We start from the raw sequence: 56,665 nt of genomic DNA on the forward strand, positions 1-56,665 counted from the left end.
TGCAGATAGGGCAGCGTCTGGAAGTAGTTCACGTCGATGCGCTTTTCGGCGACCTGGGTGTTGGGCTGGACGTAGTCGTTGAAGACCTTGATCTCCAGCTTCAGCCCCTCGGCGGCCAGCTTCGGCTTGACGAACTCCAACACCTCGGCGTGCGGGATGGCGGTCGCGGCCACGGTCAGGGTGTCGGCGGCGCTGGGCGCAGGAGCCTTGGGACCGCAGGCGGCCAGCGCGAGGACGGCGAGGCCGGAAACGAGAATAGCGCGGCGGGCGACCATGAATGGCTCCATAAGGCGATCTGACCGGTAGGCTTTTGCCCCGTTCGGCGCGCCAGATGAAATCAGATTTCCTGATCGCCCGCCTAGTCCCTTAGCCTAGGGCGGCCTTGTTGGCCTCCAGGAACGCCGCGACGCGGGTCGGCTCACGGCCGGTCAGCGCCTTGACGGTGGGGGCGAAGGTGGCGTGGTGGCCTTGGGCGGCGGCGACGTCGAAATCGACCAGCGCCTGAGCCAGGAACGGCGGCAGGCCCGCGCCGTTGAGGCCGGCCAACAGTTGATCGGGCGTCACCGCGATATGGGCGACCGGACGGCCCGAAACCTCGGCCAGCAGGGCAGCCAACTGGTCCTGGGTGACGGCTTCAGGGCCGTTGACGTCCAGGATCTGCTTGCCCGTTGCGGTCAGGAGAGCGGCGGCGTCGACCTGGGCGCAGTCCTCGCGGGTGACGAACGAACGCCCCTGCCCTTGCGTCGCGCTGAACAGCTGGCCGCTGGCGATGGCGTGGCCCGCGCCCATCAGGATGGTCTCGGCATAGAGGTTGTGGCGCAGCAGGCTGAAGTCGAGGCCCGAGGCGATCACCGCCTGCTCGCTCCAGAAGTGGTCGTCCAGCACGCCGCCGCCCTCTTGCGGGATCGGGGTCGGGGCCGAGGTGTAGACGATGTGCTTGACGCCCGCCGCCACGGCCGCGTCGACGGCGGCGCGGTGCTGGGCGATGCGCTGGCCGGGCTGGCCCAGGGCGTCGGTGCTGATCAGCAGCAGGCGCTCGACGCCGGCGAAGGCGCTAGCCAGCGAGGCGGCGTCGTCGAAATCGGCCCGGCGGGTCTCGACGCCGCGCGCGGCCAGGTCGGCCAGCTTGGACGGATCGCGCGAGGCGGCCACGACGTCGGTCGCGCCGGCTTCCAGCAGCAGTTCGACCACGCGGCGGCCCAGCTGGCCGCCAGCGCCGGTCACGAGAAGCTTGGAGGAAGAGAAGCTCATAGGGAAATTCCTGGTCTCGGAATGAGACCAGCACTATTTATGGAAGCGCCAGGCGGTCGTGAAGGCGGCAGCTTGGCGGAACAAGGTATGCTTTTGGGAACCACCTCATGGCCGTTCAGGCGCTGATCGATAGCTTCAACCAGTGGAAGGGCCAGCCGGTCGCGGGTGGCGAGTGCCCGGTGCGCGACGTCATCGACCACCTGGGCGACAAGTGGAGCACCCTGCTGATCATGGTCCTGGCCTCGCGCCCGCATCGCTTCAGCGAGATCCGCCGCGCCGTCCCCGATATCAGCCAGCGCATGCTGACCCAGACCCTGCGTGACCTGCAGCGCGACGGGCTGATCGATCGAACGGTTTTCCCGACCAATCCGCCCAGTGTCGAATACAAGCTCTCGTCCTTGGGCGAGAGCCTGCTGGAGCCTCTGGCCGCCATGGTGGTCTGGGCAGAGAAGAATCACGACGCGATCCGCGCCGCGCGCGTGACCTATGACGGCCAGGCGGCGGCCTAGGCCTCTTCGTCCTCGTCGTCATTGGCCGCGTCCGGCACATCCGGCAGACCGTGAATGACCCAGTTGGCGACGAAGTCGGGCTTGTCGCCGGCCAGGCTGGTCACGCCCGTCTCAGCCGGAAGGATGGCCGAGGTCTGGGGCGGCAGGGTGTAGGTGTCGCCGTCGTGCTCGCCCAGCAGGTCGAGCACGATGCCCTCGCTCTCGGTGGCGTCGATGACCACGCCGAAGAACTGCTGACGCTCCTGCACCTCGCCATCGTCGTCGAGGAAGGTCAGGTTCATCAGCAGGGTCTTGCCCAGCAGCGTCTTGGCGAAGTCGGCGTCCCAGTGGGCGTCCTGGTCGATGTCGTCAGTCATGGAAGCGCTCTTACTTGTGCGAAACGCGGCGCACCACCGCGTCGCCGATCATCTGCAGAACCTGGACCAGCACCAGCAGCAGCACGACGGTGACGATCATCACGTCGGTCTGGAAGCGCTGATAGCCAAAGCGGATGGCCAGGTCGCCCAGGCCGCCCGCGCCGACCACGCCGGCCATGGCGGTGTAGGAGACCAGCGCCACGGCCGTCACGGTCGCGGCGGCGACCAGCCCCGGCAGCGCCTCGGGCAGCAGCGCGCCCAGCACCACCTGCCGGCGCTTGGCCCCCATGGCGAAGCTGGCCTCGATCACGCCCTTGTCGACCTCGCGCAGGGCGGTCTCGACCAGGCGGGCGAAGAACGGGGCAGCGCCCACGACCAGCGGCGGAATGGCCCCGGCCACGCCCAGTGACGTGCCGACCAAGGCGACGGTCAGCGGGATCATCACGATCAGCAGGATCACGAACGGCACCGAACGCAGCACATTGACCAGCAGCGACAGCGCGCCGTTGGCCAGCCGGTTCTGCAGCATCTGTCCCTTGCCGGTCAGGAACAGGATCACGCCCAACGGCAAGCCCAGCAGGATGGTCAGCACCATCGAGCCGCCCAGCATGGCCAGAGTATCGAGGGTCGCCTGGCCGATCTCGGCCCAATCGATGTTCTCCATCAGACGCTCTCCCCACCCAGATCATCCACGCGGACGCCGGCGGCCTGGAACTGTGCGATCGCCGCGGCGACGTCGCCGCCGGTCAGGGCCAAGGTCAGCTGGCCATAGGGCGTCTCGCGCAGGCGGTGAATGCGCCCGCCCAGGATCGAATAGTCGACGCCGGTGGCCCGGGCGACCTCGCCCAGCACCGGCTTGTAGGTGGCTTCGCCCTTGAAGGTCAGCCGCACCAGCCGGCCGCCGACGCCCGGCGCCACCGAGATCTCGCCCTCGGCCTCCTGCACGAACCGGCGGGCGGTGCCGCTGGCCGGATGCAGGAAGACGTCCTCGACCGAGCCCTCCTCGACCAGCCGCCCGCCCTCCAGCACGGCGACGCGGTCGCAGACGCGGCGCACCACGTCCATCTCATGGGTGATCAAAACGATGGTCAGGCCCAGCTCGCGGTTCAGGCCCGAGACCAGCTCCAGGATCTGCTCGGTGGTTTCGGGGTCGAGCGCGCTGGTGGCCTCGTCGCACAGCAGGATCTTCGGGCCGGTGGCCAGAGCGCGGGCGATGCCGACCCGCTGCTTCTGCCCCCCCGACAGCTGGGCCGGGAACTTGCCGGCATGGGCCGAGAGGCCGACGCGCTCGAGCAGTTCGGCCGTGCGCGCCTTGACCTCGGCGGCAGGGCGCCCGGCCAGCTTCAGCGGGAAAGCGACGTTCTGGGCGACGGTCTTGCCGGACAGCAGGTTGAAGTGCTGGAAGATCATCCCCACCCGGCGGCGAAGGGCGCGCAGGCCCTCCACCCCGAGCGCGGCGACATCATCGCCGTCGACCACGACGCGGCCGCCGGTCGGAGTCTCCAGGCCGTTGATCAGCCGGATCAGGGTCGACTTGCCGGCCCCCGACGCGCCGATCACGCCGAACACCTCGCCGGCCTTCACCGACAGCGAGACCCCGCTCAGGGCGGCATGGCCGCCGCCCTTTTCGCTTAGAGCCGCATAGGTCTTGGAAACAGCCTCGAAGGCGATCACGTCGGGCAGGTCCTTGCGCGTCCGGAAGAGAGGTCGCCGGAATTGTCGCCTGGCTCCATGGGAATCAAGAGGCCAGGCGCATTTTTCGCACGAACGGGGGTCGCCGACTCGATCCGTCTCGCCCCCGGCAGGCCCGCGCCCGCCTCCGATGCTTGCCCCTATTTCACCTGATCGAATTCGACGTCGATCTGAAGCTCGACCTCGGCGCCGACCGGACCGACCAGATAGGTCAGACCGAACTCGCGGCGGTCGAACTTGCCCGTGGCGGCGAACCCCAGCTTGGCGCCGTCCTTGGCCTTGCCCACGCCACTGAAGACCACGTCCAGCACCACCGGCTTGGTCACGCCCAGGAAGGTCAGGTCGCCGGTCACCTTGCCCGTGGTGGGGCTTTGCAGGGCGATCGACTTCGAGACGAAGGTGATGGTCGGAAACTGGGTCGACTTGAAGAACTTGTCGCCCGCCAGCTCCGCGGCGAAGCCGGCGACGGGCGTGTTGATCGAGGTGGGATCGATGGTCACCGACAGGCTCGACTGCTCGGGCTTCTGGCCGTCCCATTTCAGCGAACCTTCCAGCTTGTCGAAGCGGAAGACGCTCTTGGAGACCCCGGCCTGGTGGTCGATGCGCGCGACCAGCGCGGCGTGGCGCGTATCCAGCGCATAGGTCCCGGTCGGGGCTGAGGCGGGATTGCGGTCCGGCGCGGCCCAGGCCGATCCAGTCGAGAGCGGCCCGGCCAGAAGCGCCAGCGCGGCGAGAGCAGGAAGAAGACGAGCCCGAACCATTCGATTTCCTCTTGAAAGCCAAGACGCGGCGAAAAGGCCGCCGCCTGCCATACCGTCACTGCGATACCCGCCCGATATGACGATCGGGGATAAGCTAATTCAATCCCGGGTCTGGCCGCTTTTGGGGCGATGCGCCCGGGAAGCAGGCAGATGGGCGAGCAGGCCGTCATCCTTGCGCGCCTTCGCCCGGCTCGACAGACTGGCCTGAAAAACGAGAGCCGAGGAAACCATCCCATGAGCAGTCGCCACCTGGTCGACCCACAGCTGCTGCCGTTGCTGGAGCTGGTCCCGCCCTTGCGGCTTTCCGAGGAGGTGCTGCCCGCGATGCGCTCGCGGCCGCGAATGTTCCAGCCCGATCCTGCCGACCTCGAACGCACCGACCTGGAGATTCGGAAGATCCCCGGTCCGGCCGGCGCGCCGGAGGTCGAGATCCTGGTCTACACGCCACGCCAGGCCGCTTCTTCTCGCCCCGCCGTGCTGCACATCCATGGCGGCGGCTATGTGGCTGGCGACGCGCGCGATCTCGAGGCCGCCCACCGCCCGCTGGCGGCGACCCTGGGCTGCACGATCGCTTCGGTGAACTACCGCCTGGCCCCCGAGACCGTGTTTCCCGGCGCGATCGAGGACTGCTACGCGGCGCTGAGCTGGTTGATGGCTTCGGCCGATGAACTGGGCGTAGACGCCGCGCGGGTCGGGATCATGGGCGAAAGCGCCGGCGGCGGTCTGGCCGCGGCCCTGGCCCTGCTGGTCCGCGATCGCGGCGAGCACACGATCGCCTTCCAGCACCTGATCTACCCGATGATCGACGACCGCACCTGCGTCACCGCCGATCCGCACCCGTATGTCGGCGAGTTCGTCTGGACCCCGACCTCCAACCATTTCGGCTGGACCAGCCTGCTGGGCAGGCCGCCCGGCGACGCTGACGTTTCGCTCTATGCCGCCGCCGCGCGCGCTTCTGACCTCTCAGGCCTGCCCAAGACCTATATCGCCACCGGCGCCCTCGACCTCTTCCTGGAGGAGAACCTCGCCTACGCCCAGCGCCTGATCCGCGCGGGGGTGCCGACCGAGCTGCATGTCTATCCTGGCGCTTTCCACGCCTTCCAGTGGGCGGCCCATACCGACGTCGCCCAGGCCGCCGCCCGCGACAGCACCCAGGCCCTGGCCCGCGCGATGACCCGGTAGCAGGCCTCGCCCCGCGAGACTGGGTGGAAGGGGCGCACCGGGGTTGGGGGGTGTGCGCCCCTTCCTGATCGCAGCGACTGCACCGCGATCCCCCGCGCCGTCGCGCGGGATGGCGAGATCAGACGCCCGAGCGGCCCACAGGACCGCCCAGCGCCCGATAAAGATTGATCGACGCCGCCGCCTGTTCCTGACGCAACTGGATCAGGGTCTGCCGGGCCCCGTAGAGGCTGCGCTGAGCGTCGAGCAGCTCGATGCGGTTCTCTATGCCGGCCCGGAAACGGCGCTGCGACAGCTCGGTCCGGCGTTCTGCCGCCCCGACCACCGCGACCTGCGCTTGGATCTGACCGCCATAGGTGGCGCGAGCCGCCAGACCGTCGGCGACTTCGCGGAACGCCGTCTGCACGGCCTTCTCGTAGTTGGCGACCGCCAGGTTGCTGCGCACATCGCTCAGGGCGTGCTGCGCGCGCAGCCGGCCGCCCTGGAACAGCGGCAGCGAAATCTGCGGCGTGTAGGTCCAGGTGCGCGAAGCCGTATCGAAGAGCCGGTCCAGATCGCCCGACGCAAAGCCGTACTGGCCCGTCAGCGACAGCGTCGGGAAGAACGCGGCCTTGGCGGCGCGAACATCGGCCTGGGCGGCTTTCAGGCGCTGCTCGGCCTGCAGGATGTCGGGCCGGCGCGTCAGGAGGTCCGACGGCAGGCCCGCCGCGATCTCCACGACCACCGGCTGATCGACCAGGGCCAAGGGCGCCGGAAGGTCCGCCGGCAAGGGCGCGCCGACGACCAGCGCCAGCGCGTTCTGGGCCTGACGATATCCGCGCTCGGCCGCTTCCAGCTCGGCCTGGGCGGTCGTGGCCAGCCCTTCGGCCTGGGCCAGCTCGACGCCATCCGACTGCCCCGCCTGCTTCAGACGCCGGGTCAGCGCGAGAGAGGCCGACCAGTCCTTGGCGGTCAGGCGCGCAAGTTGCAGCCGCTCGTCGGCGGCCCGCTCGGCCAGATAGGCCTCGACCACGGCCGACACCAGGGTGATGCGCGCGGCCCGCGCGCCCTCCTCGGCCGCCAGGTAGGTCGCGAAGGCGCTCTGGGACTGGTTACGAAGCCGACCAAACAGGTCGAGCTCGAACGCCGTCAACGACAGGCTGACCGTCGTCATGCTCAGCGCCATGCCCTGCATCATCGGCTGGTGGGTGCCCGAATACTGCCCGCCGGCCTGGACCTGCGGGAGGAACGCGGCGTCCTGGGCGCGTGACTGGGCGCGCGCCGCCTGCGCCTCCAGCAGGGCGACGCGCAGATCGCGGCTGTCGGTCAGAGACAGCTCGACCAGACGCCGAAGCCGCGCATCCCGCACGACGGAGGTCCAGTCGAGATCGGCGACCGCGACTCCGTCCACCGGGGTGGTCGCCGGATAGGCGGCGGGCAGGATGTTCAGATCCGGCTTGCGCTCGGGATAGGACTGGCAAGCCGACAGGCAGAGGACGGCGGCGGCCGCTGCGAGAACGTGGGTGCGGGTCATCATCAGGCTCCCTTGCCGGCCTGGCCACGCGACCAGCGGGGCAGACGAACGGCCTTCAGACGCTCGCTCAGCTGACCTGCCGTGGTCAGCACGAAGACGAAGAAGACCGGCACGAAGAAGATGGCCAGGAAGGTCGCCGTCAGCATGCCGCCGAACACCCCCGTGCCGATCGAGTGCTGGGTGGCGGCGCTGGCGCCCGCGGCGATCATCAGCGGCACGACGCCCAGGGTGAAGGCCAGCGAGGTCATGATGATCGGACGCAGGCGCAGGCGCGCCGCCTCGATCGTGGCCTCGACCAGACCCTTGCCGTCCTCGCGCAGCTGCTTGGCGAACTCGACGATCAGGATGGCGTTCTTCGCCGACAGGCCGATGATCGTGATCATGCCGACCTTGAAGAACACGTCGTTGGGCAGGCCTCGGATCATCGTGGCCGCCACCGCGCCGATCAGGCCCAGGGGCACCACCAGCATCACCGACACCGGGATCGTCCAGCTCTCGTACAGCGCGGCCAAGACCAGGAAGACCACCAGCATCGAAAGCACCATCAGCATCGGCGCTTCGTTGCCGCTCTGACGCTCCTGCAGCGACTGACCCGTCCAGGCCACCGAGAAGCCGGGCGGCAGGTCCTGGGCCAGGCGCTCCATCTCGGCCATGGCTTCGCCGCTCGACACGCCGGGCGCGGCGCTGCCGGAGATGCGGGTGCTGAGATAGCCGTTGTAGCGGACCAACTGCAGCGGGGTCTCCTCCCACTGCGGCGTGACAAAGGCGCTGAGCGGGACCATGCCGCCGGAGCGGTTCTTGACGTACAGGCCCAGGACATCCTGGATCTGCATGCGCGCACGCGGCTCGGCCTGCACCACCACCTGTTGCATGCGGCCATTGTTGGGGAAGTCGTTGACATAGGCCGAGCCCATCGCCGCCGACAGCGTGCTGCTGATGGCGTCGAACGACACGCCCAGGGCCTCAGCCTTCTCGCGGTCGATGGCGAGATGCAGGCTGGCGCCGTCGGGCAGTCCGTCCGGATAGACCATGGCCAGCTTGGGGCTGGTCGCGGCCATTTCCAGCAGCTTGCCCTGGGCGGCCCCAAGCGCGGCCGAGCCTTGGCCGCGGACGTCCTGCAGCCGCATTGCAAAGCCCGACGAGGTCCCCAGCTCCGAGATGGCGGGCGGGTTGAGGGCCATCACCACGCCGTCCTTGACGCTGGCCATGGCCGCCTGCGCCGCGGCGATCTCGGCGTGGACCGTGGCGCCGTTACGCTTGTCCCAGTCGATCATGTTGGTGAAGGCCATGGCGGCGTTCTGGCCCGAGCCGGAGAAGCCAAAGCCGATGATCGAGGTGTTGCCGGAGATCGCCTCGCGCTTGGCCAGGTGATCCTCGTACTGCTTGATGACCGCTCGCGTGCGTTCGACGGTCGCTTCGGCCGGCAGGGTGAACACGGTCATGAAGCTGCCCTGGTCCTCGTCGGGCAGGAAGGCGCCGGGAAGGCGCGAGAAGCCCAGGGCCATCGCCGCGACCAGGGCGACGAAGACCAGCATGGCGCGGCCCGTCCGCTTGACCAGACCGGCCACGCCCTTGGCGTAGCCCGCCGTCATGCGATCGAAGCGTCGGTTGAACCACCCGAAGAAACCGGTCTTCTCGTGATGGTCGGGGTCCACAGGCTTGAGGATCGTGGCGCACAGGGCCGGCGTCAGGGTCAGGGCCAGCAGGGCCGAGAACAGGATCGAGGTGGCCATGGCCAGGCTGAACTGGCGATAGATCGCGCCGACCGAGCCCGAGGCGAAGGCCATCGGAATGAACACCGCCGACAGGACCAGCGTGATGCCGACCACCGCGCCGGTGATCTCCTTCATCGCCTTCTGGGTCGCCGCCTTGGGCGACAGACCCTCGGTGGCCATGATCCGCTCGACGTTCTCGACCACGACGATGGCGTCATCGACGATGATACCGATCGCCAGCACCATGCCGAACATCGTCAGCACATTGATGGAAAAGCCCGTCAGCAGCATCACCGACAACGTGCCCAGCAGCGCGATCGGCGCGACGATCGAGGGAATGAGCGTGTAGCGGACGTTCTGCAGGAACAGGAACATCACCAGGAACACCAGCACCATGGCCTCGAGCAGGGTGTGCAGCACCTTCTCGATGGAGACCTTCACGAAGGGCGCGGTGTCGTAGGGCACCAGATAGCCCATGCCCGCGGGCATGGACGGGGCCAGCTCCGCCATGCGCGCACGGACGGCGTCAGCGGTCTTCACCGCATTGGCGCCGGGCGCGAGCTGGACCGCGGCGATGGCCGAGGGCTTGCGGTCGTCGGTGGTCTCGAAGGCGTAGGTCTGCGAGCCCAGCTCCACCCGCGCCACGTCGCCCAGGGTCAGGCGCGAACCGTCGGGATTGGCGCGCAGGGTGATGGCCGAGAACTGCTCCGGCGTCTGAAGCTGGCCCGAAGCGGTCAGGGGCACGGTGACCAGCTGACCCGTCGTCGCCGGCGTATCGCCCAGGCGACCGGGAGCCAGTTGCTGGTTCTGGGCGGCGATCGCGGTCGTCACGTCGCTGAGCGCGATATCGTAGGCGACCAGCTTCTGCGGATCGACCCAGATGCGCATCGCCTGCTCCGAGGCGAAGCTCTGCACCTTGCCCACGCCGGGCAGACGCTGCAGCTCGCTGACAAGATTGCGAGCCATGTAGTCGCCCAGCTCCTGCGGACCGAAGGCGCCGTTCTCCGACACCAGCGAGACCATCAACAGGAAGCCCGACGAGGCGGAATCGACCATGACGCCCGTCTGGCGCACGGCCTGGGGCAGGCGCGCCTCGACCGTCTTGAGGCGGTTCTGAACGTCGACCTGCGCCATCTGCGGGTCCGTGCCCGGACGGAAGGTGGCGGTGATCGAGGCCGTGCCGCTGGTGTCGGCCGAGCTCTCGAAATAGAGCAGGTTCTTGACGCTGGAGAGCTCACGCTCGATCGGCGCGATGACGCTGTCGGTCAGGGCCTGGGTCGTGGCGCCCGGATAGGTGGCCGAGATCGACACGCTCGGCGGCGCGACGGACGGGAACTGGGCGATCGGCAGGCGCGGGATGGCGAGCAGCCCGGCCAGGATGATGAAGATGGCCAGGACCCACGCGAAGACGGGCCTGTTGATGAAGAACTGCGACATGAGTGGCTCTCCCGGCTCAGCGCTGAGCGGCGGGCTGGACGCGCGCCGCGGAGGTCCACGGCGAAGCCTTGACGGCCAGGTTCGGCTGGATGCGATCGCGGCCTTCGACGATCACCTGCTCGCCAGGGCGCAGGCCGCCCATGACGACGTACTGGTTGTCGACGACCGGTCCGATCGCCAGCGACCTCACCTCGGGCGCGCCGGTCCCCTTCAGCACCATGGCCTGGGCCTTGCCGCCCGAGAAGAACACCGCCTGTTGCGGGACCTGGACGACGGCGCGGGGCGGACCGTTGGGCAGGCGAACGCGGACGAACATGCCCGGCAGCAGGTTGCGGGCGGGGTTGGCGACCAGCGCCCGGGCGCGCAGGTCGCCGGTGCTGGGATCGACGACGAGTTCGGAGAACAGCAGCTTGCCGCGCAGACCTGTCGGGGCTCCGTTCGCGTCCAGAATCTCCACCATCGCATTGTCGCCCGCGCCTGACTTCTGCAGCTCCACCAGGCGCGCGGCCGGCTGGCGGACGTCGACGAAGACCTGGTCGATCTGGTGGATGGCGGCCAGGGCGTCCGCGCCGCCCTGACTGACCAAGGCGCCCTCGGTGACCGCCGACGCCCCGATGCGGCCCGAGATCGGCGCGGTGATGGTGGCGAAGCTCACGTCCAGGCGACGCCGCTCGGCCGCGGCGCGCGCGGCGCCGACATCGGCTTCGGCCTGGTCCAGCGCCAGCACCGCATTGTCGAACGCCTGCCGGCTGACGGCGTCGACCTCGATCAAAGGCTTCAGCCGGTCGACCTGGACCCGGGCCTGGCTGCGGGTCGCCTCGGCGCGGCGCAGCGCGGCGACCGCGCTGTCCAGATCCGCCTTGAAGGGCGCCGGATTGATCTGGAACAAGGGCGCGCCAGCCTTCACCTCGGCGCCTTCGACGAACAGCCGGCGCTGGATCAACCCGCCCACCTGGGGACGGATTTCGGCGACCCGATGCGCGACGACACGGCCGGGCAGATCGTCGGTCAGCTGCACCGAGGCGGCCTGGGCGACGGCGAAGGTGACTTCGGCGATCGCCGGCGCCTGTCCTTCAGACGGAGAGCCGCAGGCGGCCAGGCCCAGCGACAAGATCGCGGCGGCCCCGAGGAGGGTCATGCGCAGGGACGGAAGCATCGAGATCGTTCTCCGGAGGCGCGGACAAACGACCGCATCAGTTCCGCCGGCCCTCTCCCATGCCTGCGTCCCCGCTGTGTGGACGGATGATGGACGATCGATGGACGCCGCCCAGCGCGTCTGGTTCGCGGGCGGCGTCTATGCCAAGCAAAGACGATGACCCCGCTTGCACTCATCGCCGAAGACGAGGCCGCGATCGCCGAGATCCTCGACCGCTACCTGGTCCGGGAGGGCTTCAGAACCGCCCGCGCCCAGGACGGCCAGGTGGCGCTGGATCTGCACGCGCTGCTCAAGCCCGACATCTTGCTGCTGGATGTGATGCTGCCGCGGTTGGATGGCTGGGCGGTGCTGGGCGAGGTGCGACGGCGCGGGACCACCCCCGTCGTAATGATGACCGCCCTGGATCAGGACATCGACAAGCTGCAGGGCCTGCGGATGGGCGCGGACGACTATGTGGTCAAACCGTTCAATCCCGTCGAGGTCGTGGCCCGGGTGCAGGCCGTGCTGCGGCGCACCGCGGGCCTTTCGCCTGACCGCGTCATCCGCCAGGGCAAGCTGGAGGTCGACCCGGTCAGCTATCTCGTCTCGGTGCGTGGGGACGATGGCCTCAGGCCGCTGGACCTGACGCTGACGGAGTTTCGCATCATCGAGTTCATGGCCCGCCATCCGCGGCGCGTCTTCACTCGCGGCGAGCTCGTCGACGCCTGCCTTCCGGGCGAGGAGGTGCTGGAACGGACCGTCGACAGCCACATGAGCAAGCTGCGCTTCAAACTGAAGGCCGCCGGCCTCGACGATGTCGTCCGCGGCGTGCGGGGCGTCGGCTATCGGCTCGACGTGCGATGATGTTCGGCCTGCAGGGACTGACCCGACAAGTCGCGATCTACATGACCGTCGTGGCGCTCGGCGGCCTGTTGTCGACGACGATCGGCTGGAGCCTGCTCTACTGGCTGTTCGTCAACCAGGGCCTGATCGTCGACGACGCGTCCATGGAGTTCAAGCCGGTCGACTACCTCGCCTTGGCGTTGTCGCTGGTGTTCGGCCTGTTCACGGCGATCCTCGCGGCCCGCAGCCTGACCCGCCGGATCGTCCAGCCCGTCACCCAGATCGCCGAGGCCGCCCGCACGATCACCAAGGGCGATCTCAGCGCCCGGGCGGGCGGCGGCGATGAAAGCCTGGGCGAGATCGCCGACCTCGTCGCCGACTTCAACCACATGGCCAGCCGCCTGGAAGTGTCCGTCGCCGAGGCCACCCAGTGGAACGCGACGATCGCGCACGAACTGCGCACGCCCCTGACGGTGCTGAACGGCCTGCTGCAGGGGGTCGCCGACGGGGTGTTCGAGAAGGACGACGCCTGGACCGCCCTGTTGCGCGCCCAGGTCGACGGCCTGACCCGCCTGGTCGAGGACCTGCGCGTGCTGAGCCTGGACGAGAGCGGGCATTTCCATCTGCGACTCGAGGTGGTGAGCCTGGCCGCGATCATCGCTCCCTTGCGCACCCTCTACGACCCGACGCTGACCCAGGCGGGACTGGCGCCGACCTGGATCCTTCCGGACGTCGAGGTGATCGGCGACCCGGCCCGTATTCGTCAGGCTGCGATGGCGCTTCTGGAGAACGCCCGCATCCACGCCGCGCCGGGCGCGCTGGACATCGCGATCACGGTGCGCGGCGACCGGGCCGTCTTCAGCGTCGCCGACACGGGCCCCGGCGTGCCCGAGGAGACGGCCAAGAACATCTTCGCCCCGTTCAAGCGTGGGCGCGCCGACGGCAATGGCTCGGGACTGGGTCTGGCGGTCGTACGCTCGATCGCCCGCGCCCACGAGGGCGAGGCCATGCTCGCCCCCTCGCCGCTGGGCGGGTCCAGCTTCGGCTTCTCGCTGCCGCTGGCGCGCGAGCAGGCATAGCCCTTCCTTCCCGCTTACCCCGCCGCCGCCGCCAGCTCGCGCTCGGACTGGACGAAGCCGTAGGCCGGGACGATCGACTCGTCGCGGCTTTCCATGGCGCTCCAGTTCAGCGTGAGCTGCTCGCCCATGTCAGCGATATCGCCCAGGTACAGCCCCTGGGTCAGTGTCATGTGGGCGGCGGCGAAATGGCCTGCGCCGGCGCAGAGGATGGCGCGCGTGGGCGCATCGTTGCTGACGAGCGGCAGCAGACCCGGGCTGACCAGCGCCGGGTCGAGGCGCTTGAGGTTCTCGTCCGACAGCAGGCCCTCGGTCATGCCGGTGGCGGCGGTCGGGGCCAGGCAGTTGACCCGGATGTCGTTCTTGGCGCCCTCGATGGCCAGGGTCTGCATCAGACCCACCAGCGCCATCTTGGCCGCGCCATAGTTCGCCTGACCGAAATTGCCGTAGAGCCCCGACGACGAGGTGGTCATGACGATCCGGCCGTAGTTCTGGGCGCGCATCGTGTCCCAGACCGCCTTGCAGACCACCGTCGCGCCCATCAGGTGGACGTCGACCACCAGCCGGAACTCGGCCAGGTCCATCTTGGCGAACGACTTGTCGCGCAGGATGCCGGCGTTGTTGACCACGATGTCGATGCGGCCGAACTCGGCCAGCGCCCGGGCGACCATGGCGGCGACCGCGGCTTCGTCGGTGACCGAGGCGGCGATGGCCAGGGCGCGGCCGCCCTGCCCGCGGATCTCCTGGGCGACCCGATCGGCGGCGTCCTGATCGAGGTCGTTGATCACCACCGCTGCGCCCCGGCTGGCCAGGTAGAGCGCGTGGCTGCGGCCCAGGCCTCCGCCCGATCCGCTGACCAGGGCGACGCGGCCTTCCAGAGGCTTGGCGGGTTTCGTCATGTCGATCAGTTCTCCAGGCCGCGCATCGCCGCTTCGGCGAGCGGTCGCATCAGGTGATAGCCGCGGGTCTGCGGGTGGACGCCGTCCCGGGTCAGGTCGGCGCGCAGGGCGCCATCCGCATCCGCCAGCGCCGCGAAATAGTCGACGAACGTCAGGCCGTTCTCGCGAGCGAAGTCGGAAAGCCAGGCGTTCAGCGCGGGGACCCGACCACGCGGATCCCGCACCTCCGGCGCCCAGGGAAGCGCCGTGACCGGCGTCAGGCTGCCGAGAATGACGGTGATGTCGTGCGCGCGCGCCAGATCGGCCATCGCCTGGATGTTGTGGCGGTAGTCCTCCGGCGTAGTCGGGCCCGTATTGCCGGCCACGTCGTTGACTCCGCACATCAGGTGGACCGCACGGGGTTTCAGGGCGACGACGTCGGGCATGAAACGCAGAAGGATCTGGGCGCTGGTCTGGCCGCTGACGCCCCGGCCGACGATCCCGTTCGCGAACAGGTCCGGCTGGGCGATGGCCCACATCTCGGTGATGGAGTCGCCAATGAAGACGACATCCGCCGCTTGCCCCCCCAAGGCTGCGTTGGCGTCGCGGTAGTGGCCCAGGGCGGCGAAGTCGTCAGCGCGACGCTGGGCCTTGATCTGGTCGCGGGCGGCGATCCGCTCGGCGTCGCCCAGCATGGCCAGGACCGCGGGGTCCATCTCGCCGTCCGCCAGATAGGCCCGCGCGAACGCCAGTTCGTCGGCCGAGGCTCCGCCGTATCCCGGCAGATGGTCGACCATCCCCTTGGGCCCGCTCACGACGCTCGCCCGTACAGGGTCACGACGCAGGCGCCGCCCAGGCCCAGATTGTGCTGCAGGGCGAAGTCCAGCCCCTCGACCTGCCGCGCCCCGGCTCCGCCGCGCAGTTGCTGGGTCAACTCGAAGCATTGGGCCAGGCCCGTCGCCCCCAACGGATGCCCTTTGGACAGCAGGCCGCCGGACGGATTGACCACGTGGTCGCCGCCATAGGTGTTGCGGCCGTCGCGGATGTAGCCTTCGGCCTGCCCCTCCCCGCACAGGCCCAGCGCCTCGTAGGAGATCAGCTCGTTGGCGCTGAAGCAGTCGTGCAGCTCGACCACGCCGATGTCCTCGGGACCGACGCCGGCCTGGTCGTATACCGAGCGGGCCGCCTCGCGGGTCATCTCGTAGCCGACGACGCTCATCATCGACCGACCGGTGAAGGTCTCGGCGTAGTCGGTGGTCATGGCTTGGCCGAGGATCGCGACGTCCGCCTTCAGGCCGTGTCGCGCGGCGAAGGCTGGCGAGACCAGCACGGCGGCCGCGGCTCCGCAGGTCGGCGGACAGGCCTGGTAGCGGGTCAGCGGGCCGTAGAGACGCCTTGAGGCCATCACCTCGTCCAGCGAGAGCGGGTCGCGCAGCAGCGCCAGCGGGTTGTTGGCGGCGTGTCGGCGCGCCTTGACGGAGACCATGCCGAACACCTCGTCCGGCGTGCCGTAGCGCGCCTGATAGTCCAGGCCCGCGCCGCCGAACTGCTGGGCGACCAGCGGCGCGACATCGTCCTGGCCGAGGATCGTCTCCTGCAGGGTCAGGTGGTGGTCCAGCGTCCGCTTACGGTCGTTGAACACCGCGCCCAGGGCGCCGGGCAGCATCTGCTCGAAGCCGAAGGCCAGGACGCAGTCGACCGCGCCCGCCTCGACCATCTGCCGGGCCAGCCACAGGGCGGTCGAGCCGGTGGCGCAGTTGTTGTTGACGTTGACCACCGGGATGCCGGTGCAGCCGACGCGGTACAGGGCCGACTGGCCGGCGGTGGAGTCGGCGTAGACGTAGCCGGCATAGGCCTGCTGGATCAGGGCGTAGTCGACACCGGCGTCCGCCAGGGCCAGGCGGATGGCCTGTTCGGCCATCACGTCCCAGTCGGCGCTCCGTCCGGGCTTGGCGAAGGGGATCATGCCGACGCCGGCGACAAGGGCTCGGGTCATGGAGAGGCTCCGTTCGAAAATGGGGCTCAGGCCGTCTCGACCGGCGGCTCGGGCGCCGTCCCGTCGGTGCTGACCTCCGGCGCGAAGCGCATCGCGAACCAGTAGCCGGCCAGGGAGATGAAGCCGGTGATCACCCCCAGCCAGGTCAGGGTCAGGCCCAGGCCGCTCGGACCTTTGAACAGCATGGTCATCCAGGCGATGATCGCCGCCGTCACCGGCCCGCCCACGAACTTGCCGACGATGGCCAGGGCCGCCAGGCTGGTCGCCCGCTCCTCGTTGGGCAGCAGCACCGCGATGGCGGCGGAGTTGACCAGATTGACCACCGCCCCGCCGGTCAGCAGCGCAAACAGCATCCAGGCGAAGCCCACCACCGTCGGCATGATCGGATAGGCGCTGGCCGGGATGCTCAGAAGGGTTGCGATCACCGCCGGCAGCAGGATGGCGCCGCGCATCTTCAGCTTCTGGCCGGCGTCGGCGGCGAACCCGCCGATGACCGAGCCGACGATGCCGGACGCCAGGATCACCAGGCCCACCCAACCGCCGAACTGGCCAGGCGACTGGCCGTACTGGCGCACCAGCACCGAACCCATCCACAGCGCCGCGGCGCCCTCGGCGAGCGAGCCGGCGAAGTTGCCGACATATAGCGCGCCCAGGAAGTAACGGCGCTTCCAGAAGGCCTGCAGCGCCGGCTTGAACGCCACCGTCGCCTGCTCGACCTCCTGGCGCGCCGGCTCGCGGATCAGCAGCAACGGCAGGACGAGAATGGCCGCGCCGATGCCGACGATCAGGTGAGCCTCACGCCAGGCGGGCATGCCCTCCACGAACGCCGTCGGGTGCGCCTCGAGCCAGCCGAACAGCAAGCCCCCGATGGCGAAGGCCGCGCCGACGCCGGCCCAGGCCCCGATCGACAGCAGCAGCATGGAGCGCCCCCGCCGCTCGGGCATGCAGACGTCCGCGATCAGCGACACGACCACGGGAAAGGCGGTGGCGGCGCCGACGCCCGCGACCAGGCGTGCGGCGAACAGGCCGTAGAAGTCCTGCACGAAGGCGGTGCCGATGGTGCCCAGCGCCCACAGCGAGGCCAGGATCACCAGCAGGCGCGCTCGGGTGTAGTGGTCCACCAGCCAGGCGATCGGCAGGGACAGCACCGCCGCCGGGATCGCCGTGGCGCTGCCCACGATCATCGCCAGCTGGAAGTCGTTGATGCCCAGGTCGGTCTTGGCCGCCTCCTGCAGCGGCGCCAGCAGCCCACCGACGGTCAGGGCCGAGAACAGCGTCAGGGTCAGGAGCCAGACGACGCTCCACTTGGTCTTTCGGAAGGCGACGGCAGGCGGCAGGGCGCCGCTTCCGGCCTCGGGGGACAGAAGGGTCATGGTGTTTCCTCGGGTCGGGCCGCGCTGCGATGGGGCGGGGCCTCTTATGTGAACTTGGGCCGGGAGCGGCCTCAGCCTGGCGCTTGTCTCTCCTGCGCGCGCTCGGCGCAGATTGCGTGGAAGCCGCCGGCCATGAACCTGGCCATCCGCGCCTTCACCGCCTCGAAGTCCTCCGAGCGGCATAGCCCGCCCGACAGGGTGTCGATCCGCCCGGTGCGCGCCAGCGTCATCATCAGGGCGCCCGAGACGAAGTGGTAACCCCAGAAGATGTCCTCGTCGGGGGTGTTTGGCATGGCCTTGCGCAGCAGGTCGATCAGCCGCCACACCACCGGGTTCATCAGGCGGCTCATGATCTCCGAACCCCATTCGGGGGTGTTGGCGACCTGGGCGCCGAGAGCGGCGTAGTTGCGCCACGGCTCGCCGCCCTGGATGTACGAGTCCAGGTCGGTGTCGAGATAGGCGTGCAGCGCCCCTTCCACCGTGACCTTGCCGTCCACCGACGCTTCATAGGCGTCCATCGCCGCCATCCGCCGGCCCGAGGTGACCGGCGCGCGCCGCTCCATCACCGCGTCGAACAAGGCTTTCTTGTCGTCGAAATAGTAGTGCATCAGCGAGGTGTGAACGCCGACCTCGTTGGCCACGTCCTTCAAGGTCACGCCATAGAGGCCGTGCTTGGAGAACAGGCGCTCGGCCGCGTTCAGGATTCCCTCGTGGGTCTCGGCCCGCTGCTCGGCCTTGGTGCGGCCCGAGGCGAGCTTGGCGCGCGGAGCGGCCGCCTTCTTGACCTTGGCGCCTTCCGTGGGGGCCTTGGCGGCGCGAGGGGATTTGGAAGCCGTCATCAGTCCTGTCCGTAGAGGGCGCGCAGCCGCGCCTTGTCGATCTTGCCGGTCGCCGCCTGGGGCATGGCGTCGACCCGCTGGATGCGATCGGGGACCCACCAGTCGGCGACCCGGCCCTTGATCGCAGCCTTGAGGTCCGCGTCCGAGACGGGTTCGCGCAGCTCGACCACCAAGACGGGGCGTTCGCCCCACTTGGCGTCGGGACGCCCGATCACCGCCACCAGGGAAACGGAGTCGAGCGCCCCGACAAGCTGTTCGATCTCGACCGGGTTGATCCACTCGCCGCCGGACTTGATCAGGTCCTTGGAGCGCCCGGCGATGGTCAGGGCGCCGGTGTCGTCGATCGAGGCCAGGTCTCCGGTGTCGAACCAGCCGTCGGCGTCCAGCGCGGGCTGCTCGGCGCCCAGATAGCGGTTCACGACGCTGGCCCCGCGCACCTTCAGATGGCCGACGGCGTTGCGCTGCGCGGGCAGGGCCACCCCGTCCGCATCGGTCAGCAGCAGGTCGAGGCCGATGGAGCCGCGCCCCGAAGCCAGCGCCGGCGCGGCCGGGTCCGACAGCGTGCCGGTCGGCGACAGCTCGGTCATGCCCCAGCTGGTCTGGACGCGGACGTCCAGGCCCTGTTCGAGGCGGTTCATCAGACTCTCGGGACAGCCCGACCCGCCCAGCACGATCCGCTCCAGACTGGGGACACCCTCGCCGCTGGCCTCGACATGATCCACCAGGCCCAGCCAGACGGTCGGGACGCCGGCGGTCAGGGTCACGCCTTCTTCGCGGATCAGCCGGGCCAGGCGCGGACCGTCGGTGACGCGCCCAGGCAGGACCAGCTTGGCGCCCACGGCCGGCGCCGAGAACGGAAAGCCCCAGGCGTTGGCGTGAAACATCGGCACGGCCACCAGCACGACGTCGCGACGCGTGAGGCCCAGGGCGTCGGCCATCACCGAGCGCAGGGTCACCAGATAGTTGGACCGATGGGTGTAGACGACGCCCTTGGGCGCGCCGGTGGTGCCGGACGTGAAACACAGACCGGCCGGCGTCCGCTCGTCGAAGCCGCCCCAGACCTCGGCCTCGCCGGACGCCACCAGATCCTCGTGGTCCAGGGTGGCGCAATTGGCGGCGGGGCGCTCGTCCAGAGCGATGAGCCGCAGACCGGGGCGCAGGCCGGCGATCTCTTCGGCCAGCCTGGACAGGCCCGCGCCATAGGCCAGGACCGTGGCTTCCGACTGCTCCAGCATCGAGACCAGCTGCGTGGCCGTCAGGCGTGGATTGAGCGTGTGGCAGACCATCCCCACGCCCATGGCGGCGTACCACATCTCCATGTGCGGCCGGGTGTTCCAGGCCAGGGTGGCGACCACGTCGCCCTGCTCCAGTCCCAGCCCCTTCAGCGCTCCGGACAGGCGCCGGCTGCGCTCCAGAACCTGAGCGTAGGTCAGGCGGCTGACCTCGCCCTCGATGTCGCAGGAGACGACCTCGACATCGGGATGCCAACGGGCGGCATGGACCAGGAACCTGTCGACCGTCAGCTCATAGGCCTGCATCCCGTCGGTCATGGCCGCGAGCGGACGCTTGCGGGCCGGGGCGGCGCCTTCGGACGTGCGGTCGAGATACGCTTGCGGGGTCATGTCAGCTTTCAACGCTCGGAAAAGTCGGGGACGGGCCGGAACCCGTCCCCCAGGCGATACAGGGGAAGGTTCAGAAGCTCCGCGTCAGACGCACGCCGTACTGCCGCGGCGCGCCGGCGTAGCGCATGCCGGCCTTGACCGAGGCGACGTATTCGAGATCGCCGAGGTTGGTCGAATAGGCCTGCAGCTTCCAGTCGCCGGTCTCGTAGGTCAGCTGGGCGTTGACGATGTCGCGCTTGGCCAGGTGATCGCCGAGCGCCGGATTGGCGAAGATCGTCGCCCAGGTGTCGGAGATGTGGCTGTAGTCGATGCGCGGCGTCAGCGTGCCGGAGCCCAGGTCGAAGTTGTACTCGACGCCCAGGCTGAAGGTCATTTCCGGCGCGTAGGTCTGCGGGTTGCCGCCGACATTGACGCAGTTGCCCGTCGCCGGCCCAGTGTTGGCGTTGCAAAGCCCGGTGCGCGCCCGACGCGGATCGGCGGCGTAGAAGTCGCCCAGCTTGGAGTTCGACAGGCTGAGTCCGACATCCAGGCCCAGGTTGCCGAAGCGGCCCTGCGCCGAGGCTTCCAGACCGTAGATCTTGGTGTCGCCGGTCACGTTCAGGATCGAGTTGATCGAGGGCGTGGTCGGGTCGCCGATGATGATCTGGAAATTCTTGTAGATGTTGTAGTAGGCGCCCAGCTGGGTGCGCAGGCGGCCGCCCATCAGGGTCGATTTCCACCCCGCCTCGAAGTCGGTCACGTTCTCGCCCTTGAAGGGCTTGGGCGGCACGAAGGCCAGGTTCACGCCGTTCAGGCCGCCGGCCTTGTGGCCGCGCGCGACGAAGGCGTAGAGGAAGTTCCTGTCGTCGAGGGTGTAGTTCAGCGCGACCTTGCCGGTGACGGCGTTCTCCTCGTAGCGGTCCTTCTGGGTCAGGCTGAGGCCCAGCAGCGGCGCCGAGCTGACGGCGTCATTGACCACGGTCGAGCGCGTGTACCGAGCCCCGGCCTGCAGCTCCAGCCGGTCGCTGAGATCGTAGCTGACCTGGCCGAAGACGGCCTTCGTCGTCTTGGGGTTCCGGCCCTGCAAGTACAGCGCATAGATGATCGGCAGGGCCGCCGACACGTACTGGGTCGTGACGAACTGGTTCGGCGGGAAGGTGATCTTGTCGTGCTGGTAGTAAGCGCCCACCACCCACTTCAGCGGGCCGGCGTCCGGTGAGATCAGATTGAACTCCTGCGACAACAGCCGCTGCTTGCTCTCACCGTAGTAGGTGAACGGCAGGGTCGCGGTGCCGTCGGTGTCGGACCGGACCATGGTCGTGCCGTACTGGGCGCCCGAGATCGACCGCAGCGTAATGCCGTTGTCGAACACGTAGCTGGCGTTCAGCACCGTGCGTGAGGTCTCGTCGATCGCAGCGTAGGGTCCGTTCGTGGCGATGGTGTGCAACGGCAGCGGCGAGGTGATCGGGCTGATCGGATAACCGCCCATGTCGTGCTTGGTGTAGTCGCTCTTCAGCAGCACCCGGACCTTGTCGGTCGGGGTCCATAGCAGACTGCCGCGGATGCTCTTGGTGTCCAGCTCGCCCGGATGGCCGCCCGTCGTCGGCGTACCCAGCACCTCGAAGAAGCTGTCGCGGGTCTCGCGATTGAAGGCGATGCGCGCCGCCAGGGTCTCGCCCAACGGAATGTTGACCGCCCCCTGCACCCGGACGTCTTCGTAGTTGCCGTACTGGCCGGTGACATAGCCGCTGAGGCCGCTCATGTCGGGGTTGCGCTCGGTGATGAACACCGCGCCGCCGGTGGCGTTCTGGCCGGCGAACGTGCCCTGAGGGCCGCGCAGGACCTCGACGCTCTGGATGTCGAAGAAGGGCTCGTTCTGGAAATAGGCCGGGAACACCGCGACGCCGTCGCGATAGGTGATGACGCCCACCCCGATCGACGAGCTGTTCTCGGTCTTGCCGATCCCGCGGATGTTGAAGCTGTTGCCCTGGCCGGAGTTCTGGACGGTCACTGACGGCATCGAGAACTGCAGGTTCTCGATGTTGTTGACCCCCTTGTCCTGGAGCTCATCGCCGCTCAGCACCGCGGCCGCGACGGCCGTGGTCTGCAGGTTGGTCGTGCGGCGCTCGGCGGTGACGAGCACCTCTCCCAGCACGTTGGCCTGTGGCGCCTGCGAGACCGGTGCGGCCTGCTGGGCGTTGGCCGCGCCGCACCACAGCAGTGCGACGGCGGACGTCGAAATCAAGAAGCTGCGGCCCATTTCGGGTCCCCTTTTCCTATGCGTTTCCTCGGGCGATCTCCGTCGCCATGCCCCGATGGTTTTCACCGAATGAGCTCGACGTCAATATTCATTCAATCGCGGATGAATATCTTGCATTTGCCGCGAGACGGGATGAGGGTGGCAGCGAAGCGGCGCTCCGGAAGAGGGCGAACAAGCCGCGCCAAGGGAGAATGGAATGCGCAACCTGGAACGCGGCGGCGTGCGCCTGGCCTGGAATGAATCAGGCTCGGGAACGCCGATCCTGCTGATCATGGGCCACCGCTACAGCTCGGCCATGTGGTACCCGGTGTTCGAAGCACTGGGCGAGCGCTACCGCCTGATATGGTTCGACAACCAGGGCACGGGCCAGAGCGGCGCGCGCAAGCGCACCAGCGTCCGCGAGATGGCCGACGACGCCCTGGCCGTGCTGGACGCAGCCGGCGTCGACAGCGCGCATGTCTACGGCGTCTCGATGGGCGGCGGCATCGCGCTGGAGTTCGGCCTCCGCTACCCCGAACGCACGCGCTCCCTGATCCTGGGCTGCACCATGGCCAAGACGCCCGAGTTCGCCGCCAAGCGCAGTTGGCTGCACTGGGTCGTCTATCATCTGCCCACGCCGCTGCTGAAAGCGCTGGGCTCCAAGAAGTACAATCGCGGCTACGGCGACGCCGCGCCCGAGGACCGCATCCAGAGCGACCTGGCGCGACTGGCCAAGGACCCCTTCAGCCGCAAGGGCGTCTGGGCCCAGGCCGTGGCCATTTCCGACTATTCGGTCGATCCCGCCGAGGTCCGCGCCCTGACCAAGCCGGCCCTGGTGCTGCACGGCACGCAAGACCTCGCTGTGCCCTACGAGCAGGGCAAGAAGCTCTCCGAGATGCTGCCGAACGCGCGCCTGGTGACCTTCCAGGACACCGGCCACAACTACTTCGTCGCCCACGGCGAGCGCGCCAACGCCGAGGTCGAACAGTTCATCGCCCAGGTCGAGCAACAGCGATGAGCCGCGCCATCGCCCTCGACCGCTGGACGGCCTGCGACGTCGATCCCGGCGCGGGCGAGCCGCCGGTCCTGACGACCGGACTGGCCATCTCCGCCCCCGGCGACCTCTACCAGGCCCTGGTCGCGGCCGGCCGCCTGGACCATCCGTTCGAAGGCCGCAACGAGACCGAGGCCGCTTGGGTGCGCGACCGCGAATGGTGGTGGCGCACGACCTTCGCCGCGCCCGACTGGAGCCCTGACGACGACATCGCCCTGGTGTTCGAGGGGCTCGACACCTTTGCGGAGGTCTTTCTGGACGGCGTGCCCCTGGGACGCGCCGACAACATGTTCCGCAGCTGGCGCTATGATCTGGCCGCCCGTGTCACACCGGGCGCGACGCACCAGCTGGCGATCCGGTTCGAGCCCACGGCCAAGGCCCTGGAGGGGCGAGCCCCTCCCCCGCCCTGGGCCGCCTTCACCGACCGCATCAGCCGCTCGAAGCGCAATCTGATGCGCAAGGCCCAGTTCGGATGGGGCTGGGACTGGGGACCCGACCTGCCGACGGTCGGCGTCTGGAGACCGGCCCGGATCGAGGTCCGGCCGCGCCGTCGCCTCGACGATGTCCGCTTCGCCGTCCGTTCGGTTTCGCAACAGCGCGCCGACGCCTCCGTCACGGTCGAGCGCAGCGCCGCCGCCCAGGGCGCTGTGGTCCAGATCACCCTCACCGCCCCTGATGGCGTTGTCGTCGCCGAGCAGCACGCGGAAGGCGATGGGCCGATCCACATCGCCATCGACCATCCCAGGCTGTGGTGGACGGCCGATCTAGGCGACCAGCCGCTCTATGATCTCCGCGTGCGCCTGTTCGACGGCGACCATGTCGTGGACGAGATCCGTCGCCGCGTCGGCTTGCGCACCATCGCGCTGGACCAATCTCCGGATCCGGACGAGCCCGGCGCGACCTTCTTCCGCTTCGTGCTGAACGGCGAGCCGCTCTTCGCCAAGGGCGCCTGCTGGGTTCCCGCCAGCTCGTTCGTCGCCGATGTCGACGTGGCGGCCTACACGCGGCTGATCGACCAGACGGTCGGCGCCAACATGAACATGATGCGGGTGTGGGGCGGCGGGATCTACGAGCCCGACCTGTTCTACGACCTCTGTGACGCGAAGGGCGTGCTGGTCTGGCAGGACTTCATGTTCGCCTGCGCCCCCTATCCCGACGACGAACCGTTCGTGGCCGCCGTGCGCGCCGAGGCCGACGAGCAGGTGCGCCGCCTGCGCCACCACCCGTGCCTGGCTCTGTGGTGCGGCAACAACGAGAACCAGGCCATTCACCGGATCAATGTCGACGTGTCCGGCGTCGACACGCCGCTGCCCGGTGCGATCCTCTACGACACGGTGCTGCCGGACCTGCTGGCGACGCTGGATCCCGACACGCCCTATTGGCCCGGCAGCCCCTGGGGCGGCGCGAATCCCAACAGCATGAAGGCGGGCGACGTCCACGACTGGACCGTCTGGCACGGCGTGCCGCCCATCCCGGACGACCACATGGTCGAACCGTTCGGCTTTTCGCCCGACAAGATCGGCTACCAGCGCTATGCCGAGGACACCGGCCGCTTCATCAGCGAGTTCGGGATCCAGGCTGCGCCCGCCCTGGCCACCCTGGAGCGCTGGATGGACCCCGCCGACCTGTCGCCCGACAGCGAAGGCTTCGAGCAGCGCATCAAGGACGAGGCGCGCAAGGCCCTGGCCATGATCGGTCCGGTCACCGGACCGCCCGCGTCGCTGCAGGACTATGTCGACTTCACCCAATGGACCCAGGCCGAAGGGCTGAAGTTCGGCATCGAGCACTTCCGCCGCCGCCGGCCGCATTGCTCGGGCGCGCTGCTCTGGCAGTTCAACGACTGCTGGCCCTGCGTCAGCTGGAGCCTGGTCGACTACGACGGCGTCGAGAAGGCGGCCTATCACGCGGTGCGCCGCGCCTTCGCGCCCGTCCTGGCCTCGTTCAAGCCGGCGCCCGATGGAGCCGTCGAACTCTGGATCAGCAATGACACGCGCGAGCCCGTTCGAGGCGAGGTCACGATCCTTCTGGAAGGCCTGGACGGCGCCGCCATCGAGCGCTGGACCACCGCCTATGGCGCCCCGGCCGGCGGGCACGCCACGCCCTGGCGCGTCCCGCTTCCCTCGGCGCCCGACCGTGTGCTGCGGGCCCTCTGCGGCGCCGCAAGGTTTGAGCCGGCCCGACACTTCTTCGCCCCGATCAGGGACCTGAAGCTGAGCGACGGCGAGCCCCGCGTCCGGGTCACCCGGCTTGGCCCCAACGCCCTCCGCGTCGAGCTGACATCGCCTGTCTGCCTGCCGTTCGTCCACCTGACGTCCGCCCGGCCGGACCTGCGCTTCAGCGACAACCATTTCGATCTCTTCCCCGGCGACGTCCGCCGGATCGAGATCACGGGCGCGGCGCCGTTCGGAGCGATCGACCTGGACCTCGCCTGGTGGCGAACCGACGGCCGCCCGGGATCCCGGCGTTTGCCGAGCGCTGCGCCCCTCACGTCAGGCGCAGCCTTGTGATCCCGTCTGAAAACCCTTACCCCACGCGGGACGGGGACGTGGCGGAATGGTAGACGCGCCGGACTTAAAATCCTATGCGCACCGATCCCAAATCCAGAAATTCTCAAGAAACAACAACATCTTATCGCAAGCCCAAGGCAACGCTTAGCACAGAGCTAGCACACTCCGCCGGGGCTCTATCACAATCCCGACTTATCGGACTTTCGGCGCCGCGCGACGGGCGACACGCGATCCTGGACGGCAAGGTTCAGCTTTATCTGCGCAGCGGCAGCCCCAACTGGCAGTGCGCCTGCTCGGTCGGCCGCCGCCAGCACCGCGCCAACACCGGCGAGGACGGCCTCACCCGGGCAGCCGCCTTCGCAAGCGACTGGTTTCGTACGCTGAACGCCAATGATGCCGTCGGCCCGACGGCGGCCCAGCCGATCCCTCGCCCCGCTTCGCTCGCAGGCCGGCGCGTTCCGCGCGCAGCCGCCCGCGCGCCGCAGCAAACCTTCCGAGAGGCGGCCAGCCGCTTCATGGTCGAGTTCGAGGCCCTGACAAAAGGCCAGCGCAATCCGATCTACGTCGACGGTCATCGCGCCCGGCTGGCCAACTACCTGATCCCATTCTTTGGCGCGATGAGCGTGCGCGAGGTCGACGCCGGCGTGATCGCCGAATATCGCGTCATGCGAATGAGCGATCGCCGCGGACCGCCAGCCCGGAGCACCCTGCATCAGGAGATCGTCTGCCTGCGCCAGGTGTTGAAGACGGCGATCCGGCTGCGCTGGATCGACCACCTCCCCGACCTTTCGGCGCCGTACGGCCGATCGGGCAAAATCTCGCACCGCGCCTGGTTTTCGCCCGAGGAATGGAAGCTCTTCGAAGAGGCCCTGCATGACCGGGTGGCCAAGCCTCGCAAGGCGCGCTGGCGCGAGGCTGGTGAGAACCTGCGCGACTACGCGCTGATCATGATCAACACCGGCCTGCGGCCCGATGAGTCGTTACGCCTGGAGTACCGCGACGTCGCCGTCGTCACCGACGACGCGACCGGCGAGCGCCTGCTGGAAATCGCCGTCCGCGGCAAGCGCGGCGTCGGCTGGTGCAAGAGCATGCCCGAGGCGGTGGAGCCCTTCCTCCGCCTCAAAGCGCGCAACGCCGGCCAGCCGCTGGATCGCCTTTTCCCATCGTTCCAGCGCGAGCTCTTCAACGCCCTGCTCGACGAGCTGAAAATGAAGACGGACCGCGAAGGCCGCCGACGCACCGCCTACAGCCTGCGCCACACCTACATCAGCACCCGCCTCATGCACGGCGCCGACATCTATCAGGTGGCCAAGAACTGCCGCACCAGCGTCGAGATGATCGAGACCTACTACGCCGCGCACATCAAGAATGCGATCGACGCCTCGGCGATCAATGTCCGCAAAGCCCGCCCATCTCCTACCGGCGCAACGCCTGCGCCGTGATCCTTGGCCGCTCAAGGCCGGAACCGGCCGACGCGGCTAAGCGCGAAGGGATGGGCCGGACGGTCCATACCGCTGGCGACCGCGCGCCGCACGGCGCGCAGCCATCGCAACGCTAAGCCTCCTGCGGCATTGCCGTAGACACCATTGATCAGGCTACGGCAATGCCGTATATGGGTGATGAAATGGAAGTGGTTGTCGAAACGCCAACCTACCTCAAGGCGGCCAAGGCCGCGGGCATGACCGAAGCGGAAATGAAGGCCGCAGCACTTTTGGTTTCGGCCGATCCGCAAGCCGGTGATTTGATGATCGGAACGGGCGGTCGCCGAAAGGTGCGCCTGGCCGGCAAAGGCAAAGGGAAGTCAGGCGGCTATCGCCTCATCACCTTCTACAAGATCGGTGAGCAAGTGTTCTTGCTGACCGTGTTCGCTATGGGCGATCGCGCGAACCTGACCCAACGCGAGCGCAACGCCCTGAGAGATCTTACCGCCCTGCTCTGAGAACTGCGAGCAAGGCACGGAGAGCGCAATGACGAAGAAAGCCTTTGAAAGCATAGCCGCAGGGCTCAAGGACGCTGTCTCAATCTCCGCGGGCCAAGCCGATCCCGCGAGCTATCGCGTCCACGTGCCCGCCGAGATCGACGTGAAGGCCATACGGGGCCAAATGGGCCTGAGCCAGGAGGCCTTCGCCGAACGCTTCGGCTTTGCCACCGCCACAGTACGCGACTGGGAGCAGAGGCGGCGACGGCCCGAGGCGAGCGCGCGGATCCTTCTGCGGGTCATCGAACGCGAGCCGGACGCCGTCCAGCGCGCTTTGCGCGACGGGTAGCTCCCCTCCCCTCGCCCCGCTAACGAAGGACGGCACCCATGCAAGACACAAGAAGCTTCAACCGCATCATGCAAGGCCTTGCCGAGGTCGTGGAGATCGAGGCTGGCCGAGCTAAGCCCGCACGGACGCACGTCCCGGGGCGGCTAGATGTAAGAGCCATCCGAGAACGGCTGCACATGTCCCAAGCACAGTTCGCTGATCGCTTCGGCTTTCCCCAAGCGATGGTTGAGGACTGGGAGCAGCACCGGCGCCGGCCTGAGACCAGCGCGCGAATCTTGCTGACGATCATCGACCGTGAGCCTGAAGCGGTTCAGCGGGCCCTTTCATATTGAGAGAAGGAAGCGTTCATGACCTCGTTCCTCGACTACGAGTTCACCTCTCCCCTACCCCACCCTGGCGAAATCCTGCGTGAGGCTTATTTGGCCCCGCGCAACATGACCGCTGGAGCCTTGGCCCAGGCGATGGATCTGAGTGGATCAGAGCGTGTCGAGCGGATCATCGGCGAGCTCAAGGCGGTGACCGCCGATACCGCCTTGCGGCTCGAGCGCGTGCTTGGCGTCAATGCTCAGTTCTGGATGAACCTTCAAACGCAGCACGATCTCTCGAAGGCGGCGATTAAAGGTCGAACGGCGTTGAGGGCGATCCCTGGTCTAACCCTCGCAAAACCCCAGTAACAAAGGGGCGCACGCTCGCATTGTAGGGCCAACACTTCTGCGATTTTCATGCCCCTTGATGGAGGGCTTCCGATCGAAGACCCCCGCTCAGCGGTCCTTCAGGAGGTTGCGGTAGCGTTAGACAGCGGGGGACCGTTCACGAGGTTACATTCGCGCGACGCCGTTGCAATTTATTCCAGAAGGAATAAATTCATTCTCGGATAAATTTGGATGGCGGCTATCTGCACGATTGGGCCACGGCCAGGCGCTGCTCAGCTGGTTTGAAAGCAGTGGCTTTGCCGATCGCTATGCGCCGATCTACATCGCGCTCCGGGCCCTGGTCAGAGGTGAGAAGACGTTGTTGGATGCCAACCTCGAGGTCCGACACGCCGCCAGCCAGATCTACGAGCGGCTCGTCGCCGGCCAGCCGCCTGGGCGCGCTTCCGGAGCCCGGGCGGCTGAGACGCGCGCACGCCACAGCAGATGATCATGGTCATTCGCCAATCTTTACAGCAGAGAATAAATCGACATACCGCTGCCGCTTCGGTGTCCAGTTAAACCTAGTTGAACCGCCGCTCGTCGTCGCCGCGCGCCACCAAGAGGACGATATGATGGCCCCGCGGCGATTTGGCAGCAAGCTGCTGCACAAACTCGAACTCGGGATGGGCCCGCGAAGTCCCCCAGGTGACGCAGGTTGCGCGGGGAAAAGCCGCCCAATTCCGGAAATGACGCCGCCAAGTCAGCCGCCAAGTTTGTGATGATCTTGGCTCCCCAGCCCGCGGCGCGTTCGCGCTCGCCTATGTCGCGGCCGAGGGACCAGTAGAGCGTGACCAATTCTCGGTTCACCGCAAAAGCGGCGCTGAGGCGCGCAGAATCGCAACCCCGGTGAGGGCCGCCTTCTGCTGATCCAGGCATAGCAGTACTGCTAGCAGCGTGGTCAGAAGCGGTGTTAGCAGCGGCATGTGGTACTCGACGTTGATCGCGGGGCGGAGCGGCGCCGGCGCTGGAACGAGGATCAGAAGGAGGCCTATCTGGCCCCGCGCAACATGACCGCTGGAGCCTTGGCCCAGGCGATGGATCTGAGTGGATCAGAGCATGTTGAGCGGATCATCGGCGAGCTCAAGGCGATGACCGCCGATACCGCCTTGCGGCTCGAGCGCGTGCTTGGCGTCAATGCTCAGTTCTCGATGAATCTTCAAACCCAGCATGATCTCTCGAAGGCTCCGATTGAAGGACGAACGGCGTTGAGGGCCGCCATTTGCCTGTCGCCTAGCCGCATGCAGCCATAGCGATGCTTGCTCGTTGAGCCTTACAAGGAGGACGATTGCATGTCTCGCGACGATGAGGAGAAGTTTCGCGAAACCCTGATTGGCGTCATCCCGCATTTGCGGGCTTTCGCAAGAAGCCTCGTTTACGACTCCGCTGACGCTGACGATCTCGTTCAAGAAACCCTGGCCAAGGCGCTATCGTCGCGCAGTCAGTTCAAGATGGGGACCAACCTTCGCGCTTGGACCTTCATGATCCTGCGCAATCGGTTCCTGTCCGACAAACGTAAGTCGTGGCGCCAATCGCAGCTGGATCCGGAAACGGCTGAACGTATTCTGGAGGCCACAAGCGACCCTTCGGCGGCCCTGGAACTCGACGACGTACGAAGAGCATTGCGTCAGCTTCCCCATGTTCAGCGAGAGGCCTTGATCCTGGTTGGCGCTGGTGGGCTGTCCTACGAGGAGGCCGCCGAGATCGCCCAGGTTGCGGTAGGAACAGTCAAGAGCCGGCTCAATCGCGCTCGCCTCGCCCTCAACGAGATCATCGAAAAGCAGCGCGTGACGCCAGGCGGGGATCCCGTCTCGGCGGCTGACGCCATGGGTGAAATCCTAGCCGAGATCGAGGCGCGCGTCGGCGAGGCCCAGCGTTAGCTCTGAATGGCCCATATGGGCCTCTAAAGCGCCAAGGCGCGCTTGAGGCCGTCATGCTCGAAGTCGTTTTCCATGCGCTTAACCTCGGCGGCGCGGGCGCCGGCCGCCCTGGCCACGTCGCGCCAGGTGGCAACAGCCCCCGGAGGGCGGGAGGCCGCCGCGGCATGCCTATCGCCTTACCGAATTGGGAATCCAGCTGGCTCGCGAAAACCCGCCTCTGGCCGCGACACCCGAGAACCTCGACTGGTTGGCCAAGGCATGATCTTAGCGCGACGCCTGGCGAATAGGATTTGCGACCTCCTGCAGTTAAGCCTGCCGGCCCCGAGCCGCGAGTGGGCCTTGGCCGTACGCGCGGAGACGGACGCGATCGAGAGTGACATCCAGGCCCTCGCCTTCGCAGCGAGAACCTACCAGAGCCTGGGAATCGCCGGCCTTGGCTGTCGGCTGCTACGAGCCGGGGTCAGGCTTGGCGGTGACGCAGGACCCGCTCACGATCTTCCGCGTCTGGGCCGGCGCTTCAATATCACACGCTGGCCACGCGCCTTCGGGATCGCCAGTGCGATCATCGCGACCATTATCGGGATTGCTGTCATCGCCGCTACGCATGGGCCGGTCTCCTACATGGCCGGCAACATGTTTGCGTTAGTCGCCGGCCTGGCGATGCTTGCGCTTATCGGTCGAAAGCCCGCGCGAGCAGATCAGGGCCTCGACCGGTTCTTGGTGGTCCTGAGCTTGCTCCTCTGGGGCGCCGCGGCCTTCGGAGAAGGCTCAAGCGGCGCTACGCGCTGGCTGCGCCTGGGCGGACTGGCGATACAGCCGAGCCTTTTGCTCATTCCGACAATCGTCGTCGGGTTTTCGAGGGCTAGAACGCCGCTTGGCGCGATTGCAATGGTCATGGCTGCGGGCGCGCTGGCGTCACAACCCGACCGCGCCATGGCTGGCGCGCTCTGCGCCGGCCTGGCTGCGCAATGGATCTCTCGCCCCGACGGCCCGGCAGCCATCGCCTTCGCTGGGGGAATCGCGGGGTTGGCCTTCACCCTGGCGGCTCCTGAGGCCGGCGCGCCGACACGGTTTGTCGATGGCGTCCTGGCCTCCGCCCTTGACGCACATTTCCTGCTGGGACTGTCCGTGCTGTGCGGCATGGCGCTGCTCTTGGCGCCCGGCCTTTTGGGGACGTCGCGCTACGTGTCCAGGGTGGCGCAATCCACCTTCAGCATGGTGTGGAGCGCCGTGTTTGTCGCCAGCGCACTCGGCCCTCATCCGACGCCCATACTCGGCTTCGGCGGCAGCGCCATCGTCGGCTACCTCCTAAGCCTAGTCATGCTCCCATCGAGCCTGCCTGAGCTGGCGGATCGCAGTATCGGCGCTCCCGGCAACAGCCCCGCTCCCCCACAGCCAACCCTGCGCCTCAACCCCACCTAGCCCTACGGCTCCCAAAGCCCGCCGCGTTCCCGACCGACCGGCTCGCTATCAAGAAGGAAAACGCCGTGAACTTGCCTCGCCTCGCAAAGCGGGATCGATACCTGCTGTCCGCAATTTTGCTCGCAAGCCTGCTCTGGTTCGGCTGGACTGAACTGACCCGGACGCGGGGAGACCAGGTCGTCGCGTTTCGACCGGCCGCGCAGCAGTGCGGCTCCGATGGCCCGCTTCGCTATTGCGTTTACCGTGCGGTGGGCGGGGTCAACGGCGATATCGTCTATCATTTGCACGGTCGGGGTCTGGACGAGCAGATTTGGAACGACAACACCTATCTGACCGCCATGCTGCAAGCGCGTTGGCAGGCGCTCGGGGCAAAGCCGCCGACCGTGGTGACCCTGTCGTACGGCCCCACCTGGCTGCTGACCCCCAAGGGACGGATGGCCAAGAGTGGGCTGCTCGACGACATGATCCAGCGCCTCCCGGGCATTGAATCCCGGATCGGCGCGCCCCAGCGCCGTCTACTCGTAGGAGAATCGATGGGTGGCCTGAACGTGCTCATCGCAGGCCTCTCCCATCCAGACATGTTCGCCAAGATCGCGGCGCTCTGCCCGGGCGTCTATGTCGACTCGCCCTTCTCCAAGATCTCCACGACCGTCGCCGCGGCGCGTCGGACCGGCGCCAACCCAAAGATCGTGTTCGGCGTACGCACGCTCGCGAGAACCTATGCCGCGGATGAGGCCGAGTGGCGGCGGATTTCGCCGATTGCTCTGATCGAACGCGCGAACCCGAACTACCCGGCGCTCTATCTCTCCTGCGGACTCTACGACAACTACGGCAACTTCGAAGGCGCCGAGAGACTTGCCAGTCTCGCGCGGCGGCACGGCGTGAAGACCCACTGGCACCCTCTCTACGGCGGCCATTGCGTGACCGACATCAACTCGGTCAGTGACTTCCTGCTGGAGTGACCAGATCACCGTGATGTCGGGCCCGCGCTAGTCGCTGTCGTTGGCGCCGCTCCATAAACGCGACGTTCGGCGGCCGACCGTGAAGGCAGCATCCACCCCGCCCGGAACTTGATGACGTCCGCTAATCGGCCCTAGACCGCCGCGGTTCTCACCGGATGCGTACGTTTCACCGCATGCCCGGCCGTCCGGACGCAAATGCGCTGATCCTCTGCTGCGCCTCATGAACCGGAGCGTTTGAAGCGTGTGGCGAACGCGCCAAGGCCCGCGTATTTCGAGCGCCGCCAAAGTGGAATTTGCCGATCAGCTCGCTCAGGGTCTGAGTTTCTTGACGCAGCGTGTGGGCGGCGGCGGTGGCTTCTTCGACCATGGCGGCGTTCTGCTGGGTGACTTGGTCCATTTGATTGACGGCGGCGTTGACCTCGTTAAGGCCGGTCGCCTGCTCTTGGGACGAGGTGGCGATCTCAGAAATCAAACTGTCAATCTGAGCGACCTTGTCGACGATCGCCGTCAGAGCCTCGCCCGTGTCGCCAACCAGTTTTACGCCGCGACCGACCTGGGCGGTGCTGCTGGCGATCAAGGCCTTGATCTCCTTGGCAGCGTCCGCGCTTCTCTGGGCGAGCGCTCGCACTTCCTGAGCAACGACGGCGAAGCCACGTCCGGCTTCTCCTGCTCGGGCCGCCTCGACGCCCGCGTTCAGCGCCAGCAGATTGGTTTGGAAGGCGATCTCGTCGATCACCCCGATGATCTGTGTGATCTGACCTGAGCTTTGCTCGATTTCACTCATGGCCGTCACGGCTTCGCGCATGACTACGCCGGATTTCTCGGCGTCAACCCGCGTTCCGGAGGCTGCTGAAGAGGCTTGCTTTGCGTTGTCGGCCGCGCGCTTCACGGTCGCGGTGATCTCGTCGAGAGCGGCGGCGGTCTGCTCGAGGCTCGCAGCCTGCTGCTCGGTGCGCTTCGAAAGGTCGTCGGAAGAGGCGCCGATTTCCTCAGTCCCGACGCGGATGGTGGCGGCGGTCTGACCGACGCGCTGCATCGTCGCCTGCAACGTCTCAAGGGCGCGATTGAAATCCAGACGCAGCTTGTCGAGTTCCGGGATGAATGCCTCGTCGATCCTTTGCTCCAGGTCGCCTTGCGCGAGGGCGGCCAAGGCCTCGCCGATCTCGCTTACGGCGTGAACCCGTTTGGTCACGTCGGTGGCGAACTTGACGATCTTCACCACCTTGCCATCGCCGTCGAGGATCGGATTGTAGGAGCCTTGGATCGTCACGATCCTGCCGCCTTTGGCGACGCGTGTGAACTCGGCGGCCTGGTATTCACCGCGAACTAGCCGCGCCCAAAACTCCGTGTAATCCTGGCTGTCACGATAGGACGGCTCGGTGAACATCTCGTGTTTGCGCCCCGCCACCTCGTCCAGCCGGTAGCCCATGGTTTGTAGAAAATTATCGTTGGCGTCGATGATCGTGCCATCGACTTGGAATTCGATTACGGCTTGAGAGCGACTGATCGCGGCGATCTGAGCGGCATAGTCGAGGTTGAGCAGCCGCGCTTTGGCGTCAGCCCATTCGACAACAAATCCGACCACCGCGCCCGCACGCCTTTGCGGCGTTACCAGAAGGTCGAACGCGAGGCCGCCGACGCGGATCGTGGCGTTGTGGCGCGCGGACAGGCGCGTTAGCAGCGTACGCTGATGGGTCGGGTTCTTGTGGAAGACGTCGATGTTGCTGCCGATCAGCGTGGCCACGCTGAAGTGGGGCAATTCCTTGCGAAGGTCGGTCTCATGCGCCTCTAGCAGGGCGCGCACCGCCGGGTTCATGTAAGTGATATTGAGCTTGGCGTCGGCCACCATGATGTTGGCTTGCAAAACCTCCAGAACTTTGTTCCCGTCTTGGCGATCTCGGCGACCGGTGAGCGTCTTCAGCATGGCAGGCTCAATAACTCTCTGATTGTATTATCGCAATGAGAGGCAGAACTGAACGCGCCATCACCAGGTAACGCTTGCAAGTCTAGATTAACAGGAACTTTCCAGAACCGTAGTCTTGAAAGATGCGAGGCATTTTGCCGCGCACCGCAATAGCAGAAGTTGCGTCTTTAATGCCCCACGCCGCTGATCGCTATTTAGGGTGGCGGTGATGGGCCTGCGTTGGTTCTATATTTTTCCAGCGTTCCTTGGCCCCCATAGCCGTCTTGGCCAGGCGCGACTTGTTAGGGGCGGCCCGTTGGACTACGGTGAAGGCTGCAGGGCATTGCGTGGCCTCCCTGCCCCGGCCACCTCCGCTCAGTGTCTCGCCAAGCCTGGCGCCTCGGGACGGCGATGCGTGCCTGACGATCATAAGCTTCCGCCTGCCCTCATCGACCTGACAAAGGTCTTTTTAAAAATAGGCTTCGTCAGCTTTGGCGGACCGGCCGGCCAGATCGCCTTGATGCACCGAATCCTCGTTGCTGACCTCGGTTGGGTCGAGGAAGAGGATTACCTTCGCGCTCTGAACTTCTGCACCCTACTCCCGGGTCCTGAGGCGCAGCAGCTGGCCACCTATATCGGCTGGAAACTGCATGGCTGGCGGGGCGGTTTGATCGCCGGCCTGCTTTTCGTCATCCCGGGAGCTCTCATCGTGCTGGCGCTGTCGGCGTTGTACGCCTACGCCGCACGCTTGGACGTCGTCACCGCAGCGTTCCTGGGGGTAAAAGCCGCGCTGCTTTCCATCATCGTAGAAGCGCTGCTGCGCCTTGGCCGCAGAGCCCTAAACGATTGGGCCCGGCGCGCGATCGCCCTGGCGGCTTTGCTGGCTATCGCCGTCTTCCAAGCGCCTTTTCCCTTGGTGATCGCAGGCGCGGGGCTCATCGGCGCTGCCCTGTCACATGTGGGCGGTTGGGGCGCGACATCGGTGACGGACGCGCCCCAGCGACCGATCAAGCGGGTGATCATGAGTTCGGGGCTGACCGCGGTAATCTGGGGTGCGATCTGGGCCGCGCCGCTCATCCTGATCGCCCTCTGGCTCGGTCCCAGCCACGTGCTGTTCGACGTGGGACTGTTCTTTTCCCAGCTGGCCCTCGTCACCTTCGGCGGCGCCTATGCGGTTCTGACCTACATGGCTCAGGAAGCGGTCACCACCCACGGCTGGCTCGGGCCCCGCGAAATGGTGGACGGCCTTGGCTTGGCTGAGACCACGCCGGGCCCGTTGATCTTGGTCACTGAGTTCGTGGGCTTTCTGGCGGCGTTTCGCGCGCCGGCCCCATTTACCCCACTGGTCGCAGGACTGCTCGGCGCGCTCGTCGCGCTTTGGACAACCTTCGCCCCCTGCTTCCTGTGGATTTTTACCACCGCCCCGTTCGTCGAGAGGCTCTCGACCAACCTGCGCCTCCAAGCGGCGCTCGCCGCGATTACCGCCGCCGTCGTCGGCGTGATCGCAAATCTTACGGCCTGGTTCGCCGCCCATGTGCTGTTCACGCGCTTCGTCCCCCTCCAGGCGCCCCTCATCCGCCTCTCGCTGCCAGATCCGACGGCCTTGAACCTGCCCGTGGCGGGTCTTGCGCTTTTTGGCGCACTGCTGCTCTTTCGGTTCAAGGCGGGCGTCTTGGGAACCCTTGGCGCTTGCGCCTCGGCAGCGGTCATTCTTAGCGGTCTCCGTGGCGTGGGTGGTCTTTGGTGACCTTGATCGCCTTTTGCCGCCCCCGCTCCTATCGATTGTAAAAGTACACCGACGGCGTGGACGTGATGCGAAGGCTACCCAGCGCGGGCGATCTCCCTGTTGAGTTGAATTGGGCAGGAGCTTCCGCGCCAAACACCCATCGGCTCAGTCCGAGCCACAACGTTTAGGGCCCCCTAACCGCGATGTTTCCGTTCCGGAGGCCCAGTGGCTTGCGCCTTGCCTTCCCCCGCAAGGCCAAGCATCGTCCGGCCTATCGTTAAAGCAGTTGCGTGACGGAAATCGCTGACGACATTGCGGCGATCGCTTGGATCGGGCTTGTCCAGACCGGTTCACAAGCCTTGAGCGCGGTCTCAGTGTTGGCGTCGTTCGATGAGCCTCACGCACAAGATCGAAACCTCAAAGAGAAGGCACAGCGGCACGGCGAGCGAAATCTGGCTGATCGGATCGGGCGGCGTGACTACGGCAGCCACCACGAAAACGGCGACGATGGCGTAGCGGCGGCCAGCGCGTAGCATGGTCGAGGTCACCAGGCCGGCCAGGCCGCCCAGCGATAGCACCACCGGCAGCTGGAACGACAGGCCGAAGACCAGCAGCAGCGTCGTGACCAGGGTCAGGTACTCCGACACCCGCGTCTGCAGCACCACCTTGACCCCGTCGCCATTGATCTGCTGGCTCAGCGAAAACCACAGAACGAACGGCAGCATGACGTAATAGACCAGCGCCGCGCCCAGCAGGAACAGCACCGGCGAAGCGATCAGAAACGGCAGGAATGCGTTGCGCTCCTTTTTATAAAGGCCCGGCGCGACGAAGCGATAGAGCTGCCAGGCGATGATCGGGAACGCCACCACGATGCCAGCGAACGCAGCCAGCTTGATGTGGGTGAAGAACTGCTCCAGCGGCGCGGTAGCCTGCAGGGTGATGTCCTTCATCGCGCTGGCCGGCACGTCCTTTAAGCCGATCAGCGCCAGGAACAGGTCGAAGTGGCCGTGCGAGGCGCCGGTGTCCTGCATGGCCTTCAGGCCCTCGGCGACGGTGAACGGCCGCACCAGGAACAGGAAGATCGGCTTCACGAAGGCAAAGCAGACGCCGAAGGCCACGGCGATGGCGCCGACGCAGATGATCAGGCGGGTGCGCAGCTCGACCAGGTGCTCGAGCAATGGCGCGCGCGAGGCCTCGATCTCGTCCTCGCGGTCGTATTCGATATGGCTCACGAGGCGATGTCCGAAGCGGTGGAAACGCCGGCCTTGGCCACGCGCTTAGGCTGGGCCTTGGCGGCGGGCGCCGCAGCGGCGGTCTTAGCGGCTGGGGTCTTCTTGGCGGCGGGCGTGTTGGCCATGGCCTTGGCCGCCGCCGGCTCGACCGCGGCGACCGCCTTCTTGCGCGGCGCGCGCTTGGGCTGGCCGGCTTCGAAGGGCTCGGCGACCGAATTGTCGGTGGTCAGGGCCGGAGTGTGGATCTCGGCGCCGGCATCGGGATGGCTCTGGGTCGCGCCGCTGGACAGCGAGGCGTCGATGTCGGCGAACACCTGGTCGACGTGGGCGTCCTTGGCGGCGTCGGCCGCGTCCTTGACCGGATTGGGGTATTGGCCCTCGCGCATGGCCTGCACCTCGCGGCGTAGTTCCTCAAGCTCGGACTGGCGGGCCATTTCGTCGAAGCTGGCGCGAAATTCCGAGGCCATGCCCCGCATCTTGCCGACGAACTGACCCAGCTTGCGCAGCATGAGAGGCAAGTCCTTGGGCCCGACCACAATCAAGGCAAGGGCTGCGACGATCAAGAGCTCTGCGCCGCCGATATCAGGGATCATGCGCTCGCCTTAAATCGCAGCTCTGACGAAGGCAAGAACCAGCTCCTGAATCGCGCTCGTCAGGATCTGAAGGCAGTGAGCCGCCTGCAGGACAATCTTCCGACCGGAGGTTGGGCATATCCTAGTGGTTTGGCTTCACCCGCGATGTGGCGCGGCCCGTGACCAAAGGCGCGTAGAGACTCGCCGCCAGCGCTGGCCTCGCCCTATCCATACGGCTGGAAAGCATCAGAAGCGGCTTTGTGATCATCGACGCCGCCAACCACAGAGCGCTGACAATACCCAGCACGATACCGGTAACAGCGAAAGCGAACAGTCGCCAGCTCGTTGCGTCGGAGGCCGCGCTTAACCGTGATCTTGGTTCCGATGCGGGCGCGCTTGAGGGCTTCATACTTGAGATCCACGAGATGTTCGGCGCGCGGAGCCTGGGACGGCCGCCGCGGCACAGGCTCCTGCCATCTCTATCGCGCCGCGGCCAGCTCGCTGGCTTGACACGCTCCTCGCCATACCGTGGTGTCAAGCCATGAGCCTCACGCCGCCAGGACCCGTTAGTCGTGTTGGCCCCATCACGTCCCATCGGCGAGCGGAGTTGCCGCTCCCAACGCCGGCGGCGACGGGCGCCGCACGTCCCGTCGAGGAGAACACCCAAGAGCCGCCGACGAGTCAGCCTTCGAGTTGGCGTGGGCGGCTAAAGGCGCACTACGGCATTGCCGCAGCCTTTCTTCTCCTGCTGGCCGGAGTGGCTCTTGGATCTTCTGATCCAGCCTCAAGCCCCCTGGCCATAATTGCGGTGTCCGTGCTGATTGGCTTGACGCTGAACGCTTTGATCTCCTAGCGGACCCAGAACCTAAGACAGTTCACCAACCTTGCATGGCCGATCGCGTGGTCGCTGATGAGCTAGGGGTGGGGACGTCCGCCCAGGATAACCCGCGGCAACCAGCCTATCGCGTCGCGCGCCGTTGACGACGACTGCGCTATCAGCGCGGCGGGTTGTTCGTTAGCCCCGTACAAACGGGCGAAGGCGGCCAGACGGTCCGGTTCGCTGCTCAGAAGCATGGAGACGGTGAACTCCAGCTTAGCCTGGAGTTCACGACAGGTCTGTTCGGCCCGCTGCGCACGAGCAAGCAAGGCCGCGGACGTCGTGCTCTGGTCGTTGTCGCTGGTCTGAAGCGGCGCCGTCGGCCTAGTCATCACATTCAGCAGTTCGATATGCCTATCCATGCATGCCCCCAAGTCCAGATCGTCATATGCCCAAGATCCTGCAGAAAATGAGGGTCGAGGTCGTGGGGCGCCATTGTCGCAGGCCACCGCTTGGGGGCGCGGGGTCAGTTCGTGCGCCGCCGCCCTGCGCGAAGCGGGGCTTCGCTTTCCAAGGCCACTGCGTGGGTGAGCGCCCCCGCCGCGTCGAGCACGGGGAAGACGTCAAGCTCGCAGCGATAGGCTTCACCGGACTTGCGGTAATTGACTAAGGTGACTTGGACGCGTTCCCCTTTGCGCAAGGCTCGAGAGAGCACACGACGCGCGGCCAGGCTGGTTTTCTCGCCTTGCAGCAGGCGTGGAGACCGGCCGACCAGTTCGCTCGCGTCAAAGCCGCTCATGCGCTCGAACGCTGCGTTGACGTAGAGGATGGTGGGGCCTGGAAACTGCAGATCGCCATCGGTCAGCACGAGCGCGCGATCGCTCGATGCAGCTAACACGCTCATAAGGTCTTTCAAGCTCATGCCGATACACCGCCCTCTTGATCAGACCTTCATGGCGGCGCGCAATTAAGCTTTCGTAAAGGCTCCCGCAGAGCCCTACTGCTCAAGCGTGGCCTGCGATTATTGGTCGCGCGGAGAAGTCTGCTCGGCCGTTAACGTCCTCAATTAGGGATACGTTAAGCGCCGCCTCAGATGGTCTGCCCCCAACGTCGGAGAGACCCAATGCGCTTTGGATTGTCGGGCAAGGCCCACCGCATGTCCGAAGAACTGACTGAGCTGCGCGCCCAGGTTCGGGCGATGGATCGGTCCCAAGCGGTCATCGAGTTTGGACTCGATGGCGCGATCCTGCGGGCCAATCAGAATTTTCTGGACACCCTCGGCTATCGGTCCGACGAAATCATCGGACGCCATCACCGGCTGTTCGTGACCGCCGAGGAGGCGGCGAGCCCAGATTACGCGGCCTTATGGCAGGCGTTGAACCGCGGCGAGTACGTGGCCGGCAAGTTTGAACGCGTCCGCAAGAACGGCGCTGCCTGCTGGATCCAGGCCTCATACAATCCGGTGCTCAATGATCAGGGAAAACCCGTCAAAGTCATCAAGTTCGCGATGGACGTGACCTTGGCCGAGCAAGAGCGGCGGGACAGCGAAGCCGAACGCCAGCGAAACGCTCAGGAGCAAACCGACATCGTTACTGCACTGGCTCAAAGCCTCCAACGTATGGCGGACGGCGACCTCAGCGCGCGCATCACCACCGACTTTTCAGGTCGCTACGCGCGCATAAAATCGGACTTCAACGGCGCCGCCAATGCCCTGACAGAGGCGATGGCCGCCATTTCCGCCGGAGCGGGGTCCATGCGGGCTGGAGCGGACGAGATTTCGGTCGCCGCAGACGATTTGTCGCGCCGTACTGAGCAACAGGCCGCCAGCCTGGAGAAAACCGCTGCGGCGCTGGGTGAGCTTACGACCACGGTGCGGTGCAGCGCCGAAGGCGCGCTGCAGGTGGCGCAAATGGCCTCCAGCGCCAGGGCCGAGGCTGCGCGATCCGGCCAAGTGATGGCTGAGGCTGTCACCGCCATGGGCGAGATCGAGAAAAGCGCTGATCAGATCGGCCGCATCACCGGCCTTATCGATGAGATCGCTTTCCAGACGAATCTCCTGGCGCTCAACGCCGGCGTCGAGGCTGCGCGCGCCGGCGACGCGGGTCGCGGCTTTGCGGTGGTGGCGCAGGAAGTCAGGGCGCTAGCTCAGAGATCGGCCGAGGCGGCCAGGGAGATTAAGACCCTGATCGCCAGCAGCGCCGCTCAGATCGATCGCGGGGTCCGGCTGGTGGGCGATACTGGACAGGCGCTGAGCGGCATTGTGGGCAAGACAGCCGAGATTGACGGTCTTATTTCCCAGATTGCTCGGTCGACCCAGGATCAGGCGGCGGGACTCGACGAGGTCAATACGGCAGTCGACGCCATGGACCGGGTCACTCAGCAAAACGCCGCCATGGTCGAGGAGGCGACAGCCGTGGCGTCAAACCTGAAGGAAGAGACGCTTCGCTTGGCGAAGCTAATTGGCCAGTTCAGGCTCGAGGCCGGCGTTACACGGTTACACGCGGGTGCGTCGCCCGTCCGCGAGGGCCTGCCGATCAACGCGCGCCGTCAACATGCCTGATCTCCCGTGGGTTTCTATCACGGAAATGGCGCCGCCCACAAAACCTCCATGGCAGGCGCCGAGCCAAGAGCGCTGCGGTGACAATTTACCCCACGCCATGTTTAAGCAAGGCGCAAAGTTTTCAGGTCAAGATGATAGCGCAGAGGCTATCGACCTGAAGGACGAAGATTTGGCGACCAGAGACGCCCAACGCCTTAAGGTTGTCGAATCTCTCCAAGGGTTCGGCGACAAGGCCGAAGCCGCTTTTGACCTCGCTGCAGAGGCCGCACGCCGCGCGGTCGGCGCAGACGCGGGGGTTGTTTCCTTGCTTTGCGATCAACAGGTCTGGTTCAAAGGGTCTTCAAACGGGGCCAGGACATCGCTTCCGCTTGGCGAGGCCCTCTGCAGCCTGGTTGTAGAGGCTAGCGCGCCCATCTTCTTGTGCGCAGTTCAGGGCGCGCGCCAGGCAGGGCGCGGGCCGGTGGGCGCCTATGCCGGCGTTCCGATCTGGGTCCAAGGGTTTGTCGTCGGCGCGATCGCGGTGACGTGGGATCGGCCACAAACCTTCGATGCTTCCTTAGGGGAGACCCTTGAACTCTACGCGGCGATGGTCGCCGAACGTTTCGAGAGCCGCCGGGAAAAGGTGTTTCTCAACAAGCTATTTGACGCCGCGTCGGACGCGGTGGTGATCGTCGATGAAAATCAGACGATCACGCAGTGGAACAGCGCGGCCGAGGCGATGCTGGGCTATAGCGCCCGTGAAGCGCTCGGGCAGCCGCTCGCCATGATTATCCCACCCGCCATGCGCGCTCATCACGATCGGGGTTTCGAACGGGTGCGACACGGGGCGCGGCCAACGATGCAAGGCGCGGTCGACGTCCCGGTTCTGAGGCGGGACGGCTCGGAGTTCCCGGCCAGTCTGGCGCTGTCGATTTGGCAAGACCGGGGACGCACAAGCGTCGGCGCCATCATCCGCGACATATCCGAGCGCGAAGCCCTGGCCCAGGCGCGCAGCGCCAGCGAGGCCAAGACGCGCTTCCTGGCCAATATGAGCCATGAGATCCGCACACCGCTCAACGGCATTATCGGCCTGGCCGACGTTCTATCTCGCACGCGGCTCGACGAGGACCAGCTCGATCTCCTGCGCTCGATGCGCGGCGCAGCCAGGACCCTGGAGGCGCTGCTGGCGGACGTCCTTGATCTGGCAAGGCTTGAAGAGGGGGCGCTCCGGCTCCTGAGCGAGCCGTTCGACCTGACCGAGACGCTCCGCGAGCTGGTCAATCTGCATCGCCCCGCCGCCGAAGCCAAAGGCCTTGACCTGCGCGTTGACGCGCCTTCAGCGCCGGCCTGGGTCTGCGGGGACGGGGCGCGCCTGCGCCAAGTCTTAGGCAACCTCCTCAGCAATAGCGTCAAGTTCACCGCCAAAGGCGCGATCGTGCTTTGCGCCCGCCCCGAGCAGCACGGATGGCGGTTCGAGGTCATCGACACCGGCATCGGCTTCGATGATGAGGCACGGCGCAGGATCTTCGACCGCTTCACACAGGCCGACGACTCGATCACCCGGCGGTTTGGAGGATCCGGTCTTGGCTTGTCGATCTGCCTTGAATTGGTGCGCGCCATGGGCGGCGAACTGGAAGTGTCGTCGGCAGTCGGCGAAGGATCGCGCTTCGTCTTCCAACTGCCACTAGAGCAAACGCTCGCGCCAGAGCTTCCCGAAAATGACCCGAGCCTGATCGATCGCAGCGCCAAAGTTCTGCTGGCGGAGGACCATCCCGTCAACCGCAAGGTTGTCGAGATGATCCTAGCGGAAGTGGGCGTTGACGTGGTGTCCGTAGCCGATGGGCGCCAAGCGGTCGCTGCGTTCGCTAGCGAGCCGTTTGATTTGGTGTTGATGGACATGCAGATGCCGGTGCTCGACGGCCTCACCGCAACACGCGAGATCCGGGCGCTGGAGCGCGGTGCAGGGCGCAGAGCCTGCCCGATTATCATGCTGACCGCCAACGTGTTGCCCGAACACGTACGCGCCGCGTTCGAAGCCGGCGCCGATCGCCATTTGCCAAAGCCTATTGAAGCTCAATCCCTCTTGATGGCCATCGACGAGAGTATCTCGGGATACGACGCCGAGGCGGCTCGCTAAGCCAAGGCGACGCCCATGGGAGGGTCTAGCAGCCGAGCCTGCTGGCTCCGAGAAAAGACCCAAGAGCGGTTGATCGATGGCACAAGCGGTGCGATAGCCAGAGCGGGTGTCCGATCATGAGGGTCGGTCAGGTTCTTTCGTTGGTCGGGCCGCCAGCGCGAGGATCTGTGCATGCGCGTTGACGCCCGAAAACCTTCTGTTCTTCGCGAATTCCTTGAAAGCGGCGCGGCTGGCGGTCTGCTGCTGATGGCGGCGGCGATCCTGGCGCTGTTCATCGCCAACTCGCCCCTGGCCGAGGGCTATTTCGCCGCCCTGCACGTCCCCATCGCCGGTCTTGATCTGCTTCATTGGATCAATGACGGCTTGATGGCGATTTTCTTCCTGTTCGTGGGTTTGGAAATCAAGCGCGAGTTCTTGGATGGCCAGCTCTCGACCTGGGCAAACCGAGCCCTACCTTGCATCGCCGCCGCCGGCGGCGTCATCGTCCCTGGCCTGATCTATGCGGCCTTGAATGCCGCCAGCCCCGCCACGCTGCGCGGCTGGGCGATCCCGACCGCCACCGACATCGCCTTTGCGCTCGGCGTCTTGTCACTGCTGGGATCGCGCGTGCCCACCAGCCTGAAGGTCTTCCTGGCGACCCTGGCCATCGTCGATGATCTCGTCGCAGTGCTTGTCATCGCGGTGTTCTACACCTCGGAAATCAACCTTGCAGCCCTTATGGGCGCGGCCATAGTCGCTCTGTCGTTGGTGAGCCTCAATCGCCTCAAGATCACACGGCTGGCTCCTTATCTGACACTGGGCGTAGCCCTGTGGGCGCTGGTCCTGCTGTCAGGCGTCCACGCCACGATCGCTGGCGTAGTCTTGGCGCTCACCATCCCGTTGCATGCGTCCAAGGGCGCGCCCGACGACGCCCATTCCCCCCTTCATCGGCTAGAGCATGCCCTGTCGCCCTGGGCAGCGTTTGTCATCGTGCCCGTCTTTGGATTCGCCAACGCGGGGGTCTCGTTCGCGGGCATGGCGCCCTCGGTGATTGCCGAACCGGTCACCCTTGGCGTTGCCGCAGGGCTGTTCATCGGCAAGCAAGTGGGGGTTTTCGGAGCGTCCTGGCTGGCGATCCGCTTTGGGGTGGCGCGCCTCCCTGTCGCGGCGTCTTGGGCCCAGCTCTATGGAGTCAGCCTCTTGTGCGGCATTGGCTTCACTATGAGCCTCTTCATTGGCCTCCTGGCCTTCGCTGACCCGGCGCTGCAGAACGAGGTCAAGGTCGGTGTGCTGGTCGGGTCGCTCGTCTCCGCCCTTGCCGGCGCAGCCCTCCTCAGCGTCGCCAAGCGACGCTCCCCTGCCCTTCCCCCTTTCCCTCCCGGCGTGTCGTAGCCAACCGCTTAAGTCGCGACGTTCACAGTCAAAGTGGAGGTGGCAGGTGCGCCCATCTGAAGTGCATGACGATCGTCATCTCGGGGCCATGATCCGGGCTAGGCGCAAAGCGGCGGGCATGTCTCAGACCGTGCTCGCCAAGGCTCTCGGCGTAACGTTCCAGCAGGTTCAAAAGTACGAAAGCGGAACGAGCCGGGTCACAGTGCACAGGCTCTTCGAGATCGCCGCGCAGCTGCGGTGCGATCCCTGCTCGTTCATCGTTGGCGCCCAGAACCCCGACCACGACGCTGCGCCATCCGACCTGGTCAGCGGCTTTCTCGCCAGCCGCGAGGGCATCGAGTTGGTCAAGCTGTACATGGAGGCGTCGCCGACTGTTAGAACGCGACTGCTGTCGCTCATCCGCGCCGTCGCGACTGAGGCGCCATGATGAACGAGCGACCTCCTCCTGAACGGGGGGCCTGCGCCTCACCCAGCATGAGGTCCTGTGACGTAGCAGGAGCTGATCGTCTGCGGGCGCGCCTCACCATGGTTGGAACAGAGTTTTTGATGTCTCTTAGCTTTCAACCTGGCGGGGCAAGCCAAGAACCCAGCTGGACGCGGCAAGAGTGGTGCCCGACTTGGGCCGCAGCCATGGAAATTGTGGAGTGCGAGGTAAAATGCCGCCCGACCGCCATCCTATCGATCGATGATCGAACTTGAGAGGGGTCTGGCTGATGCGTTGATGTGGCGCTGACGCGACTGCTCCCCCCTCGCCGGGCTGTTTTCGAACGCCGCCAGTATTGGCGAAGCCTCACAGCCTCCAGCGTTCCAGAACCTGACCCGCAAACTGTAAGCCCGTCGTCGTCGCCGCAACACCATGACGATTGACGTTGAAAAAGCGCGAGGGTGGCGGCATCAAATAGAGGCGGTGCTAAAGGAGCACGCGGCTTGGCCAGGCGTTGGCCTGGCAAGCCAAATGTCAGGATCCACGGGATGGGTTTATGGCGGAAATAGAGGTCTATCCCGAGAAATTCGGCTGGTGCGTCCATCCCAAGGGGGCGTTCCCTATGGCAAGGCTTCCCACGATCGAACAGGCGATATGCCGCGCTCAATGGATCGCGGCCTCAACGCCAATCGGGGCGCCAGAGCCGCGGATCCTGCTCCTCCCGTCAAAGCACCGAGCCGCATATGAGAGGCTTCACGGGACATCTGACAGCGTGGCGTCGCCCATCTAGGGCAAGCTATAGCGGCGGAAGGAGGATGTTCCTCTTCCGCCCCATAGATCAGAAGCGCTTTGCCGCGCCGATCCGCCCCGTCGTCGAGGTCAGCCCACCAGCCTTCTCTCCGCCGATGTCGAGATCGAGCGTCCATCCAGAGCCCATCTCTGCGCCAGCGCCGAATTCAAAGTTGACCCGCTCGCCCTTCCAGCCGACGCCGGCGAGTTCGTACACGGCGCCTTCCAGCCAGTCGGCGTAGCGGATCCGCTGCGGGTCGATACCGGCAAACTCACGGTCGTATTCGAGCCGCAGCCGCGGGGTAAGGACCAGCTCGCCGATCTTGTAGCTGAGGCCCAGCCGTCCGCCGACAACACCAATGCGAGACCGAAGATCGCGCTGGTCGAAGGCCAGGCTGTAGATGTCCGAACCGTTCTCGGCATAGGCCTTGAGCTTGCCGTCGAGGCTCTTGGCGCGGAGATAAACCGACCAAAGCGCCCTGCGGGTTTGGCCGTCATAGCCTGCAGTCAGGGCCCGAAGCGCAGCGTCGCATCGCGGCTGCCCAGGGCGACGTCCCAGGTTGCGACGACTGTACGACGGGTGCCGAACGTCAGGTCTCCGATGCCAACCACGGCGTCGATGAACGCGCCGGCGAGGGTGGAAGCTAGCGTAGCTCGCCGCCGTCCAGCCCTTGGCTTCGACGCGCCCCAGGCCTTGACCCAGCTTGCTGACGTCAGAGGCGTAGCCGCCACTCAGGCCCACGGTCAGGGTCGTCGAGACGCGCACGTCCGCGCCGCCGCTCACGCCGGAGGTCTGGACGCTGACCGCGACGGAGCGGACGCGGCCTGTGAAATACGTGACAAGGTCAGGTCGAAGGCGATCTTCATCACGGGCTCATGAGAACCGTCGACGCTAACCGGATCGAGGACAACACCCAGCCGCCGTCCTGTTCAAGCCCATGGCAGAGGCCGAACTGGCGCGGACAATCCGCGCCCTACTCGCCGAGCGTCCTTAAAACCAAGCGCCGAGGTTCGATACGACGCTCGGCAAACGGGAATGCCGCTTCAAAAACTCAATCCCGGCGACCATTTGACACATGGATGCGGGGCGCATGCTACCGCCTAATCGGCTCAGCTTAAGCAACGCTGCGAGGTTTGCTGTGGCCCGCCGAAACGAGATATCGCTAACCGACAGTTTCCTGGCGAGCGCCCTCAACAAGGCCGCGATTGTCGCCAGCACGAACGTCAAGGGCGACATCATCCATTGCAACGATCTGTTCTGCGAAATCAGCGGTTACAGTCGAGACGAGCTGATGAAGGCAAATCACCGGATCCTTAATTCGGGCATTCATGACCAGGCGTTTTTCGTCGAGATGTATCGCACGATCGCGCGGGGGCGCTGCTGGTCCGGCACCATTTGCAATCGATCCAAGTCGGGTGAGCTCTACTGGGTCGACACGACGATCGTCCCGCAGTGTGACCAACGTGGTCGCCCCGTCAGCTACGTGTCGATCCGGTTCGACGTAACCGAACACATCAAAGCCTTATCCGCGCTGGCTGAGGCACGAGGTCGCGCCGAGGCCGCTGCCCAAGCCAAGGACCGCTTTCTGGCCAAGGTGAGCCATGAACTCCGAACCCCGTTGACCGGCATCATCGGCATCACCGATCTCCTTGAGCGCACCGCGCTAAGTGACGAACAGCGTCAATACGCCGCCTCGATCGCCGACGCGTCCGGGACGCTGCAGGCCCTGGTCAACGATGTGCTTGACCTCTCCAGCCTGGAGGCCGGCGGGGTGAAGATCTTGCCAGCGCCGACCGATCTGGCAGCGCTGGTGACCTCGACGAGCGCGTTGATGAAACCACGCGCCGACGAGAAGGCCCTGAATTTGATTGTGGAGACACGGGGACTTGCGCCGACCGTCTCCGTCGACGCCCTGCGCCTTCGGCAGGTGATGACAAATCTTTTGGCCAACGCCGTAAAATTCAGCGACGCGGGCTTCGTCGCTATAGAAGTCGCGTGGGAGGGTGACATCTTGTCGTGCTCCGTGCGCGACAGTGGCCCTGGGTTCTCGATCGAAGACAAGGACCGCCTGTTCAAACCGTTTGAGCAGGGTGTCGATACCCGCGATCGCACGTTCGGTGGAGCGGGCCTTGGACTGGCCATAAGTTCGGACTTGGTCTTGGCGATGGGCGGTCGGCTCGAGGCCGAAAGCGCCCTGGGCGAGGGCGCACGCTTTTTCTTCGCCATCCCCGCGCCAGCGTGCGCGCAACCTACCATGACCGATCGTCCCACGGCGGCGCCTGTGTTCGACGCCGGACTTTCGGTGCTCGTGGCCGAGGATAATCCAACCATCCGTTTGCTGTTGAGCCGCATCCTGGAAGCCGCCGCGTGCCAGGTGACGCTCGCGGCGAACGGCGAAGAGGCGGTCGAAGCAGCTCGCGCCCAACACTTCGATCTCTGCCTAATGGATCTTCGCATGCCGAAAATGGACGGTTTCGCTGCCGCCAGGGCGATAAGAGGGCTGCCCGAGTGCGCGAACCTGCCCATCTTCGCCGTGTCCGCAGACCTGATGGACGGCCGTGAAACCGTCGAGAGCACCGGGGATTTCAGCGGCTTCCTGTCCAAGCCGCTTCGGCCCGACCTCATCTTGGAGATGATCAGTTCGGCGCGCCCACGCGCGGCCTGGCCGCGCGGGCGCGTCGAGCGCGCCTCCCTCCCCTCTCGCAAGCGTCAGAGCTAGCGCCAGATTCTCGGCGAGGCGACACACGGCCCAAAGCGCCCTCCAAGAGGCCTTCGGCGCGGAGCTGGAACGGTTCGCCCGTCGGGCCGACGATTAACTCGTTCAGCTCGACGACGGCTTCCGCGCTAAGCCAGTGAGGTTCGCTCACTCAGCCAGTTTGGCGAGGATCTTGGGATAGCGACGCGAAATCTCCGCGTGGAAAGCCTTCACGTCGACCTTGGCGCCAGTTGGGGCGTGCGGGGTGCTTCACCACCGGCGCCGTTTCGGACCCAAGCAGGGCGGACATAGGACGGACTTTCAACAGCGTCCCGTTGACGCCTTCGTCAAACGTGATGGTTAGTCCCTACGGCGTCAATGTCATGTTGATGAAGCACACGTCGTGACGCAGGCCCACGACGTTCGAAGCCGAGCGTACTTCGTGAGAATGCCAACGACGCGGGCTCCCCGTATGCCGCGCACGATGCCCGAACTAGGCTGAGCGCCTATGTGCACACGTTGTGTCGCTAGTGGCAGGTGGGCTCCGGGAAATGCTCCGCCAGATACGCACGGATGATCTCAGCGCCTTTGCGCCAGAGGGCGTCAGCCGCGTCGATGTCGGCGGCGGCGTCCATCTCCCGCGTCACCCGCTCGACCATTCGCCCCAAGTCACGACAGGCTGAACCTGTTCCCAGGTGAGCCGACCGGCTTTCAGGTCGTCGCGGATCATCATGATCCGCCCCAGCAGCAGATCCGCTTCGTCCTCGAGATGATGCATGACCATCAGGCTTTCCCGGCAAACCGCCCTCGCTCAATCCGTCGCCAGAGGAACAGTTTCAAGCTGCCGCCTCGATTGAGCTCGACACCCAGCCCCAGCGCGAGCGCTAGCGCGCGCCCGGCCCGCAGGACCGTTCTCAAAACGGCGCACAATTGCTATCCTGGGTCGAGTGATTTGTAGCTTACGGATCCAGCGCTATGGCCGAGACCGTGCGTCACGCTCTGATGGATGGCCGGGTTCAGGTCTATCGCCGCGCCGGCAGCCCGTTGTGGCAATGCTCTTGTTCGGTGGCCGGGCGGCAGCGGCGTCGGACCACAGGCGAGGAGAGCCTCGCACGCGCAAAAGACGTCGCTCAGGACTGGTATCTGGGCCTGCTTGGCAAATACCGCGCTGGCGAACTTAGGGCCGGCAAGACTTTCGCCGAAGCCGCCGACCGCTTCATCGATGAGTTCGAGGTCATCACCCGCGGCGAACGCAGCCCGATCTATGTGAACGGTCATCGTGCGCGGATCGCCAATCACTTGGGACCATTCTTTGGCGGGACGGTCTTGAGCGACATCACGGCCGGCATGGTCCAGGACTATCGCATCCATCGCATGCGGCAGCTGCGCGATGGGAAGCCGCCATCCGCCAGCACGCTCCACCAGGAGATCGTTTGCCTCCGACAGGTTTTGAAGTCTGCTAACCGCCGTCGGTGGTTAGAGCACCTGCCCGATCTCTCAACGCCCTTTCGTCGTTCGACAAAGATTGCGCATCGCGCCTGGTTGGCGCCGGATGACTACAAGCGCCTCTACAATGAGACCCGCACCAGGGCCCGGGATGAAGATGGCAAGGCGCGCACCGCCAAGGATTTGCATGACTACGTGCTCTTGATGGTCAACACCGGACTGCGCCCCGACGAGGCCGCAAAGCTGGAGTTTCGCGATGTCGCCATCGGCCAGGAAGGCGGCCAGCAGCTCCTCGAGATCGCGGTTCGAGGAAAACGCGGCGTGGGCTGGTGCAAGAGCATGCCCGGCGCTGTCGTTCCGTTTCAGCGCTTGCAGGACCGTCACGACGGCCCGTCCACCGACCGGCTCTTTCCAGACTCTCTGCGCAATCCCCTGAACGCGGCGCTGAACTTTCTCGACCTGAAATTTGACCGCGAAGGCCGACGCAGAACCGCCTACAGCTTGCGCCACACCTATATCAGCATGCGCCTGATCGAAGGTGCCGACATCTATCAGGTCGCCAAGAACTGCCGCACCAGCGTCGAGATGATCGAAACCTTCTATGCAGCCCACATCAAGGATGTGATCGATGCCGGCGCAGTCAACGTCCGCAAGGTGCGCGGCGCCACTGAAAAACCGGCGCACAGGCCGACGCGAAAGGCTCGACGCCCAGCGCCTAGCCGACTATAGCTCGCGTCGGTTTTAAGCGGGCGTGGCGGAACTGGTAGACGCAACGGACTTAAGCCAAGGATTGAGTGCGCTCGGGGAAATCCGGGACGTAGAACCGCTCAAATTCGGGGAACCCTGTCAAATGGCGATCCCGAGCCAAGCCCCTTTTGGGGAAGGTGTAGAGACTAGACGGGCGGCGCCTAAACCTCGTTACGAGGCATGGCGAAGGGATAGTCCAGACCACGAACGCGGCCTAGCCGCGGCGGCGAAAGCCGAAGTGGTATGAAAATCCGTCAGCCGAAAGGCTATGCCGGTTCGATTCCGGCCGCCCGCACCACCGGATTAGGTCCGGGACAACGCCGCGACAGCAACGGTTCGAAACACCCGCTGGAAGCTCGTCGACACGCTGCTCTGCCAGCCAGCGCCGCTCAGCGTTCGCTCGCAGACCTTAGAAGCGCGGCCGGCTCCACACCAAGCGCCAACGCTAACCGCTCGATGTTGTCGAGTGAGAGGTTGCGTTCGGCGCGCTCGATCGAGCCCACATAGGTCCGGTGCAGATCAGCGCGCTCAGCCAATTCTTCTTGGCTCTTCCCAGCTGCGCGTCGCAGGCGCCGCACGTTCTCGGCGACTACTAGGCGAAGGTTCGAAGGAGGCGCTTTCATGCGCCCAGATCGGACGCCTGATGACCATGAGTCGACAGACTATGAGTAGCATTGTAAGTGATGACTATAGGTAGCATCACAAGGCAAAGCGATGACGTCAGTCGGATCGAAGACCGCCGCGGCCCTGGCGGCACACCCTCCCGCCGAAAGCGCGCGCCAGCCCCGGGGACCGGCTGGCGACCGATGTCGGCGCTCGCCCCCGCTATCTCCTAGACGCGCGCAGCTCGACAGAACCTTCGCTATTGCTCTGAAAGCGGCGATCCGGAGCGGTGGCGAGTCTTGCTATCAGCTCTACGGCGCCCTTCGCGCCGCCGGATACAAAGTCCCCTACACAAGCCTCTATGCCTGGCGACGCGGTGACGATCATCCGCGCCATGTAGAAAGCCTCCGGGCCCTCAAGTTCATTGAACGCCGCTACGACCTACCGGCAGGTCAGCTGAAGAGCCTCATCCCCCACCAAGGCAGAGCCTGCGCAGGCCTCCGGCCTGTGGGGCTGAACCCAAATGAGCGCAGGCGCCTAGCCTGGCATCTGCCAGATGATTTCAACGAGCGCTCTCTAAGCCAGCAAGCCGAGATCGTTGAGTGGGCGCGATCGGTGATCCTGACAGGATCTACGGCCTATCGCCGATATCAGAGCGCAGCCCAGAAACATCCCTTTGCGATCGGCTTCTCGCCTGAGGCGCTCGAGACGTCAGAGACCTACCAGCCCTCCGCTTCGTCCCGCACGGTCCAGGCCAAAGCGCCGCAATTCCACCGGGTCCCCGCTCCTGCGACCCTCGATCGAGAAATGGCGGCCCTCCTGCGCTTTAAGGCCGCCAGGATCACGCCGCTTGGCTATCGCCGCGTCGGCGTTTGGGGCGCCCAGACACGGCAACAGAAAGCCGCGCATCTAGGACTCCTCTTCGGAGCGCTGTCGGCCTCTCCATCCAGCCCGACTGGCGGCCTTGGTGTCCCAACAGCGCACCTGACCTTTGCCCTGCTCGCCTTCCCGAAAGTCTGGAACTGGTACATCGACTGGCGCATGCATCGGCGGGGCTTTCACACCCGCTGGGAGGCCGACATGCTGTGCATGGGCGTGTCGCTCCTTCGCCGTGAGACAGGCTGGCTGCGTCAGTCCCCGGCGCTATCTGGACACCTAAAGCCGATCCCCGGCTTGCTGACAGAGCATGAGATAGAGCGCGCCCAATGCGACTGGCAGGCCGCATGCGATGAGGGTTACGGCTATGCCAGCGCCTGGCGCAAAGACATCAAGCGTGTCGCCCGGGTGCACCGCGACACCTTCGAGCCCATCATGCCGGTGCTTGAGGCCGAAAGCCCTGTCGGTGTCTACAGCCTGATCGCCGATGAAGTCGACCGCCGCACGCCCGACCCTCGGCGCTATCCGCTCGCGGCGGCGGAGGCCGTCCGAAGCCTTCTGATGCTGAGGATAGGGCTGCACACGGGCCTCCGACAGCGCAACCTTCGCGAGCTGGGGGTGCGTCGGCGAGACGAAACACCGACACCGCTGCGAAAGCTGGAGGCGGTTGGCCGAGGCGAACTGCACTGGGATGCGGGCCGCCAAGGCTGGATGATTACGATCCCAGCCGCGGCATTCAAAAACGCGACCTCGTCATACTTCTCGGATCAGCCTTACAGGCTCCTGCTTCCCAACGTCCGAGAGCTTTACGGCCGCATCGATGCCTATCTGGCCGTGCACCGCCCCGTACTTCTGTTCAACGCAGACGATCCAGGCACCTTCTTCGTCAAAACGGCGCGTTATCCCCATCTGCGGCACGCCAGCTATTGCCAGACGTCATTCTATGAAGCTTGGCGTCACACCATCGAGCGCTATGGGGTCTTCAATCCCTATACAGGCCGAGGCGCGATCAAAGGCCTCCTCCCTCACGGTCCGCATAACGTCCGCGATGTGCTAGCCACCCACATTCTGAAGCGGACCGGTTCATACGAGCAGGCCGGCTACGCGATCCAGGACACGGCAGAAACCGTAGCGCGCTACTACGCTCGCTTCCTTCCCAACGACAAAGCCGCTGTCGCCGCGCGGATCCTCGATGAAGTTTGGGCGGCGGCGTGAGCGCGCCCCGTCTGTCACCGCGCCGCGCGCCGCCTTTTGGCGCAAGTCGCGCTTGGCGATCACACTCCCTGCGCGCGATGCCAGCGCCAAGCCGATCCCAGGATCGTATCCAGATCACGCGTGGCCCTCCATCCGAGCTCGGCCTGCGCCTTGGCGCTATTGGCAACCAGCACCGGCGCATCGCCGTCGCGGCGCGGCGCCACGTCGACCGGCAGCGGTCGCCCCGTCACGCGCTCGACGCCCTGGATCAACTCGCGCACGGTCGTGCCGGCGCCCGTCCCCAAATTGTAGGCCGTCGATCCGCCGCCCGCCAAAAGTCGGCGCAGCGCCAGGATGTGGGCGTCAGCCAAGTCCAGTACGTGGACGTAGTCACGCAGCGCTGTGCCATCTCGGGTGTCGTAGTCCTCGCCGAAGATCGTGAAGCGATCTCGCCGGCCGAGCGCGACCTGCAGGGCCAGAGGGATGGCGTGGGTTTCCGGCTCGTGCCACTCGCCAATGCGCCCCTCCAGATCGGCGCCGGCGGCGTTGAAGTAGCGCAGCACCGTGCTCCGGAACCCGACATAGCGGTCGTAGTCGGCCAACAGTTGCTCGACCATCAGCTTGGTGCGTCCATAGGGGTTCAATGGCTGCTGCGGGTGCATCTCGTCCATCGGCAGAAACACAGGGTCGCCAAAGGTCGCGCAGGTCGACGAAAGCACCAGCGCGTTTACTCCCGCGCGTCGCGCAGCTTCGATCAGCGTGATCGTACCGCTGACATTGGTTCGGAAGAATGGGCCCGGGTCGCGCGTGGATTCCCCGACCTCAATGCGAGCGGCAAAATGCAGCACCGCCACCGGTCGATGCGTGCTGAAGACCTCGTCCAGCCTAACGCCGTCGTTGATGTCCCCGACCTCCAGCGGCCCCCACTGGACGTGTTCGCGATGGCCGTTGGAGAAATCGTCGAATGCGACGGGGGTGAACCCCGCGTGGGACAACGCCAAACATGCGTGCGCGCCCAAATACCCGGCGCCGCCGGTCACCAGCACAGTTGGCATCGAATCCTCATTCCTGTGCGCACCATAGCGCCAAGGCTTGGCAGGAATCGGACCTATTCTCGCCGCCTAGCTTGGCTTTTGTATCATCTGAGGGCGCAGCCCTTGAATTCTCGCTGCGTAAGCTCCTTTTACCCAGTCCTCGTCCGGCGCAGCATGCCGAACGAACTCGATGGAGCCTGTAATGGCTGACAGCTTCGAAACTCGCACGCCTAACTACGTCGACCTACACGTGGGCGGCCGTGTCCGTATACGCCGCAAAATGATCGACTTGAGCCAGGAACAACTCGCCGACGCGATCGGGCTCACTTTCCAACAGGTTCAGAAGTACGAGCGGGGCGCCAACCGGATCAGCGCGTCGAAACTGTACGAGATCGCCAGGACGCTGCAGGTCCCTGTGTCGTTCTTCTTCGACGGCCTCGCCGATCCCGTCACAACAGAGCCCACTGAGGTGATCGAAAAGGCGCGAGCCAGCGAGCGGATTGTCTCGGAGTTTCTCAGCACGCCAGAAGGAATGGAACTGGCGGAACTGTTCCCCAAGATCGACCGAGGCCCTTTGCGGCGACAGATCGTCGACCTGGTACGCGCCATGGGCGTTAGCGAGACTTAAGGGCGGACTGCCGTTCGTCGCTCCAGCTATTTGGAAGCGAGCGATTCCACCCTTCCGCCCTGACAACCATTGAACCTCTTACATTTCCAGACCAGCCACCCGCCTTTCCAAGCGACATTCTCCGGGAATATCTAGTCCGCATAAGGACTTTACTCTCTGATTTCCGGAGCTGCCGACAGCGGTCGAGTCGAGCGAGAAGGGCGGCTCAGCGCGCTTAGGCTTGCCGTTCACGGTAGCCCGCGGCTAACACGGCCAGGTACGCCGCATCGCCTTCCAGGCCATAGAACGCATACGGGTTTAAGAACTGGCGCCCCCAGAAAAGCCGGCGATCCACCTGGCCCAGATTGGCCTCTGCGCAGACGGCGCCCCAGTGATCTCCGATAGCGCGGATCAATCGCTCTACAATCGCTCGGGCGTCTGCGTCGTCCAACTGAAAATGCCGAGCAGCCCCCAAGCACACCCGGATCTGGCTGGCGCGGTCTGTCCCATCGATCAGCATGGCCTGGCTAGCCTCTTCGCCCGCGCGTGCTTGCGGGCAGATATCATAGGCCGCAGTCAGGGCTAGGTGATGCCCATCCCAGAACGCGGCGTGGTTGCGCGCGTGATCATCGACATTCCCGACCAGGACGTTGAAACAGATACGAGCGAAAAGCTCGTGCAGGGCGGCGCGAACGTTAGAAAAGCGAAAGCGGATGATCTCCGCCAAATCCTGATAGCTGGCATAGCGCGCCTGCATCTCGTCGAGGCCCAGGATCGT

At 66.0% G+C, this 56,665-nt stretch carries 50 protein-coding genes and 1 pseudogene (2 of these 51 cut by a window edge); 24 read left to right on the forward strand and 27 right to left on the reverse strand.

Going from position 1 to position 56,665, the window contains the following annotated elements; all coding sequences use genetic code 11:
- A protein-coding gene (locus E1H18_RS20580; RefSeq protein WP_172272024.1) for a MetQ/NlpA family ABC transporter substrate-binding protein crosses the window boundary here: on the reverse strand, window positions 1-287 show its 5' end (the start). It extends 529 nt beyond the left edge of the window; 287 of the gene's 816 nt are visible here — the first part of the coding sequence; its start codon is at window positions 285-287; its stop codon lies off the left edge, out of view.
- Between the two features lie 79 nt (window positions 288-366).
- Window positions 367-1,251, reverse strand: a complete 885-nt coding sequence (locus tag E1H18_RS20585) for an NAD(P)H-binding protein (protein WP_172272027.1) — start codon at window positions 1,249-1,251, stop codon at window positions 367-369.
- A 107-nt stretch (window positions 1,252-1,358) separates the two neighbouring features.
- Here E1H18_RS20585 and E1H18_RS20590 point away from each other — a divergent pair, with 107 nt between their 5' ends.
- Window positions 1,359-1,760: a helix-turn-helix domain-containing protein gene (locus E1H18_RS20590; protein ID WP_172272030.1), complete on the forward strand. Its 402-nt coding sequence runs from the start codon at window positions 1,359-1,361 to the stop codon at window positions 1,758-1,760.
- Here the strand turns inward: E1H18_RS20590 and E1H18_RS20595 are convergent.
- The 4 genes from E1H18_RS20595 to E1H18_RS20610 form a co-directional block, all read right to left on the reverse strand.
- Window positions 1,757-2,116 carry a hypothetical protein gene (locus E1H18_RS20595; protein WP_172272032.1) on the reverse strand — a complete coding sequence of 120 codons (360 nt, stop codon included), beginning with the start codon at window positions 2,114-2,116 and terminating at the stop codon, window positions 1,757-1,759. The two genes, E1H18_RS20590 and E1H18_RS20595, sit on opposite strands and share 4 nt — an antisense overlap.
- A 10-nt stretch (window positions 2,117-2,126) precedes the next feature.
- Window positions 2,127-2,780: a methionine ABC transporter permease gene (locus E1H18_RS20600; RefSeq protein WP_172272034.1), complete on the reverse strand. Its 654-nt coding sequence runs from the start codon at window positions 2,778-2,780 to the stop codon at window positions 2,127-2,129.
- Window positions 2,780-3,790 carry an ATP-binding cassette domain-containing protein gene (locus E1H18_RS20605; protein WP_172272036.1) on the reverse strand — a complete coding sequence of 337 codons (1,011 nt, stop codon included), beginning with the start codon at window positions 3,788-3,790 and terminating at the stop codon, window positions 2,780-2,782. Before E1H18_RS20605 ends, E1H18_RS20600 begins: the two co-directional genes overlap by 1 nt.
- A 158-nt stretch (window positions 3,791-3,948) precedes the next feature.
- A complete protein-coding gene (locus E1H18_RS20610) occupies window positions 3,949-4,569 on the reverse strand; it encodes a YceI family protein (RefSeq protein ID WP_172272038.1) in 621 nt (206 codons plus the stop codon).
- A gap of 234 nt (window positions 4,570-4,803) precedes the next feature.
- Between E1H18_RS20610 and E1H18_RS20615 the strand changes: the two genes are divergently transcribed.
- Entirely contained in the window at window positions 4,804-5,751 is a 948-nt protein-coding gene (locus E1H18_RS20615; RefSeq protein WP_172272040.1) for an alpha/beta hydrolase, read from the forward strand.
- Between the two features lie 118 nt (window positions 5,752-5,869).
- On the opposite strand, the gene E1H18_RS20620 is transcribed toward E1H18_RS20615, so the two are convergent.
- The 3 genes from E1H18_RS20620 to E1H18_RS20630 are packed head-to-tail and all read right to left on the reverse strand — an operon-like array spanning window position 5,870 to window position 11,569.
- On the reverse strand, window positions 5,870-7,261 hold the full coding sequence (locus E1H18_RS20620; RefSeq protein WP_172272042.1) for an efflux transporter outer membrane subunit: 1,392 nt from the start codon (window positions 7,259-7,261) through the stop codon (window positions 5,870-5,872).
- Window positions 7,262-7,263: 2 nt separating this feature from the next.
- Window positions 7,264-10,413 carry an efflux RND transporter permease subunit gene (locus E1H18_RS20625; protein ID WP_172272044.1) on the reverse strand — a complete coding sequence of 1,050 codons (3,150 nt, stop codon included), beginning with the start codon at window positions 10,411-10,413 and terminating at the stop codon, window positions 7,264-7,266.
- A 16-nt stretch (window positions 10,414-10,429) separates the two neighbouring features.
- Window positions 10,430-11,569, reverse strand: coding sequence for an efflux RND transporter periplasmic adaptor subunit (locus E1H18_RS20630; RefSeq protein ID WP_172272046.1), 1,140 nt, complete (start codon window positions 11,567-11,569; stop codon window positions 10,430-10,432).
- A 156-nt stretch (window positions 11,570-11,725) separates the two neighbouring features.
- Here E1H18_RS20630 and E1H18_RS20635 point away from each other — a divergent pair, with 156 nt between their 5' ends.
- Entirely contained in the window at window positions 11,726-12,412 is a 687-nt protein-coding gene (locus E1H18_RS20635) for a response regulator (protein WP_172272049.1), read from the forward strand.
- Window positions 12,409-13,470 carry an ATP-binding protein gene (locus E1H18_RS20640; RefSeq protein ID WP_172272052.1) on the forward strand — a complete coding sequence of 354 codons (1,062 nt, stop codon included), beginning with the start codon at window positions 12,409-12,411 and terminating at the stop codon, window positions 13,468-13,470. The genes E1H18_RS20635 and E1H18_RS20640 overlap by 4 nt, the downstream gene beginning before the upstream one ends.
- A 14-nt stretch (window positions 13,471-13,484) precedes the next feature.
- On the opposite strand, the gene E1H18_RS20645 is transcribed toward E1H18_RS20640, so the two are convergent.
- From E1H18_RS20645 to E1H18_RS20675, 7 genes are all read right to left on the reverse strand, one after another.
- Entirely contained in the window at window positions 13,485-14,366 is an 882-nt protein-coding gene (locus tag E1H18_RS20645; protein ID WP_172272055.1) for an SDR family NAD(P)-dependent oxidoreductase, read from the reverse strand.
- Window positions 14,367-14,371: 5 nt separating this feature from the next.
- Window positions 14,372-15,160, reverse strand: a complete 789-nt coding sequence (locus E1H18_RS20650) for a GDSL-type esterase/lipase family protein (RefSeq protein WP_172272058.1) — start codon at window positions 15,158-15,160, stop codon at window positions 14,372-14,374.
- Window positions 15,157-16,341, reverse strand: a complete 1,185-nt coding sequence (locus tag E1H18_RS20655; RefSeq protein WP_172272061.1) for a lipid-transfer protein — start codon at window positions 16,339-16,341, stop codon at window positions 15,157-15,159. The genes E1H18_RS20650 and E1H18_RS20655 overlap by 4 nt, the downstream gene beginning before the upstream one ends.
- A gap of 26 nt (window positions 16,342-16,367) precedes the next feature.
- Window positions 16,368-17,714 (reverse strand): MFS transporter, encoded by a 1,347-nt coding sequence (locus tag E1H18_RS20660; protein WP_172272064.1) that lies wholly within the window; start codon window positions 17,712-17,714, stop codon window positions 16,368-16,370.
- Window positions 17,715-17,785: 71 nt separating this feature from the next.
- Window positions 17,786-18,553 carry a TetR/AcrR family transcriptional regulator gene (locus E1H18_RS20665; RefSeq protein ID WP_172272067.1) on the reverse strand — a complete coding sequence of 256 codons (768 nt, stop codon included), beginning with the start codon at window positions 18,551-18,553 and terminating at the stop codon, window positions 17,786-17,788.
- Window positions 18,553-20,175, reverse strand: coding sequence for an AMP-binding protein (locus E1H18_RS20670; protein ID WP_370526563.1), 1,623 nt, complete (start codon window positions 20,173-20,175; stop codon window positions 18,553-18,555). The genes E1H18_RS20665 and E1H18_RS20670 overlap by 1 nt, the downstream gene beginning before the upstream one ends.
- 70 nt (window positions 20,176-20,245) lie before the next feature.
- Window positions 20,246-22,414, reverse strand: coding sequence for a TonB-dependent receptor (locus tag E1H18_RS20675; RefSeq protein ID WP_172272070.1), 2,169 nt, complete (start codon window positions 22,412-22,414; stop codon window positions 20,246-20,248).
- 196 nt (window positions 22,415-22,610) lie between these two features.
- Between E1H18_RS20675 and E1H18_RS20680 the strand changes: the two genes are divergently transcribed.
- The 7 genes from E1H18_RS20680 (at window position 22,611) to E1H18_RS20710 (ending at window position 29,361) form a co-directional block, all read left to right on the forward strand.
- Window positions 22,611-23,411, forward strand: a complete 801-nt coding sequence (locus tag E1H18_RS20680; protein ID WP_172272073.1) for an alpha/beta fold hydrolase — start codon at window positions 22,611-22,613, stop codon at window positions 23,409-23,411.
- A complete protein-coding gene (locus E1H18_RS20685) occupies window positions 23,408-25,954 on the forward strand; it encodes a glycoside hydrolase family 2 protein (RefSeq protein ID WP_172272076.1) in 2,547 nt (848 codons plus the stop codon). Before E1H18_RS20680 ends, E1H18_RS20685 begins: the two co-directional genes overlap by 4 nt.
- Before the next feature lie 74 nt (window positions 25,955-26,028).
- A complete protein-coding gene (locus E1H18_RS20690; protein WP_241736125.1) occupies window positions 26,029-27,396 on the forward strand; it encodes a site-specific integrase in 1,368 nt (455 codons plus the stop codon).
- A gap of 182 nt (window positions 27,397-27,578) precedes the next feature.
- Window positions 27,579-27,893 carry a type II toxin-antitoxin system RelE/ParE family toxin gene (locus tag E1H18_RS20695; RefSeq protein WP_172272798.1) on the forward strand — a complete coding sequence of 105 codons (315 nt, stop codon included), beginning with the start codon at window positions 27,579-27,581 and terminating at the stop codon, window positions 27,891-27,893.
- A gap of 28 nt (window positions 27,894-27,921) precedes the next feature.
- Window positions 27,922-28,221, forward strand: coding sequence for a DNA-binding transcriptional regulator (locus E1H18_RS20700; protein WP_172272079.1), 300 nt, complete (start codon window positions 27,922-27,924; stop codon window positions 28,219-28,221).
- 347 nt (window positions 28,222-28,568) lie between these two features.
- A complete protein-coding gene (locus E1H18_RS20705) occupies window positions 28,569-28,895 on the forward strand; it encodes a HigA family addiction module antitoxin (protein ID WP_172272082.1) in 327 nt (108 codons plus the stop codon).
- A 229-nt stretch (window positions 28,896-29,124) separates the two neighbouring features.
- Window positions 29,125-29,361, forward strand: coding sequence for a hypothetical protein (locus E1H18_RS20710; protein WP_172272085.1), 237 nt, complete (start codon window positions 29,125-29,127; stop codon window positions 29,359-29,361).
- A 20-nt stretch (window positions 29,362-29,381) separates the two neighbouring features.
- Here the strand turns inward: E1H18_RS20710 and E1H18_RS27400 are convergent, their stop codons facing one another.
- Window positions 29,382-29,789 (reverse strand): DUF1016 N-terminal domain-containing protein, encoded by a 408-nt coding sequence (locus E1H18_RS27400; RefSeq protein WP_370526564.1) that lies wholly within the window; start codon window positions 29,787-29,789, stop codon window positions 29,382-29,384.
- 47 nt (window positions 29,790-29,836) lie between these two features.
- Here E1H18_RS27400 and E1H18_RS20720 point away from each other — a divergent pair, with 47 nt between their 5' ends.
- The 4 genes from E1H18_RS20720 to E1H18_RS20735 all read left to right on the forward strand — a co-directional run bounded on the left by E1H18_RS20720 (window position 29,837) and on the right by E1H18_RS20735 (window position 33,174).
- Window positions 29,837-30,163 (forward strand): HigA family addiction module antitoxin, encoded by a 327-nt coding sequence (locus E1H18_RS20720; protein ID WP_172272090.1) that lies wholly within the window; start codon window positions 29,837-29,839, stop codon window positions 30,161-30,163.
- Between the two features lie 39 nt (window positions 30,164-30,202).
- A complete protein-coding gene (locus E1H18_RS20725) occupies window positions 30,203-30,790 on the forward strand; it encodes a sigma-70 family RNA polymerase sigma factor (RefSeq protein WP_172272801.1) in 588 nt (195 codons plus the stop codon).
- 339 nt (window positions 30,791-31,129) lie between these two features.
- The gene (locus E1H18_RS20730; protein ID WP_172272092.1) at window positions 31,130-32,212 is read left to right on the forward strand and encodes a hypothetical protein; all 1,083 of its coding nucleotides are present in this window, start codon (window positions 31,130-31,132) and stop codon (window positions 32,210-32,212) included.
- Window positions 32,213-32,277: 65 nt separating this feature from the next.
- Window positions 32,278-33,174 carry an alpha/beta hydrolase-fold protein gene (locus tag E1H18_RS20735; RefSeq protein ID WP_172272094.1) on the forward strand — a complete coding sequence of 299 codons (897 nt, stop codon included), beginning with the start codon at window positions 32,278-32,280 and terminating at the stop codon, window positions 33,172-33,174.
- A 166-nt stretch (window positions 33,175-33,340) separates the two neighbouring features.
- Here E1H18_RS20735 and E1H18_RS20740 read toward each other — a convergent pair whose 3' ends face one another.
- Window positions 33,341-35,098 carry a methyl-accepting chemotaxis protein gene (locus E1H18_RS20740; RefSeq protein ID WP_172272096.1) on the reverse strand — a complete coding sequence of 586 codons (1,758 nt, stop codon included), beginning with the start codon at window positions 35,096-35,098 and terminating at the stop codon, window positions 33,341-33,343.
- Between the two features lie 394 nt (window positions 35,099-35,492).
- On the opposite strand from E1H18_RS20740, the gene chrA reads away from it, so the two are divergent.
- Window positions 35,493-36,824: a chromate efflux transporter gene (chrA, locus tag E1H18_RS20745; protein WP_206679107.1), complete on the forward strand. Its 1,332-nt coding sequence runs from the start codon at window positions 35,493-35,495 to the stop codon at window positions 36,822-36,824.
- 350 nt (window positions 36,825-37,174) lie between these two features.
- Here the strand turns inward: chrA and tatC are convergent, their stop codons facing one another.
- The 4 genes from tatC to E1H18_RS20765 form a co-directional block, all read right to left on the reverse strand.
- Window positions 37,175-38,035 (reverse strand): twin-arginine translocase subunit TatC, encoded by an 861-nt coding sequence (tatC, locus tag E1H18_RS20750; protein WP_172272100.1) that lies wholly within the window; start codon window positions 38,033-38,035, stop codon window positions 37,175-37,177.
- Window positions 38,032-38,628: a Sec-independent protein translocase protein TatB gene (gene tatB, locus E1H18_RS20755; RefSeq protein WP_172272102.1), complete on the reverse strand. Its 597-nt coding sequence runs from the start codon at window positions 38,626-38,628 to the stop codon at window positions 38,032-38,034. Before tatB ends, tatC begins: the two co-directional genes overlap by 4 nt.
- Window positions 38,629-39,522: 894 nt before the next feature.
- Window positions 39,523-39,846 carry a hypothetical protein gene (locus tag E1H18_RS20760; protein WP_172272104.1) on the reverse strand — a complete coding sequence of 108 codons (324 nt, stop codon included), beginning with the start codon at window positions 39,844-39,846 and terminating at the stop codon, window positions 39,523-39,525.
- A 104-nt stretch (window positions 39,847-39,950) separates the two neighbouring features.
- On the reverse strand, window positions 39,951-40,346 hold the full coding sequence (locus tag E1H18_RS20765) for a PAS domain-containing protein (RefSeq protein ID WP_172272106.1): 396 nt from the start codon (window positions 40,344-40,346) through the stop codon (window positions 39,951-39,953).
- Between the two features lie 234 nt (window positions 40,347-40,580).
- Here E1H18_RS20765 and E1H18_RS20770 point away from each other — a divergent pair, with 234 nt between their 5' ends.
- From E1H18_RS20770 to E1H18_RS20785, 4 genes are all read left to right on the forward strand, one after another.
- A complete protein-coding gene (locus tag E1H18_RS20770) occupies window positions 40,581-41,984 on the forward strand; it encodes a PAS domain-containing methyl-accepting chemotaxis protein (RefSeq protein WP_241736126.1) in 1,404 nt (467 codons plus the stop codon).
- Between the two features lie 97 nt (window positions 41,985-42,081).
- Window positions 42,082-44,100, forward strand: coding sequence for an ATP-binding protein (locus tag E1H18_RS20775; RefSeq protein ID WP_172272112.1), 2,019 nt, complete (start codon window positions 42,082-42,084; stop codon window positions 44,098-44,100).
- Window positions 44,101-44,271: 171 nt separating this feature from the next.
- On the forward strand, window positions 44,272-45,471 hold the full coding sequence (gene nhaA / locus E1H18_RS20780) for a Na+/H+ antiporter NhaA (protein WP_172272115.1): 1,200 nt from the start codon (window positions 44,272-44,274) through the stop codon (window positions 45,469-45,471).
- A gap of 118 nt (window positions 45,472-45,589) precedes the next feature.
- Window positions 45,590-45,898: a transcriptional regulator gene (locus E1H18_RS20785; RefSeq protein WP_172272117.1), complete on the forward strand. Its 309-nt coding sequence runs from the start codon at window positions 45,590-45,592 to the stop codon at window positions 45,896-45,898.
- 835 nt (window positions 45,899-46,733) lie between these two features.
- Here the strand turns inward: E1H18_RS20785 and E1H18_RS20790 are convergent.
- Window positions 46,734-47,483: pseudogene (locus E1H18_RS20790) on the reverse strand (autotransporter outer membrane beta-barrel domain-containing protein); the annotation flags it as partial.
- A 340-nt stretch (window positions 47,484-47,823) separates the two neighbouring features.
- On the opposite strand from E1H18_RS20790, the gene E1H18_RS20795 reads away from it, so the two are divergent.
- A complete protein-coding gene (locus E1H18_RS20795; protein WP_172272121.1) occupies window positions 47,824-49,404 on the forward strand; it encodes a PAS domain-containing hybrid sensor histidine kinase/response regulator in 1,581 nt (526 codons plus the stop codon).
- A 619-nt stretch (window positions 49,405-50,023) separates the two neighbouring features.
- Here the strand turns inward: E1H18_RS20795 and E1H18_RS20800 are convergent.
- Window positions 50,024-50,164, reverse strand: coding sequence for a hypothetical protein (locus E1H18_RS20800; RefSeq protein ID WP_172272123.1), 141 nt, complete (start codon window positions 50,162-50,164; stop codon window positions 50,024-50,026).
- 191 nt (window positions 50,165-50,355) lie between these two features.
- Here E1H18_RS20800 and E1H18_RS20805 point away from each other — a divergent pair, with 191 nt between their 5' ends.
- A complete protein-coding gene (locus tag E1H18_RS20805) occupies window positions 50,356-51,555 on the forward strand; it encodes a site-specific integrase (RefSeq protein ID WP_172272125.1) in 1,200 nt (399 codons plus the stop codon).
- Window positions 51,556-51,962: 407 nt separating this feature from the next.
- Here E1H18_RS20805 and E1H18_RS20810 read toward each other — a convergent pair whose 3' ends face one another.
- The gene (locus E1H18_RS20810) at window positions 51,963-52,196 is read right to left on the reverse strand and encodes a helix-turn-helix domain-containing protein (RefSeq protein ID WP_172272127.1); all 234 of its coding nucleotides are present in this window, start codon (window positions 52,194-52,196) and stop codon (window positions 51,963-51,965) included.
- Between the two features lie 595 nt (window positions 52,197-52,791).
- On the opposite strand from E1H18_RS20810, the gene E1H18_RS26915 reads away from it, so the two are divergent.
- Window positions 52,792-54,267 (forward strand): hypothetical protein, encoded by a 1,476-nt coding sequence (locus tag E1H18_RS26915; RefSeq protein WP_194248125.1) that lies wholly within the window; start codon window positions 52,792-52,794, stop codon window positions 54,265-54,267.
- A gap of 59 nt (window positions 54,268-54,326) precedes the next feature.
- On the opposite strand, the gene galE is transcribed toward E1H18_RS26915, so the two are convergent.
- The gene (galE, locus tag E1H18_RS20820) at window positions 54,327-55,301 is read right to left on the reverse strand and encodes a UDP-glucose 4-epimerase GalE (RefSeq protein ID WP_172272129.1); all 975 of its coding nucleotides are present in this window, start codon (window positions 55,299-55,301) and stop codon (window positions 54,327-54,329) included.
- Between the two features lie 181 nt (window positions 55,302-55,482).
- Here galE and E1H18_RS20825 point away from each other — a divergent pair, with 181 nt between their 5' ends.
- Window positions 55,483-55,908 (forward strand): helix-turn-helix domain-containing protein, encoded by a 426-nt coding sequence (locus tag E1H18_RS20825; protein ID WP_172272131.1) that lies wholly within the window; start codon window positions 55,483-55,485, stop codon window positions 55,906-55,908.
- Window positions 55,909-56,122: 214 nt separating this feature from the next.
- Here the strand turns inward: E1H18_RS20825 and E1H18_RS20830 are convergent, their stop codons facing one another.
- Window positions 56,123-56,665 carry the 3' end of a type II toxin-antitoxin system HipA family toxin gene (locus tag E1H18_RS20830; RefSeq protein ID WP_172272133.1) on the reverse strand. Its footprint extends 789 nt past the window's final position, so the window shows 543 of its 1,332 coding nt (coding positions 790-1,332); its start codon lies off the right edge, out of view; its stop codon occupies window positions 56,123-56,125.

Source organism: Caulobacter sp. RHG1, assembly GCF_013181195.1.
Classification (GTDB): Bacteria; Pseudomonadota; Alphaproteobacteria; order Caulobacterales; family Caulobacteraceae; genus Caulobacter.

Coding starts and splice junctions, on each gene's coding strand:
- E1H18_RS20785 (WP_172272117.1), top strand. CDS start 45,590: ATGTCTCAGACCGTGCTCGCCAAGGCTCTCGGCGTAACGTTCCAGCAG.
- E1H18_RS20635 (WP_172272049.1), top strand. CDS start 11,726: ATGACCCCGCTTGCACTCATCGCCGAAGACGAGGCCGCGATCGCCGAG.
- E1H18_RS20585 (WP_172272027.1), bottom strand. CDS start 1,251: ATGAGCTTCTCTTCCTCCAAGCTTCTCGTGACCGGCGCTGGCGGCCAG.
- E1H18_RS20600 (WP_172272034.1), bottom strand. CDS start 2,780: ATGGAGAACATCGATTGGGCCGAGATCGGCCAGGCGACCCTCGATACT.
- E1H18_RS20620 (WP_172272042.1), bottom strand. CDS start 7,261: ATGACCCGCACCCACGTTCTCGCAGCGGCCGCCGCCGTCCTCTGCCTG.
- E1H18_RS20725 (WP_172272801.1), top strand. CDS start 30,203: ATGTCTCGCGACGATGAGGAGAAGTTTCGCGAAACCCTGATTGGCGTC.
- E1H18_RS20800 (WP_172272123.1), bottom strand. CDS start 50,164: ATGGTCATGCATCATCTCGAGGACGAAGCGGATCTGCTGCTGGGGCGG.
- E1H18_RS20775 (WP_172272112.1), top strand. CDS start 42,082: ATGTTTAAGCAAGGCGCAAAGTTTTCAGGTCAAGATGATAGCGCAGAG.
- E1H18_RS20660 (WP_172272064.1), bottom strand. CDS start 17,714: ATGACCCTTCTGTCCCCCGAGGCCGGAAGCGGCGCCCTGCCGCCTGCC.
- E1H18_RS20690 (WP_241736125.1), top strand. CDS start 26,029: ATGCGCACCGATCCCAAATCCAGAAATTCTCAAGAAACAACAACATCT.
- E1H18_RS20670 (WP_370526563.1), bottom strand. CDS start 20,175: ATGACCCCGCAAGCGTATCTCGACCGCACGTCCGAAGGCGCCGCCCCG.
- E1H18_RS20590 (WP_172272030.1), top strand. CDS start 1,359: ATGGCCGTTCAGGCGCTGATCGATAGCTTCAACCAGTGGAAGGGCCAG.
- E1H18_RS20705 (WP_172272082.1), top strand. CDS start 28,569: ATGACCTCGTTCCTCGACTACGAGTTCACCTCTCCCCTACCCCACCCT.
- E1H18_RS20700 (WP_172272079.1), top strand. CDS start 27,922: ATGACGAAGAAAGCCTTTGAAAGCATAGCCGCAGGGCTCAAGGACGCT.
- E1H18_RS27400 (WP_370526564.1), bottom strand. CDS start 29,789: ATGCCTGGATCAGCAGAAGGCGGCCCTCACCGGGGTTGCGATTCTGCG.
- E1H18_RS20645 (WP_172272055.1), bottom strand. CDS start 14,366: ATGACGAAACCCGCCAAGCCTCTGGAAGGCCGCGTCGCCCTGGTCAGC.
- E1H18_RS20805 (WP_172272125.1), top strand. CDS start 50,356: ATGGCCGAGACCGTGCGTCACGCTCTGATGGATGGCCGGGTTCAGGTC.
- E1H18_RS20640 (WP_172272052.1), top strand. CDS start 12,409: ATGATGTTCGGCCTGCAGGGACTGACCCGACAAGTCGCGATCTACATG.
- E1H18_RS20615 (WP_172272040.1), top strand. CDS start 4,804: ATGAGCAGTCGCCACCTGGTCGACCCACAGCTGCTGCCGTTGCTGGAG.
- tatB (WP_172272102.1), bottom strand. CDS start 38,628: ATGATCCCTGATATCGGCGGCGCAGAGCTCTTGATCGTCGCAGCCCTT.
- E1H18_RS20675 (WP_172272070.1), bottom strand. CDS start 22,414: ATGGGCCGCAGCTTCTTGATTTCGACGTCCGCCGTCGCACTGCTGTGG.
- E1H18_RS20665 (WP_172272067.1), bottom strand. CDS start 18,553: ATGACGGCTTCCAAATCCCCTCGCGCCGCCAAGGCCCCCACGGAAGGC.
- nhaA (WP_172272115.1), top strand. CDS start 44,272: ATGCGCGTTGACGCCCGAAAACCTTCTGTTCTTCGCGAATTCCTTGAA.
- E1H18_RS20595 (WP_172272032.1), bottom strand. CDS start 2,116: ATGACTGACGACATCGACCAGGACGCCCACTGGGACGCCGACTTCGCC.
- E1H18_RS20680 (WP_172272073.1), top strand. CDS start 22,611: ATGCGCAACCTGGAACGCGGCGGCGTGCGCCTGGCCTGGAATGAATCA.
- E1H18_RS20825 (WP_172272131.1), top strand. CDS start 55,483: ATGGCTGACAGCTTCGAAACTCGCACGCCTAACTACGTCGACCTACAC.
- E1H18_RS20765 (WP_172272106.1), bottom strand. CDS start 40,346: ATGAGCTTGAAAGACCTTATGAGCGTGTTAGCTGCATCGAGCGATCGC.
- E1H18_RS20630 (WP_172272046.1), bottom strand. CDS start 11,569: ATGCTTCCGTCCCTGCGCATGACCCTCCTCGGGGCCGCCGCGATCTTG.
- E1H18_RS20810 (WP_172272127.1), bottom strand. CDS start 52,196: ATGAAAGCGCCTCCTTCGAACCTTCGCCTAGTAGTCGCCGAGAACGTG.
- E1H18_RS20625 (WP_172272044.1), bottom strand. CDS start 10,413: ATGTCGCAGTTCTTCATCAACAGGCCCGTCTTCGCGTGGGTCCTGGCC.
- E1H18_RS20610 (WP_172272038.1), bottom strand. CDS start 4,569: ATGGTTCGGGCTCGTCTTCTTCCTGCTCTCGCCGCGCTGGCGCTTCTG.
- E1H18_RS20695 (WP_172272798.1), top strand. CDS start 27,579: ATGGAAGTGGTTGTCGAAACGCCAACCTACCTCAAGGCGGCCAAGGCC.
- E1H18_RS20655 (WP_172272061.1), bottom strand. CDS start 16,341: ATGACCCGAGCCCTTGTCGCCGGCGTCGGCATGATCCCCTTCGCCAAG.
- E1H18_RS20760 (WP_172272104.1), bottom strand. CDS start 39,846: ATGGATAGGCATATCGAACTGCTGAATGTGATGACTAGGCCGACGGCG.
- E1H18_RS20740 (WP_172272096.1), bottom strand. CDS start 35,098: ATGCTGAAGACGCTCACCGGTCGCCGAGATCGCCAAGACGGGAACAAA.
- galE (WP_172272129.1), bottom strand. CDS start 55,301: ATGCCAACTGTGCTGGTGACCGGCGGCGCCGGGTATTTGGGCGCGCAC.
- E1H18_RS20770 (WP_241736126.1), top strand. CDS start 40,581: ATGTCCGAAGAACTGACTGAGCTGCGCGCCCAGGTTCGGGCGATGGAT.
- E1H18_RS20685 (WP_172272076.1), top strand. CDS start 23,408: ATGAGCCGCGCCATCGCCCTCGACCGCTGGACGGCCTGCGACGTCGAT.